Below are 54,978 nucleotides of genomic sequence, written 5' to 3' on the forward strand. Positions count from 1 at the left end.
CTGCGGGTGCAGGTCGTCGCCCTCCTCCAGGTCCCAGCCGAGCTGGCCGGCGAGGATGCCTGCCACCGTCGACTTCCCGGAGCCGGAGATGCCCATGATGACGAGGACGGGCTGCTGGTTCAGGAACACGCTAGATCACGATGTTCAGGAGGAGCACGCCGGCCAGGCCGGTCACGGAGATGAGGCACTCCATGATGGTCCAGGTCTTCAGGGTCTGCCCGACGGTGGTGCCGAGGTACTCCTTGACCAGCCAGAAGCCCGCGTCGTTGACGTGGGAGAGGAATAGCGAACCGGCGCCGATCGCGAGCACCATCAGCGAAAGGTCCGTGCCGCCCAGGCTGGCGGCGACGGGAGCGAGGATGCCGGCGGCGGTGACGGTCGCGACCGTCGCCGAACCGGTGGCGACACGCACGAGCGCGGCGACGAACCAGGCCAGGAGCAGCACCGAGATGCTGCTGCCGGCGACGGCATCGGCGATGACGGTTCCGATCCCGGTGTCGATCAGCACCTGCTTGAACCCGCCGCCGGCGCCGACGATGAGGAGGATTCCCGCGATCGGGGGCAGCGAGTCGGCGAGCGACTTGGAGACGGCGGCGCGGTCCATGCCGCCGCCACGGCCGAAGACGATCATCGCGTAGATGACGGCAAGGCCCAGGGCGATCATCGGGGTGCCGAGGAAGTCGAGTGCGGCGTTGAGCGGAGCGGTCGAACCGGGGGCGGTGGCGTCGGCGATCGACCTGGCCAGCATCAGCACGACGGGGAGGAGGATGCCGGAGAGGGTGATCAGGAAGCTCGGGCGCCTGGTGCGCGTCTCGCCGGCGCCGAGGTCCTCGGTGGTGATGAAGAGGGCCGGAACCGGAACGGAGACCCAGCGGCTGGCGAACTTGCTGAAGACCGGGCCGGCGACGATGACCGTGGGGATGGCGACGAGCACGCCGATCGCCAGGGTGAGGCCGAGGTTGGCGCCGAGGGCCGTGACGGCGACGAGGGGGCCGGGGTGCGGCGGTACGAGGCCGTGCATGACCGACAGGCCGGCGAGGGCGGGGATGGCGATCCGGATGAGCGACATCCCGCTGCGGCGTGCGACGAGGATGATCACCGGGATGAGGAGCACGAGGCCGACCTCGAAGAACATCGGCAGGCCAATCAGGCCGCCGATCAGTGCCATCGTCCACGGCAGCGTGCGAACGCTGGAGCGGGTGACCAGGGAGTCGACGATCCGGTCGGCTCCGCCGGAGTCGGCGAGCAGCTTGCCGAACATGGCGCCGAACCCGACGAGGATGCCGACGCCCGCCATGGTTCCGCCGAAGCCGGTGCTGAAGCTGGTGACGGCGGCGCCCGGTGCGAGCCCCGCGCCGGCGCCGACGCCGACGGCGCCGATCGCGAGGGCGAGGAACGGGTGGACCTTGAGCCAGGTGATCAACACGATGATGACGGCGATGCCGACGATCGCGGCGATGATCAGCTGGGCGTCACTTCCGGCCGGGGTGATCGGCACAACCGGCGCGGGCGCCGCGGTCGCAAGGGAAAGATACATCTGGGTGTCCATTCCGAGGCCGCGTCCCTGCGACCCCATCGTCATAAGTGGCGCACGGGGAGTCGTCCGGCCGGCTGCGAGTCCGGCATAGTGGGAGGAGACACCGTGCGGTAATAAATCTGATTAATCAGATAATTGAGTGTGGCATACGTCACGCGGTTTTGGGAAGAGCGACGGAGCAATTCGCCGCTACGATCGCGGGGACGCCGCAAACGATCGCCGACACCGGTCGCCGAACCGGGAGCGCCGCGAGCTGCAGAGACAAGGAAGCACCGATGATCACTGGCGTTGGCCCCGGCTCCTGGCGCGAACGCGGGCTGCACGCCCGGGTGCTGAACTCCCTCGGCCAGGAGATCGTCGACGGCCGGTACGCGCCCGGGGACATCCTGAACCTGGACGACATCGCCGCCGCGTTCGCCGTGTCCCGCTCGGTGCTGCGCGAGGCGCTGCGGGTGCTGCAGTCGCTCGGCCTGGTCGAGCCGCGCCAGCGGGTCGGAACGCAGGTGCTCCCGCGCGGGGCCTGGGACCTGATGAATCCGCAGATCATCGTCTGGCGGGGCCGGGGGCCGGAGTACTACACCCAGATGCGCGAGATGCTCGAGATGCGGCTCGGGATCGAGCCGGTCGCCGCCCGGCTCAGCGCTCGGTTGATGACGGATGCCCAGCTCGCCGCCGTCGCCGAGGCCGCCGCGGCCATGGTCGCCGCCGATCTCGCCGGTGACGGCCGTCGGTTCCTGGAGTCGGACATCGCCTTCCACTCGCTGATCCTGGCCGGCTCGGGCAACAGCGTGATGGGCCACTTCGCCGGCACGGTCGCCGCCCTGCTGCGCACCAGGGAAGAGGAGAAGCGGTTCACCATCACCGAGTACACGCCGCCCTCCGCGCACCGGCACAACCAGCTCGCCCTCGCGCTCGCCGAACGTGACGCCGACGCCGCCTATCGCTGGTCGTACGCGACGATCGAGGCCACCCTGGCCGAGTTCATGCAGGAGGCGGGCGACGCCGCGAGCCGGCCGGGGGCCTGACGCCGCGCACAACGCTCACAGCCGGGCGAGCCGCTCGATGTCCTCCAGGAACTCGGCTGCCACCTGGGCCGAGACGGTGGTGCGGGTCGACCGGATCGCCGCCAGGTAGTCGTCTGTGCCCGGGCCGGTCGGCTCGGTGTCACTGCTGTCGTCGAACAGGGCTCGCTCGAGCGCCTGCTGTGAGGCCCGCCGGGCGGCATATTCGATGTCGGCCGGGGAGAAGCCGCCGCTGGCCTCGACCAGGGTGGGCAGATCGACGGAGTCTGCGAACGGCTTCGGGATGTAGCCCTCCCAGATGGCCTGGCGGGCGGCGTGATCGGGCAGGCCGATCGGGATGACGTAGTCGAACCGGCCGTGCCGCAGCAGCGCCGAGTCGAGGGCGCGAATGAAGTTGGTCGCGCAGACGAGCAGCCGGCCGGGCTGTTCCCGGAAGGCCGGGATGATCTTGAGCAGTTCATTGGTCACACCCTGCAGTGGCGAGGGCGGTTCGCCGCCCCGCTGCGCGGCGATCTCCTCGACCTCGTCGATGAAGACGACCGCGTGCTCCAGTTCGGAGATCTTGAGGAAGGTCTCCCGGAGCGCGCCGGCCAGACCCTGGGGATCCCCGGCCAGCCTCGACGGGAACACCTCGACGAACGGCCACTCGAGCCGGGAGGCGATGGCCTTGGCGAAGGTGGTCTTCCCTGTGCCGGGCGGTCCGAAGAGCACCACGGCCTTCGGCGGCACGACGCCGTACCGGTCGGCCATGTCGGGCTTGGCGAGCGGCATGACGAGGCGGCGCTCAAGCAGTTCCTTCTCCTTGCGCATGCCCCCGACCCCGGCCCACAGGTCGCGGGGGAGGACGCGGCCGCCCAGCTCGCTGAGGGCGCGCAGACCCTCGCGCTGCACCGGGAGGTGGCGCTCGAAGTAGCGAAGCTGCTTCTTCACCTCGAAGCCGCGGTTGAGGAACGCGTCGACCCGGCTGGCCGTCTCCGGCATCAGGGCGGACAGCTTCGTGATCCCGTGCGGCGCCATCCTCGCCTCGAGGGCCGCGAGCATGGCCGTGCCGATGCCCTGGCTCTGCCAGGACTGCCGGGTGGCGAGGAACACGATCCAGCCCTGGGCGTGAGCGGCCCGGCCGACCGCGGCGCCGACCACCTCGTCACCGTGCAGGGCGACGACGGCGTGGTCCTTCTGGCAGGATGCCATCACCTCGGAGAGCCCGTACACCGGCTCCGTCTTGGCCGCCGTGATCTCCTGCCAGAGCTGCAGGATGCCGTCGAGATCATCGGCATGGAAGTCCCGAATACGCCAACCGGTCATTGAGGCTCCTTCGCGCCATGAGGTGTGCTGACAAATCTAGGTCACCCGGGCGCAGGGCGTGCCCCCGGCATCCGTCGTCGCCGCCGGCCGGGGTGGAGTTTCTCGGACACGCCGCGTTGTTCGGGCGCGCGGCCCGGCGTGTCCGAGGTTTCTCCGATCGTGCGTGGGCCGGGGGGCTCGCGCCCGGCCGGTTAGAGCGCGCCGCCGTCGGCCAGGCGCCGGGCCAGGTAGGGGGCGGTGCGGCTCTCCGCGTGCCCGGCCACGGTCTCGGGCGGCCCGGAGACGAGGATGCGACCGCCCGCGTCGCCGCCGGCCGGCCCGAGGTCGATCACCCAGTCTGCCGCGGCGACCACGTCGAGGTCGTGCTCGACCACGATCACCGTGTTGCCGGCGTCGACGAGCCGGTTCAGCTGGGTCAGGAGCAGTTGCACGTCGGCGGGGTGCAGGCCGGTGGTCGGCTCATCGAGGAGGTAGAGGGTGTGGCCGCGGCGGGCGCGCTGCAGCTCGGTGGCGAGCTTGATCCGCTGCGCCTCACCGCCCGAGAGCTCGGTGGCAGGCTGGCCGAGCCGCAGGTAGCCGAGGCCGACCTCGCGGAGGGTGCCGAGGCTGCGCGCGGCGGCCGGGACGTCCGCGAGGAACTCGGCGGCGGCGTCGACGGTGAGGTCGAGCACCTCGGCGATGGTGCGGCCGTTGTAGTCGATCTCCAGCGTCTCGGGATTGTAGCGGGAGCCGCCGCAGGCCGGGCAGGGCGCGTAGCTGCCGGGCAGGAAGAGCAGCTCCACGGCCACCGAGCCCTCGCCGAGGCAGGTCTCGCAGCGGCCGCCGGCCACGTTGAAGGAGAAGCGGCCGGCGCCGTAACCGCGTGCGCGGGCCTCATCGGTCGCGGCGAATGCCGAGCGCACCGCGTCGAAGAGCCCGGTGTAGGTGGCCAGGTTCGAGCGCGGGGTGCGGCCGATCGGCTTCTGGTCGACGCGCACGAGGCGGTCGACGGCGGCCAGGCCGGTGATCCGGTCGACGGTGGTCGCGGCGGAGGCCGTGCCAGGGGAACCCGGGGCGTCGTCGTCGGCCGCGGCGGTATCAGAGTCGTCGTCGATGGCGCCGGGGTGCAGCTCGTGCCGCACGGCGTCGGCGAGCACCTGGCTGACCAGGGTGGACTTGCCCGAACCGGACACCCCCGTGACCGCGGTGAGCACGCCCAGCGGGAAGCCGGCGTCGAGGGCGCGGAGGTTGTGCCGGCTGATGCCGTGCAGGCCCAGCCACTCCGCGGGCACCCGGCGGCTCGGTCCGGTCGGGGCCGGGGTCGGGGTCGCCGAGCCCGTCTCGGTGTCGGTCTCGGTGTCGTTCTCGGTGTCGGTCTCGAGTCCGGCCTCGCCGTCGGTCCCGGGGAAGAGGAAACGACGGGTGACCGACGCCGGCACGTCGGCCAGGCCGGCAATGGGCCCGCTGTAGAGCACGGCGCCGCCCTCGGTGCCGGCCCGCGGTCCGACATCGACGACCCAGTCGGCGTTGCGCACGACGGCCATATTGTGCTCCACGACGAAGACGGAGTTGCCGGACTCCTTGAGCTGCTGGAGCACGACGAGGAGCGGCTCGGCGTCGGCGGGGTGCAACCCGGCCGAAGGCTCGTCGAGCACGTAGATCACGCCGAACAGCCCGGAACGGAGCTGGGTGGCGATGCGCAGGCGCTGCATCTCGCCGGGTGAGAGGGTCGGGGTGGCCCTGGCCAGGCTCAGGTAACCGAGGCCGAGCTCGAGCAGCACCTCGATCCGGGAGAGCAGGTCGCGGGTCAGGGTGACGGCGACCTCGGTGACCTCGCCGGATGCCGCATCCGGCCGGGCCGCGCCGGCCTCGGTGAGCGCCGCCGTGGGCCGGATGACCTCGGCGAGACCGGTCAGCGGCAGAGCGGCCAGCTCGGCGATCGACCGGCCGGCGAAGGTGACGGCGAGGGCCGCCGGAGTGAGCCCGGTGCCGCCGCAGAGCGGGCACGGCCCCGACTCCACGAATCGCAGCGCCCGTTCGCGCTGGCTCTGGCTCTTCGAGTCGGCCAGCGTGTGCATCACGTAGCTGCGCGCGCTCCAGAACCGGCCCTGGTACGGCCTGGCGATCCGGTCCCGCTGCGGGACGACCTCGACAACGGGCTGTTCCTCGGTGAACAGGATCCACTCCCGGGCGTCGGCCGGCAGGTCACGCCAGGCCGTGTCGACGTCGTAGCCGAGCACGATCAGGATGTCGCGCAGATTCTTGCCCTGCCAGGCTCCCGGCCAGGCCGCGATCGCGCCGTCGCGGATGCTCAGGGTCGGGTCGGGCACCAGGGAGCCGGCCGTGACGGTGTGTGCGATGCCAAGCCCGTGGCACTGCGGGCAGGCCCCCGCTGCGGTGTTCGGTGAGAAGGAGTCGGACTCGAGGCGAACGGCGCCGGCGGGATACGTGCCCGCGCGGGAATACAGCATCCGGAGCGAATTGGAAAGCGTGGTGAGCGTGCCGACCGACGACCGTGAGCTGGGGGTTCCGCGCCGCTGCTGCAGCGCGACCGCGGGCGGGAGCCCGGTGATCTCGTCGACGCGTGGACTGTGTCCCTGTTGGATCAGCCGGCGGGCGTACGGGGCGACCGACTCGAGGAACCGTCGCTGGGCTTCGGCGAAGATCGTGCCGAACGCCAGGGAGGACTTGCCGGATCCGGAGACCCCGGTGAACGCGACGATCGCGTCGCGCGGCACGTCGACGTCGACGTTCCGCAGGTTGTTCTCCCGCGCGCCGCGCACGCGCACGAAACCGGTGAGCGCAGGGGTGGTCGAATCGGTGGTTGCATCGGTGAGACCGGTGGGGCGAGGCGGCGTGTGCATCCGGACGACTCTAGTGGGCGCGGCTGGTCGATACCCGTGCACGGCCGCAGCGGAGCTATCATAGGGGTTGCGATCCCGTCCACTGATGGTGGTGGGTCGGTGGGACATCTCTCGTGCAGTCCGATGCCAAACCGTGACAATCTCGATCGTTCGTTCATTGAACAAGGCTCAGCGGCGTGCCGTTCACTTCACGTTTGAGACTGAGAGACCCATTGGCCGATTCCACGAATAATTCAACGATCCAGTACGTTTCGGCGCTTCGATGGGCCGCACTGAAGCGGGAGTTCGTCTCTCGGCAGGGTGCGACCAGCAGTGACCGGGACAAGGATCGGGGCTGAGAGCAACAGTGGCTGACCCGTCCGCAACCGACGCGACGCAACCGTCGCCGGTCAATCAGGTGTCATTGCCGCGCTGGGCGGAACTCAAGCGCGCGTATGTCGCGCGGCAGGGCAAGGACCACGGCGGGCCGACGGCGGGCGCGGAAAACGCGGCCGACCCGGACCCGATCGCCCCGGAGAGCTGACCCTACCCGTCTCCGACTCGGCGGCTTACGGGGCAGGTGCCAGCATCCAGAGCACTTCGCATTCCTCGGCGGCCGATGCGTTGCGCCAGGTGTGCGGGTCACGGCCACGGAAGGTCATCGCGTCGCCGGCCTCGAGGGAGAACGTCTCCTCACCGATGACGATGACCAGGGTGCCGCGCAGAACATAGGCGAACTCGATCTCGGTGTCCAGCACGTAGAGGTCCAGGCCGGCCGAGCCGCCGGGGTCGATGACCGAGCGGATGACCTCGACCTGGCTTTGGTTGCCGGGCGTCAGCAGGCTCTCGGTGGCGCCCCTCCCGCCGAAATTGATCGGCGAGCCGTGCCCTGCGCGCACGATCTGGGTCGGGGGCGCCTCGAACAGCTCACCGACCCGCAGGCCGACGGCGTCGCAGATGGCGACCAGGGTGGCAACGGACGGCGAGACCTGGTCGCGCTCCAGCCTGCTGACGAATCCCTGGGTGATCCCGGCGCTGGTGGCGACGGCCTCGAGGGTAAGGCCTTTGCCCAGCCGCGCCGCGCGCAGCCGCGCGCCGATCGGAACCTGTCGCGCCATCGGAATCCCTACAGTTCGAGGTGCAGCGCCACCGCCCGGACCGGGGCGCCGTCTGCCGCTTCAAAGGCTATCGGTAGCAGCGAAATGACCGGTCCGTCGAAGTCGATCGAGGCGAGATTGGTGAGGTTTTCGCTGATCACACCGCCGACGTCGGCAATGAGGTGGTGCACGGGGAAGCCCTCGCCGGGGTGCGTCTCGTCGGGGGTTTCGTCGATGTTGATGGCGTCGATCCCGAAGGTGCGGATGCCGAGGCCGATCAAGCGCGCGCACGCGCCCGCATCGAGAAAGGGATTGTCGAAGTACCGATCGGTGCCGTAGTGCGTGCTCCAGCCCGTGTGCAGGAGCACGATCACGCCGGGTGCGAGCAGGTGGGCGACGGGTTCGATCTGCCGCCAGGTGATTCGCCCGCGGGCTCCGACCTCCCTGGCGTCGACGATGACGCCCGGCCCGATGAAGCGGTCGAGCGGCAGCTCGTCCAGCTTCGGAGCGGATTCGTCGAAGTGGTACGGCGCATCCACGTGGGTGCCGGTCTGCGAGCCAATGCTCACGCTGAGGAGGTTGAAGCCGTCACGCTCGATCGTGCTGTGCACGTCGAGTACAGGCACCGGGTCACCCGGGTAGACCTGCGTGGCGGCGTTCACGACGACCGAGAGATCCACGACGCTGTTTATCTTCATAGTCAAAAACTATTGCATGAGAGTCAAGCCAGCGGCTAGTGTCAACCCAACTTGTCCCGAGCCCCCGCTTCTCCCTCGCGCAGCATCATCCGAGAAACCCGAAGGTCGTCACACATGAGCGAAACCCCCGGCACCGGCCACGATGATGGAACGGTGGTGCTGAACGCCCGCCCGAAGGCCACCGAGGTGGAGACGCACGGGATCGACACGATTCCGCCGGCGGACCGCACCTCCACCTGGGTCGACCTGCTGAGGATCCAGTTCGGCGGAGCGAACACGTTCGCAACCGTGCTGCTCGGCACCTTCCCGATCGTGCTCGGGCTCTCCTTCTGGCAGGCTGTGCTCGCCACCGTGACCGGCGTGCTCGTCGGCACCGTCTTCCTGATGCCGATGGGGCTCTTCGGGCCCAAGACCGGCACGAACAACGCGGTGTCGTCCGGCGCGTTCTTCGGCGTGCGCGGCCGGGTCGTCGGGTCGTTCCTGTCGCTCCTCACCGCGATCGCGTTCTACTCCATCTCGGTGTGGGTGAGCGGCGACGCCCTCGTCGGGGGGCTCAACCGGCTGGCCGGCATCCCCGACTCGATCGGCCTGCGAACCCTGGTCTACGGCGTGATCGGCGTGATCGTGATCGTTGTGGTGGTCTACGGGTTCCAATTCATGCTCCTCGTGAACAAGACGGCCGTCATCGCCAACACGGCGCTGATCCTCCTGGCCGTGGTCGCCTTCTCCGGAACCTTCGACGCCGGTTACAACCCCGGGCCCGACGCGCTGGCACTCGGCGGATTCTGGCCGACGTTCGTGGGCGCGGCACTCATCGTGATGAGCAACCCGATCTCATTCGGGGCCTTCCTCGGCGACTGGTCCCGATACATCCCCAAGAGCACGCCGCCGCGCAAGCTGCTCCTCGCGACGTTCCTCGGCCAGCTCCTCACCCTGGTGCCGTTCCTGTTCGGCGTCGCCACGGCAACCCTGGTCGCCGGCCAGGCCGATTACGTCTTCGCCCTGATCCAGGCCTCCCCGATCTGGTACGCGGTGCTGTTGATGCTGGTGGCGTTCATCGGCGGGCTGTCCACCGGCACGACCTCCCTGTATGGCACCGGCCTGGACTTTTCCTCGGTGTTCCCCACCTTCAGCCGAGTGCAGGCCACGATCGGGATCGGAGTGGTCGCGTTCCTCTTCATCCTGACCGGCCGGCTCTTCTTCGACCTCCTCGGGGCGGTCAACGCGTTCGTCGGCGCCATCATCGTGACCACCACCCCCTGGATGGTCATCATGGCGATCGGCTACGTCGTGCGCCGCGGCCACTTCGACGCCCGGAACCTCCAGGTCTTCAACAAGGGCGAAATCGGCGGCATCTACTGGTTCACCTCCGGCGTGAACTGGCGCGGGATGGTGGCGTGGATCGGAGCGGCCGCCCTCGGGCTGCTCTTCGCCAACTATCCGCCCATCATCGTCGGACCCTTCGTCGGCCTCGGCGGCGGCATGGACCTCAGCCTGGTCACAGCGGTTGTGGCCGGGGCCGTGCTCTACCTGGGCGCACTGTGGATTTTCCCCGAACCGCGCTACGTCTTCGGCGCGAACGGGCCACGCCTCGTCGCTGCCGTCGACGGAACCGCTCAGGAGGTCGTCACCGATCACGGTTCGACGGCGGCCAGGGCCGCTGCCCGCAGGGCGGGGTAGACCATGACGACCGCCCAGGACCAGACGGGCCCGGCCGCCGAGGCTCTCGCCGCAGCCGACGCGATCATCGACGACTTCGGTCACCATCGACGGGATGCCTACTTCGCCGGGTTCGCAGCCGAGGCCTCCTTCATGTTCCACACGGTCCCGGAGCGGCTGGAAACGCGCGCCGCCTACGAGGAACTGTGGAGGGACTGGGAGCAGACCAACGGCTTCCGCGTGCTGGGCTGCACCTCGGCGAACCGGCGACTGCAACTCTTCGGCACGGTTGCCGTGTTCAGCCACGACGTGACCACCGTGCTCGAATCCGACGGGGTCCGGGAGACCCAGCATGAACGCGAGACGATCGTGCTGGAGAAGCAGGGCGGACGCTGGCTCGGAGTGCACGAGCACCTCTCCCCGGCGGTTTAGGGCCGGCGGAAGAGTTCCACGGGCATCATCGCGAGCGGCGCCCGCAGGGCGATGAGCGCCCTGGCCTGTTCGTCGAGCGCCTTGTCCTCTGCGGTGATCAGGGTGAGCGGGGTGACCGATTCGGCGTGGCCGTCCGCCCCGATCGCCACGAAGATGCTCATGCACGCGGTGGTGAGCTGGAGGTCGTGCGGGTTCCGCGGGCTGCCCGAGCGCACCCGGATGCTGATGTGCATGCTTCGATGACCGGTGTGGATGAGCCGGGCATCCACCTCGACGATGTGCCCGATGTGGATCGGCCTGTAGAAGTGGATGCCGCCGGAATAGACGGCTACGGCGGCCTCTGAACTCCAGGCAGCGGCGGTGGCGAATGCGGCCTCGTCGATCCAGCGCATGACCGTGCCGCCGTGGGCGTTGCCCCCCCAGTTCGCGTCGGCAGGAGCGGCGAGGAAGCGGAAGACCGTGCGCGCGGTCGTGCCGTCATCGGTATATTCCGCTGCGCGCATAATCGCTTGGATGCGCTTGCGGGGTTCGAGCCGGGCCTGCGCGTTCCGCTGCAAGGAGCGGTCCACGTCCGAGCGGGGGGTCCAGGTGGGCACCTCGCGGGGCGTGCCCGCGTCGTCGACGGCGACGAAAACGAGGATGCAGTGGGTTGCCGGACTGTATTCCCTGGCGCGCACATCCGTCGTCTCGACCGTGACGAGCACGTGCATGCTCGTGCGGCCGGTGTGGATGATGCGAGCGTGCACCTCGACGAGGTTGCCCGGCTTGATCGGCCGGGTGAAATGCACGTTGCCGACGTATGCCGTCACCGTGTCCGAAGCGCTCCAGCCGACCGCGCAGGCGTAGGCGGCCTTGTCGATCCACTCGAGCACGCTGCCGGCTGCGACCGTGGAGCCGGAGGCAGCCACGTCCTGGGGCACGGCCATGAAGCGCAGGGTGATGCGGTCGTCGGGCTCCGGGCCCCGGACGGCGCCGTCGGAATCGGGTGCCGGCGTCGGTTCGGGATTCGGTGTCATCGGTATGGTCACGGGAACTCCAGGGGAGCCAGGTCGGGGGCTTGGTTCCAGAATCCCACGCCGGGCCGGATTGGGGAAACGTTCAGGTGCTGAGCCCGGCGTCCCTGCGTTGCAGCCGGATGGTGGCCCAGAGCAGGGCGAAGGCCGCGACCTGGAGGGCGACGACGGTGCCGACGAGCACCGGCACCTGGTCATAGAGCGCCCCGGCCAGCGTGCCGCCGGCGAGTGCGGCCGCGCCCTCGAATGCGGCGAAGATGCCGTACGCGGTGCCACGGTGGCCGCTCGGCACCAGGTCGGCGACCAGGGCCTTGACGGTCGACTCCTGGATGCCGGTGGCCGCGCCCCAGAGCGCGGCGCCGACGACGACGGCGCCGAGCTGGGCCGACAGGGAGAGGCCCGGCACGAAAGCGATCATCAGCGGAAGGGAGAACAGCACCCCGGTGCCCAGCTTGTCGTAGGCGTAGCCGCTGGCCAGGGCGCCGAGGGCGGCGGCGCCCATGGCGACCGCGTAAACGAGGGGGACCGCGGCCAGCGGCAGAATCTGGGCATCCACGAGGTGGAAGGAGATCACGCCGAAGCTGACCAGTCCGACCGTGGACACTCCGACGGTTGCCGCGAACAGGTAGAACGCGCGGGGCAGCCTGAACGGCGCGGGAGGGCCCGTGGGGTCGGCCGGGTTGCCCGGGTCAGCGGGATCATCCGTCGCGCCGGACCGGGGGCGCGCGGAAACAGGGGCGCGGTCCCGGCTGCTCTCGTACACGCTGAGATCGGGCACGCGGGCGCGCATCCAGACGAGGATTCCGATCGCCACGGCGCCCGGGATGGCGAGCACGGCGAAGGCCGGCCAGATCACGGTCGTCACGGCGATCACCGCGGAGACGACCAGTGGCCCGAGCAGCGACCCTGCCTGGTCGAGGGACTTGTGCACGGCGAAGCCGCGCCCCCTCCCGACGGCGCCGGCGGCGTTCGCGAGGAGCACGGTCTTCGCCGGGCTGCGGATGGCCTTGCCGGTGCGTTCGACCAGGATCAGGGTGCTGGCGAGAACCAGGCCGACGCTGCCGACGAACGGGGTGACGGCGAGCAGTGGAACGCAGACCGCCGTGAGGGCATAACCGGCGATCGTGAAGGTCCAGTACCGGCCGGTACGGTCCGACCAGGGGCCCGAAATGAGACGGAAGGTGAGCGCGAACGCCTCGCCCAGGCCCGTCACGACGCCGACGACCAGCGCGGATGCCCCGAGCTGGCCGAGGAGCGGACCGGTGAGTGACTCGGCGCCATTCGAAGCCAGATCGACGACGAGGCTGACGATGCCGAAGTTGAGCACCACTCGCCAGGCCGACCACTGGCGGGCGGGCGGGTCGGCGCCGAGGGGAACGGGCTCGCCCATCGGTGCCTCCTGACGAAGAGGGTAGCCGGCCGGGGCGACGGCCCCGGCCGGCCGGATCTTGATCCGAGGCTACATCTGTCCGAGTTCGAAGATCTGCAGGCTGAACCTTCCCTTGCCTTCGCTGAGGAACGGGTGCCCCTCGGCGAGGGCCTGCGCCTCGTCGAGGCTGGCGGCTTCGACGATGCTGTACCCGGTCAGGTCGGCCGAGGCCGCGGTCGATCCGTCATCGACGACGGCAGTGCCGCCGGCGAACGGGGCGCCGCCGTCAACGAGCGCCGACCCGATCCGACCCATCCAGGCTCCCCATGCCGCGGTTTCCTTTTCACTCTGTTCAGGAGTGAACTGGTCCATCGGCGTGGCCGGGCCCTTGTAGATGTAGATGAACTTGCTCATGGTGTTTCCTTCCTGTTGGTGCACCCGGCCGGGTGGCAAGGTGCCGTTTTCTTGTATGCGGTTCGCGTCGGGTGCCCGCGGCCGGGCCCCCGATCACGAGGGATTCGGGCGGCCGGTGAAGGCGAGGAGCCGAGGCAGGCTCGCGGCCGATTCCTCGAGCTCGATTGCCGGATGGAAGCTGCCGTTGCCGCGCGTCGCATCCGTGATGGTCTGGCGGGCCAGGCCGAGGATGTAGTCCGACAGAGCCGGCGCCACCACGAGCTGCTGCCCGGTCGCCGTGGCCAGGTCCCAGGCGTGCACGAGGAACTCCAAGTTCAGGATGTTCGCCGCCGTCGACGCGGGGAGGCCGCCCGGCCCGAGGTCGACCGTTCCGGCCAGCCCGCGGAGCCGGAGGGCCTCGAGGGTCTTCTTGGCCGCGTCGGCGATCCGCACCTCGGCAGGGACGGATGCTGCGGCAGCGGAGGAGGGGGCGGCGGGCTCAGGCACCCCGAGCGCCGTGCCGATCCGGGCGATCGAGTCCAGAAGGTGCGCGACGAGCTCGGCCACGGTGAAGTCCTCGCAGGGGGTCGGGACCCCCGCGTTGGCCGCGGTCACGCCTCGCAGCACCCGCTGCACGATGGCGAGGGCGGCCTCGGCGCTGGCCAGCGGGTCGATCGGGTCGGGGACGGCGGCCCACTCATCCGGGCCGACGTCACCCTCGACACCGAGGGTGACCAGGCGGCCGAGGAAGTGGTGCCAGCCCTGGGCGTGACTTGCGGCCTGCTCGGCGGTGAGACCGTCATGCACGAGCCGCACGGTGGTGCCGCCGTCGACCGCGTCAAGGGTGATCGAGACCGTGGACGCCCCCGGCGGCAGGTCGGGGGACCCCTCCCAGCCCCAGGTGAGCACGACCCGCTTGCCCGGCTCGATCTCGGTGAAGGTGCCGGCCGCGGAATGGCCCGGCACGATGGTCCACCGGTATTCGCCACCCACCCGCAGGTCGACCCGGGCGGCCACGGTCTTCCACCGGCGCAGGCGCTCCGGCTCGGTGATCAGCCGGAAGGCGGCGTCGGGGTCGAGCGGCAGAAAGACGGTCATGTCGAACGGCATCAGGATTCTCCTTGCGGCGGGCGTGGACGAAGGGCGTGGGCATCGGCTACGAGCTGGTCGAGTTCGCTGGTCCAGAAGGCGTCGAAGAGGCGTCGCAGCCGGCCCATTCCGGCCTGGTCGAGCCGGTAGTGCCGGTTGCGGCCCTCCTTGCGGGCGGCCACGAGCCCGGCTCCTTCCAGCAGCAGCAGATGCTGGGAGATCGCGGAACGGCTCACGGCGAACTCGCCGGACAACTCGGTCACGGTCTGTTCACCGTGGGCGAGCAGTTGGAGCAACCGGCGCCTGGTGGGCTCCGTTGCCACCTCGAGGAGGTCGACCATGCACATACGTTAGCAACCACTAACGCATTTGGCAATGGCCGGACCGGCAGGGTCAGTCGCCGCGGTGGAGGTGTTCAGCCCTGGGCCAGGCGGTGCTCCGCGAGGACCTCGACGACGAGGTCGTGGTCGTCGCGCTGGGCCAGGCCGGAGACGCCGACCACGCCGATCAGCGACCCGCGTACCCGCAGCGGGAAGGCACCCCCGTGGGCGGCGTGGGTGGCCGGGTCGAGGTTCGAGGCGGTGCGGAAGTCGCGGCCGAGCGAGCGGAAGCGCGTGCCCACCGCGAACGAGGAGTTCGCGAACCGGCGCACCACCCGGAACTTGTTCTCGAGCCAGGCGTCGTTGTCGGCGCTCGACCCGGGCAGCGCCGCGTGGAAGACGCGCTGGTCGCCGAACGTGATCGACACGGCGATCGGATGCCCGCGCAGGGTTCCCAGTTCGACCAGCCGGGAGCCGACCGCCCAGGCGTCGCCGAAGTCGAAGGAGTCGAATTGGATGGTGCGTTCCTGGTCGAGCAGTGTGCTGAGGAGGTCTGCCGCCTCCGATGCGTCCGTCATGGTCCGCCTTTCGCCCGAGGGCGTCGGTGTGCGCCCGGACCCAGTCTTCCACGCCCGCGAAGCATCGACGCCGCGGCGAACCGGCCCGCGCACGCCGGTTGTGAGTTGACCAAAAGGGAGCGGGGGCCGAAACTGGAGAGGTGAACCCCCAAGAGGAAGACCGTGCCGTCGCCAAGGTCATCGACCGGTTGGCCGAGAAGTTTCCGGAATCGCCGCGAGTGCGGATCGAACAGGCCGTGCACGAGCAGCAGGAGGCGCTGGCGGGGAACCCGGTGCGCGACTACGTTCCCGTGCTGATCGAACACGCGGCGAAGAACCGATTGCGCAGCTCCGCCGCGAGCTGAACCCGAAGGATCTCGTCGGTGTGGGACTGAGTCAAAGTCATGGTGGCAGGGTCCCAGCAGTCACCGACATTCAGCCCAACTCCCAGGGGAGTCGTTCGTCGAAGGGAACGGGGGCGAGCGGGATCATCACCACCGGGCGGTGCTGGCGGTGGGCCAGGCGCACGGCGATGGACCCGGTGAAGAAGGCTTGAAGGCCGCCGCGGACGCTGGATTCCCGCGTGCCGACGATGATCATCGACGCCCCCAGCGTCTCGGCGAGGTGACCGAGGGCCAGGGCCGGGTCACCGGCCAGGGCCCGCGTGCTCCACGCCACGCCACGCCCTTCGAGCAGCGTCTCCAGGCGGGCGCGCAACCCCGGGTGGAATCCCTCATCGGCCAGGTCCGTGTTGTCGGGGTCGAACGACAGGGAGGACATGCTGCCGTCGGGGTGCTCGGAAACCATGTACCGGCCGGGATCGACCCACGCGCAGACCAGTTCGGCCGCGAAATGGGAGGCGAACCCGGCCGCCTGCTGCACGACGGCATCCGGCTGGCCAGGGGCGACGCCCACGATCACGCGCGCCGGGTGTCTAACGGTCATGAGGTGCTCCCTGTGGGCGGGGCTGGATGCCGACCAGTCCGATCGTGCCACCGACCGGCGGGCATTGCGAGCAATCCCCGCCGAACACGATAAATATCGATGTTCATCGATATACTGGAATGACCGACACCACGGACAGGTCGTCCCCATGGATGCCGGACCAGGAGTTGGTGCGCAATGGCAAACATCCAGATCTTCGAACCCGGACTGTGCTGCGGCACGGGAATCTGTGGCGTGGACGTCGACGAGGCGTTGGTCACGGTGTCGGCGGACCTCGACTGGACCCGGTCGCAGGGTGGACAGGTCACCAGGTTCAATCTTGCCCAGGAGCCGCTGGCCTTTGTCGAGGACGAGATTGCCCACGCCTTCCTGCTGACGGCCGGCGAGGAGGGTCTCCCGCTCACCGTCGTCGACGGCGCCACGGTGCTGACGGGGCGGTATCCGTCGCGGGCCGAGTTGGGCAAATGGGCCGGGATCCAGGCCCACGAGTCCGCCGTGCAGCCGGAGGGGTCGCCCCGCCTCCTGGCCATGGCGGCACCGGGCGCGGCCCTCGAAGCCGAGGCGGGTTGCTGCGGCGGCACCGGCGGATGCTGCTAGTCAGGACCCCGCGATGACGAATCCCCGGTTTCTCGACGACACGCCGCGCTTCCTCTTCTTCACCGGCAAGGGCGGGGTCGGGAAGACGTCGATCGCCTGCGCGACGGCCGTGCGCCTGGCCGACGGCGGGGCATCCGTGCTGCTGGTCAGCACCGACCCTGCCTCGAACGTCGGCCAGGTCTTCGGCGTGGGCATCGGCAACACGGTCACCCCGATCGACGCGGTCCCGGGGCTGTCGGCCCTGGAGATCGACCCGGAGCAGGCCGCCGAACAGTACCGCGAGCGGATAGTCGGCCCGGTTCGCGGCCGACTGCCGGCCGCCCAGGTGGCGTCGATCGAGGAGCAGCTGTCGGGTGCGTGCACCACGGAGATCGCCTCATTCAACGAATTCACCGAGCTGCTGACGGATGCTGCCTGGACCGCCGCCTACGACCACATCGTTTTCGACACGGCCCCCACCGGGCACACCATCCGGCTGCTCCAGCTGCCCGGCTCGTGGACCGACTTCCTCACCGAGGGAACCGGCGACGCCTCCTGCCTGGGGCCGCTGTCGGGGCTGGAAAAGCAGCGCGCCGTCTACGCGGAAGCCGTCGCAGCCCTGTCGGACCCGGCCCGCACCCGGCTGGTGCTGGTGGCCAGGGCGCAGCGCTCGACCCTCGCCGAGGCCGCCCGCACGCAGGCCGAACTGGCCGCGATCGGCATGACCCGGCAGTACCTGGTGGTCAACGGCATCCTGCCGGAGCAGCACGCCGACAGTGCGGTCGACCCGCTCGCCGCTGCCATCCGGGCCAGGGAACAGCGGGCGCTCGCCGAAATGCCCGAGGCCTTGCGGAGTGCGACGACCGACCGGGTGGCGCTGAAAAGCACCAACATGGTGGGGCTCGTCGCCTTGCGAAGCCTGCTCGAGCCGGAAGACCTCCCAGGACAACCTGGCCCGGCGCCTGAGCTTGCCCCGGCTCCACTGTCGGCCCTCGTCGACGAGATCGCGGCCGGCGGCCACGGCCTCGTCATGCTGATGGGCAAGGGCGGCGTGGGCAAGACCACCATGGCTGCCGCGATCGCCGTGCAACTCGCCGAACGCGGGCATCACGTGCACCTGACGACGACTGATCCGGCCGCGCATCTTGTCGACACGCTGGTCGGCGGGCTTCCCGGACTCGAGGTGTCCCGGATCGACCCGGCCGTCGAAATCGCGAATTACACCGACCGGGTCATGCGCACCAAGGGGGCCCACCTCGATGAACAGGGCAAGGCGATGCTCAGGGAAGACCTCCGCTCGCCGTGCACCGAGGAGATCGCCGTGTTCCAAGCCTTCTCCCGGGTGACCCGGGAGGCGAAGGACTCCTTCGTCATCATGGACACGGCGCCCACCGGTCACACTCTGCTGCTGCTGGATGCGACCGGGTCGTACCACCGCGAGATCCAGCGCCAGATGGGCCCCGGCATGCACTTCACGACTCCGATGATGAAGCTGCAGGATCCGGAGCAGACCAAGGTGATCCTGGTCACCCTCGCCGAAACGACACCGGTGCTCGAGGCCGCGGAACTGCAGGACGACCTGATCCGAGCCGGAATCGCCCCCTGGGCCTGGATCATCAACAATTCGATCGCCGCGGCGGCGCCGAGCTCGCCGCTCCTCCGGCTCCGGGCCGCAGGCGAACTGTCGGAGATTGCGCACGTGCGGGAGCTGAAAGCGCCCCGCCTGGCGGTCGTGGCGCTGCTCGCGGCCGAGCCGGTCGGCATCCCCTCACTGCTGGCGCTCGGCGACGGCGTTCCCGCCCTTGCGGCAACCGCCGATTCCCGTTCGTCCTGACCCGGTTCGGGGCGGGGTGTCGGCGAATCCGGGCGGAGTGCCCGGTGTGCTGCCATGCTTACGATCGGGTGGCCGGCCGTTCGGCCAACCGGGAACAACGCCGCGTCGTTGGCGGGATTGTGGAGTGCTTGTGGACATGCGACTGGAACTGGTCCCGCTGCCGTCGACGGATGTGGACCGCTCAAAGGCGTTCTACGTGGACGGAGTGGGGTTCACCCTTGATCACGATGTCGAGCCGGGCAACGGAATGCGCGTCGTGCAGCTGACCCCGCCTGGATCGGCGTGCTCCATAGTCATCGGGGTCGGGATCAGCGATCCCCACGCCGCTCCCGTCCTGAACCTCCATCTGGTCGTGGGCGATGTCGACGCCGCCCGCCGAGAACTCATCGGCAACGGCGTTGAGGTCTCGGACGTCCACGACATGGGCGGAGGCATCCGCTACGCCTATTTTAGTGACCCCGACGGCAATTCCTGGGCCCTGCAGCAGATCTCTGTGTGAGTTCACTGCGCTTGCACGGCCGACTGCGATACCGTGATCTGGAGCCGCGATCAGCGGGCCCGGACGAGGGATCAGTACCCGGAACGCGACAAGACTGGCCGTAGGAGTTGTTGTCATGTCCTGGATCGTGCTTATCGTGTCCGGCGTCCTCGAAGCGGTCTGGGCTACCGCGCTGGGCAAGTCCGACGGCCTGACAAAGCTGTGGCCATCGGTGGTCTTCGTGGTGGCGCTCACGATCAGCATGGTCGGTCTTGCCTGGGCAATGCGAGACATCTCAACCGGCACGGCATATGCCGTCTGGGTCGGAATCGGGGCGGCACTGACCGTGCTCTACGCGATGGTCTTCGGCGGCGAGCCCGCATCACTGGTCAAGATCCTGCTCATCCTCGGGCTCGTGGGGTGCATCGTCGGTCTCAAACTCGTGGATGGCGGCCACTAGAACAGGTTCCCGCGAACGAAAGCGGGCAGGCACAGAAACGGCGCAGAACCGAGGATGTCCTCGGTTCTGCGCCGCATGTCTGGATCAGATCGTGCGCGGTGCCTTTGCCAGGTTGGCCTCGAGCTCGGCGATGTTCTGTCGCGTGCCGTAGGCGGGGCGGTCGCGCTCTACCCGCCAGCTCTCGGCGAGCGGACCGATGTTCACGGTGTCGAAACCGAATTCGTCGTAGAGCTTCGTGACGAAGTCGGAGGCATCCGCAAAGTCGGATGCCGTGGCCAGCGCACGCCGCGCCGGGTCGCCGGTCGGGAACGAGTCAGCGGTGATGTCGGCGGCCGTGATGTGGTTGAAGCCCTTCGCGACGCGCGAGGTCGGCAAGTGCCCCTGCAGCATGCCGGTGACGGTCGCCTCGCCGTTGTCGAGGGCCTCGATGTGGCCGTCGCGTTCGAAGTAGTAGTTGTTGGTGTCGATGACGATCTTGCCGGCGAGCGGCTGGACCGGCACGTCCGCATAGGCCTTGAGCGGCACGGTCACGACCGCGATGTCGGCAGCCTGTGCCGCCTGCGCGGCGGTTCCGGCGGTCGCCTTCGGGCCGAGCTCGGCGACGAGGGCCGCGAGCGTCTCGGGGCCGCGGGAGTTGCTGATCACGACGTCGTAGCCGCTCTCGATCGCCTTGCGGGCGACCTGGCTGCCAATGTTTCCTGCACCGATGATTCCGATAGTTGTCATGCTCACGTCAACGGGCCCGGCATCGAAAATGTTCCCGATGCCACGAGGCCGGCGTGGTGGAGGCGTTCAGGATCGCCACGTTCACGCGGTGTGGCTGTGAGCCCCGGCGCGATCAGCCGGCTGGCCTATCCTTCTTTCGATTCCTTGGGCGACCGCAATGCCGGGTTGGCCGTCGCCGGGGTGATCCTGGGCGGCGGCCCCTGCGCCGTGGTCGGCTGTATGTCCTTTGAGCTAGGAGATGCGACCGCCTGGGCGATCTCAGATGGGGGCAATGCGTGCCATGGCCGAGGCTTCGCTCAGCGGCCGCTTGACCTCAAGTCAGCTTGAGCATCTTGACTAGAAGCATGCAGATCACCAAGGTGTCAGTCCGTGTCCGAAACGCTCGTGAAGCCGGGGAATTCTATGCCGGTGTACTCGGTCTCGACGTCGCCAACGGGCATATGGGCGTGGGCGTGACGCTAGGAACTACTCGGCTCGAACTTGTCGAGGATCCCGCAACTGACGGAGACCACCACTTCGCGATCACGATTCCAGCAAACAAGTTCGACAAAGCAAAGACATGGCTCCAGCAGAGGACCGTCCTGCTGGGAACATCCGAGGCGGACGAATTCGAAACCTCGCCCGGCTGGAATGCTCACAGTGTCTATTTCGCCGGCCATGACCGGTCCGTTCTCGAGCTGATCATTCGCCGCGACCTCGACAACGCCACGCCCGGCCCATTCACCAGCGCGGACCTCCTCGGCATCAGCGAGGTCGGGGTCGCGGTGGCGGACGTCTCGGCCATTGTCGCCACGCTTGCCGACGACGCCGAGGTTGCTCCGTATGGCGATGCGCAAGGCGGCGCCTTCGCGCCCGTCGGAGACGTCGACGGCATGCTTATCCTGGTGGCGCCAGGCCGAATCTGGTTTCCCACAACGGATCGCACGGCGGGGGAGACCCCCGTTACCATCACAGCCATCGGTGGGCGTCCAGGGACTTATTCGCTCGGCGCCCTCGGCTCGCTTCATATCCTGCCGTAAGAATCGCCGGGCCGGAGCTCCGCGCCGAGCCGTTCAAGGGTTGGGTGGTTGCAGAGCCGACCGCGCTCAAAAGAGGAAGGTTGAGCGCACCCTGGAAATGGCGCCGCCCGGGGAAACGCTGCACCGCGTGCCGGGGCCCGCCGAACTGTTCCTCACCGGCGAGAGGTGTGCAAGAAGGCGCAGTATTACGCCGGGAGTCCCGCAGTGACGCGGTGCTCGTCGCGAGCCGCGGCATCCGCAGTACTGTCGGCGCATGACTCTCCTCGACGCATCCCCCGTAACCTCCGTCACCGCCGACGAGCGCGCCACGCGGCTCATCGAGGCCGGCACCGCCTGGGGGGAACGAATCGCCGCCGATGTGGCCAACGGACAGCTGACCTACCGCGTACGCGGCACGGGCGAGGGCTCGGTTGCGTCGACAATCACCGCAGGAAAGCACAGCTTCCGGGTGGATGAGCCCGCCGCGCTCGCCGGAGACGACATCGCCGCCAGCCCCGTGGAGTTCGCACTCGGAGCACTCATCTCCTGCCAGGTCGTCGTCTACCGCCTCTACGCGCAGGCTCTCGGAATCCGGGTGGACGAGATCGATGTGAAGGCCGAGGGCGACCTCGACGCCCGCCGCCTGTTCGGTATCGAGGAGTCTGTTCGCGCGGGCTTCACCGCGGTGCGTCTCGACATCATCATCACGGGCCCGGAGACAGACGCCCGTTACCGGGAGCTGCGGGCGGCGGTCGACGCCCACTGCCCCGTGCTCGACCTCTTCGCAAACGCGACGCCGGTCACCGTGAGCGTCGCAAAGGCCTAGATCGTGGCTATGCCGCGCGGAAGTATTCGATACTGACTTCCAAGCAGTAGTGCCAGAGGACGGAGATCCGCGACATCCGCTCCGACTGCGACTCCGCGCTTCTGGGCGACGAAATCGAGGCTTTCACCGAATCGACGGAACAGCCCGTTCTGCAGCAGCCGGCGCGGATGCGTTAGGTCTCGCGCCTGAGGCAATCGGTGCCGCCAGCGATACCGGCTGATACGTTGTAGCGCACGTCCAGGCGCGTCGCGACCTGCATGACTGAAACGAGGCAATGGTGGCGAACGCAGCAGCAGGTTGGTACGACGACGGTTCGGGTCGCCAGCGACGGTGGGACGGCGCGCAGTGGACGGATGTCTGGCAAGAGGAGGCGCCGGTGAACAGTCCCGCCGCGCTGATCGACCACATCAAGGCGGAGTCCGTCGCGGGAGGTAGACCACGACCGGCGCAAAACGGGCAGAGCTACGTCGTGTTGCAGGTGGTGCTGAAGGAGAAGCTATTCGGTACCGGATCTGGCAACCTCACCGAGCTAGAAAGGTCTATCAACGCGCAAGCCGCCCTCGGCTATCGACTGCACACCATCACGACGTCAGCCTCAGGCAGTAAGGGCCTCGGGGGCGGCGACCGCATCCAGGCCACGCTGGTCTTCGAGCGACTGGGGATCAGCTGACGTCTATCGGCACCCGATCGGGGCCTCAGGCGCCCACTGATCGCCCGCAAGCCGGACCCTCACGGGGCACAGAATCGGTCGCGATAGCTTCGAGCCGGCGTTGGGCAGCTGGGTGCCATTTGGGAACCGCGGAGCTGCCCTATTCTGCGGGACCGGACTGTTGTTGAGGTGCTCGATGTGAGGTGCGCGTACCCAGGAGGGGAGGGGGCGGCGATGCTGGGACTGCGGGGATCCCCTGCTTGAAGATGGGTTCGAGGAGGCGCAGAGCTTTGTCTGGGAGGCCGTCTCCCGGGAAAAAGTCATTCAGTAATTCCTCGGCTGCATTAGGTTCATGAATATCGCAGATCGCGAGCAGATTGGCAATGTCCTGCACGTCGCGGCCCGGGCGCGATGCGTTGAGCTTCATGGCTAGCAGTGCCCGGGGCGAGGCCACTTCCACCGTGATGTCCTCGTTCGAGTAAAGGACCTCCCAGCCCGGGTCAGCCCCGTAGGACGGTAGAAACATTGTGGCGTTGCTGTTGAGCCAGTCCTGCGGCCAGCCGTTCTCGTCGGCGACTTCAACTGCGGCCTTCAGGATTGGTTGCTCTGGCTGCAGGAGCGCATCGACATCTGCGGTTGTCCGGCGGTCGAAGTACCGAAGAGCGAGTGCGGCGCCTCCAACTATTCGGATGCCTGCCGGCTGGCTGGCCGCGCGGAGCTTGGCGATGACCGCGTTGATGCCGCGGATGAGATCATCACGGTCGAGTTGATCTCCTGGCATTAGACGCTTTCCAGGGTTTCGGCTTCAATCAGGATGCCGCGGCGGAGGAACTCGACGGGTACTCGCGCCGGGTCTGCCGGGATGTCGTAGTCGCTTGTGCGCGGTGCCCAAAGGCTGTCAGGGCATCCTGCTTGCAGGGTGACCCAATCCGGGACGGGCAGGCCGTCTGCCTTGAGCCGGTATTCGCAGAGCGCGGCGATCGCGGCGTCCCATCGCTCGGACCCGGTGGGGGACGGCTCGCTCAACGCCAGGCCGACTCGGGTGGCTCCGCGTTCTGAAGCGAGGTTGTCGGCGAGTTGGAGGAACCGCCGGAAGGCCGAGACGTCATCTGATCCGGTGATTGCTTCCCCGATCTCGGATGCGATGCGGGCTGCATCGCTGCGTACTGTCGGGACTGTCACAATCGTGTGGCGGGTCGCCCGCAACAGTGCCTCGAGTGTGGCGACTGTCGGTTCGCGCTTGCCGTGTTCAATCAGGGAGAGCGACGAGCCGGCGATCCCGGAGCGAAGCGCGAGCTGGCCTTGCGTGAGTCCGCTCGCAGCCCTGGCGGAACGAGCAAGAACACCTGCTGTCATGTCAATCACCACCTTTTACTAAGTAGTAAAAGCATACCAGTCCCGATCCAATGAAGGGCTGGAGAATGTTGACGGCCCTGCAGGTCGAGGTGAATTGTGCCGTCATGACTGAATTTATGATCGGGTACGCGCGCGTATCCACCAATGAGCAAGACCTCACCGCCCAACAAAACGCCTTGGAACGACTGGGCGATAGACCGAACCTGATCTACACCGACCATGGCCTTACGGGAACAAACCGCGCACGGCCTGGGCTGCGCGAAGCCCTCGCTGCCTGCAGAAGTGTTGTGGTTGAGTCCGGCGAGCAGAACATCATCGACAACGTATTCGACATTCCTATGTCGGTGGAACGCACGGGGTTCCTGTGGCAATGTCCCGGACCAGGGCACTTCGAACGACTCCGAATCTCGATCGCCGACTAAGTTCGGCTACCCACGACCCGTGCCGAGTCCAGTGACCGACCCAGTCCGCCGGAAGAAACGCCAGGGGACTGCCCGTAAGCCGGACGCTGAACGGGCGCTTCTGAGCATGCTCCTGCGTGACTTCCGGAGAAGTACGGCATTGATCGAATCCTCAACTCGGAGGAGCTTTGGCACTGCCGGGTGAGCCTCAAGCCATTGCATTGCGGAGCGATGCATCTGTATTGTATTTAGATACAACCGAATCGAAGAGCAATACAAACGCTGAAGGGAGCTGTTCGTGGACTTATCTGCCCCGCTCGCCTCGTTCATGAATGGCCTGGACGCTGTCGCCCTGCGCGTCGTTGCCAGGGCCGGTTCAGCGCTCACTGGTCGACAGATCGCCCGTCTGGCGGGGACTGGAACGCCGGCCAACGTCCGATTGTCTCTTCTCCGGCTCGTCGACATCGGTCTGGTCATCTCGGTCCCAGCGCCCCATGCAACTATGTATTCTGCCAACCGGTCGCACATCCTCTGGCCGGCTGTTGAGATCGCGATGAACGCGCGCCAGGAGCTGAACAGGCGTGTTGCAGCATTCGCCGACTCGAGCGCGCCTGAGGGCGTCACGGTTGCCCTCTACGGATCCGTGGCACGAGGTGACTCCACCAAGACGAGCGACGTCGACCTGCTCGTCGTCTTTCCCGATGAGGTCACACTCGATGACCGGGACGAATTCGTCACCGGGCTCCGGGACAACGTGCAACTGTGGACCGGCAATGATGCCCAGATCTACGACCTAACCGAATCGGCCCTGACCAGGCAAAAGGAAGAAGGAGACCCGATCGTCGATAGCTGGGCCGCGGAGGGGATCATTCTCTTCGGGAACAACACGCTGGGAATGAGGAAGGCGCCGTGAACGCGCGGATCAAACAGATGACGGCGGCGGAGGTGCGAATCCGTGCCGAACACGCCCGCGATTCTCTCCTCACTGCTCAAGCTCGATTCGAGCCTGGGGGACCGATGGCGTCAAACAATACGACGGGGCTGAATGCCGTCAACGCCGGCATCGCCGCGGCCGACGCTATTTGCGGATCCAAACTCGGCTACCGCTCCAGCGGTCAGGATCACAAACAGGCCATCGGCCTCCTAACCCAAGCTCTCCCCGAAAAGAGAACCGCGGCACGGGACTTGGGCCGACTCTTGGAAGCAAAGACCCTCACCTCCTACGGGGCGAGCCACATCACAGAGGCCAGGGCGAGCGAGCTCCTCAAATACGCAACCCGGCTGGTCGACGAGATGGAAGCCGCCCTCGCCTCCTGACCGCGGGCACCCGCCGAGGATCCTCGAATGTTGACGGCCCTGCAGGTCGAGGTGAATTGTGCCGTCATGACTGAACTACTGATCGGGTACGCGCGCGTATCCACAAATGAGCAAGACCTCACCGCCCAACAAAACGCCCTGGAACGACTGGGCGTTAGACCGAACCCGATCTACACCGATCATGGCTTGACGGGAACCAACCGTGCGAGGCCGGGATTACGCGAAGCACTTGCGGCCTGCAGGAGCGGGGACACACTCGTGGTGGCCAAACTCGATCGTCTGGCCAGGTCGCTTCGGGATGCGAAGGACATCGTCGATGAGCTGACCGCCAAGGGCGTGAAGCTCAGCATCGGCGGCTCTGTGCATGACCCGAATGATCCAGTCGGCCGGCTCCTTTTCAACGTCCTCGCCATGGTCGCGGAATTCGAGTCAGATCTCATCCGCGCTCGAACGCGAGAGGGGATGCAGGTGGCGAAAGCGAAGGGCCGGTTGCGCGGCAGACCACCGAAGCTCTCCCCGGCGCAGCAGAAGCATCTGATGGAGGTCTACAACGCTGATACTCACACAACTACCGAGCTTGCTGAGCTGTTCAATGTCGCCCGCTCCACTATCTATCGAACCATCCAGCGCCAGCACCGAGGCAATGGCTAGCAGCCGAGATCGCGTTGCAGGACGAACTGTCCTGCAACGCGAACCTCATGCGGGTGGCGCGGATGTCTGGTCAGTAGTGTTCGCGGGCTTGCAGGATGACGATGTGGTCGTCGGTGACGTAGTAGACCAGACGGTTCGCTTCGTCGGTGCGGCGTGACCACGCGCCGGAAAGTACGTGCCGAAGGGGCTCGGGCTTGCCGATACCTGCGAACGGATCGCGCAGCGTGTCGGTGATCAGCTGATTGATGCGCTTGAGGGTCTTGCGGTCCTGGGTCTGCCAGAAAACATAGTCCTCCCACCCATTCGGGTCGAAGGCGATCGTCCGGCTCACGCGTCCAAAAGGTCGTGCTGCTCGAACTCGCCGCGCCGGACCCGCTCGATGGCCGTGAGCAACCGCTCCGCGTTCGCAGGGTTCCGCAGTAGGAAGGCCGTTTCGGTCAACGCGTCGTAGTCCTCCTTCGACAGGATTACCGCGTTTCCGTGCCGGGAGACGACCTCGATAGCGGTGTGGTCGTCGTTGACCTGCTGGATGAGCCCGAACAGGCTTTTGCGTGCTTCGGTCGCGGTGATCGCCGACATGATCGCCTCCCAAGAGTAGTACTCGATAGCGTACCATTCAGAGCGGGGGTGACGGAAGCAAGGTCGGCACGCCAGTTGGCAACTACTGCGTCGAATGGGGAACCCTCAGCGGCCTTCAACAACGCCGAGTTCGGCGTCGACCTCTGTCCGCTGTTTGGCAGAGTCCAACATATGGAAGCCCACCGACGACAGTTTGGTCCGGGCGGGTACGCCGCCCGAATCGTCCGGGCCACGATTCGTGACACCGGTCTGCTCATCGAGCAAGCGACCGAAGCTGGCGCGAAGAGACTCCCAGATACCGGGGTGACTGCGCTTGACACATGGATGCGCGGGCACCCCAATGCCGCGTTTCTATACGGGGGAATCTTCGGGCAGAACCTCGAGACGACCGAGCGGATGCTCGGCGCCTGCTCAGACATCGCCGAGTCGATCGCCCTGCTGCTCGACACGAACGGGCGAGTGTTAGCGTCGCCGTTCGTGCTCGAGCGCGCACTCGGCGAGGCGATCATGCGCCTCTGCTACATCTTTGACCACTCGGCACCTCCGGCTCGAACAATCGGAAGGATGGCCGCATATCAACTTGAGTCGATCGAGGGGAACCTCCGTGCGGCCGAGGCGTTCGGCATTCAGGGCGCTGAGAAGGCTGTCCGTGCTCGCGAGAATATCGCCGAGATGCACGGGTGGCTCAATGAGAATGGATTCGAACTGTTTCCCGACCGACGGGAACCATTCACTCTGTCGCTCGCGATTGATGGTCACCGCGAGAACATCAAGTTTGATGCCACAGCCGCGTTCAAACGTTACTTGCCAGCAAGCGCGTGGCAGTGGGAGTTGGGATCAGGAGTCACGCACAGCCGGGGATGGATGCTCGCTGGACTCCTCGCGACGTCAGAAACCGAAGCACTAACCAGTCCAACGGAGGTAGCGATGGCTGTCGCAGGATCGTCTCTCGAGCTCGGTGACGCACTTGCTCGAGCGGCGCATGGTCACACGGGGGCGGAAGTCACCTGGTACCTGGCAAAGAACCACCAACGTCGGCGAGGCATCACGTCCTGGAGCGGGATGCATCAGGAACTTGCGGTGGACCACACGGAATACGCAAAACGCGGCCCAAACTGGAAAAACCGCGAAGGACACCTCGGAGCCAGCTTCCAACGACCGCCATCCGCGAGCAACTAGAAATCCCTCCTTGGGAACGTGCTACGGGACACAGTCCCTATTCTTTGTAGCGGCCTCTGCCTAGTCTTGAGACATGGCCCTTCGTCTCGAGGAAATTGTTGTCGACTGTGGTGATTGTTCGTCGCTCGCGCGATGGTGGCAAGTCGCCACGGGGTGGCAGATTGTGGACGAGGATAGCGGCGCCATAGAACTGGCTCTTGCCCCTGGTCAGACACCCAGCATGATGTTCATCGAGGTTGCCGAGCCCAAGCGGGGCAAGAACCGGCTCCACCTTGATTGGGTGCCCGACGACCAACAAGCGGAGGTCGAGCGACTCGTCGGCCTCGGGGCCAGCCGCGTCGACATCGGTCAAGGCAGCGCATCCTGGGTTGTTCTGGCCGATCCGGAAGGAAACGAGTTCTGTGTCTTGGCCGCTCGTTAGGAAGACTTGACGCCTCCACTCGACTCGGTACAGGTGCGTCGCTTCGGCCTGGAGGGACCTTGCTCGCGGGACTTGGTCATGCAGCCGGCCGCGGAGCACGAAGATGGCCGGTCGGGGAACCCCCTTGGGGCCAACTGAACTCGGAGCAGTCCCGTTACGACAACGCCGGAGGCGTCGTCGGTGATTGTCAGGCGGTAATTCTCACCACTGATGCTTCGCTGTTTGCTACTGAAAAGGTCATCTCAGCTCCATATACCCGGCTCGCTGGCAGGCGTCGACCATCCTCCTGATGTCGTCATAGCTTTGGGGTCCGACCGGAACGAGGCGAGTGATCATGCCGCGCGCGAGAGCTCGTACGGTCTCGGGGTCCCGGTGTATGGAGACGAGGGCATCTTGGATCCGCGAGCGGAGGACCGAGTCGATCCGTCGGCTGACGGCGACCGGTTGGATGGTCGACGGACCTAGGGTTTCGACAACGCGAAGCCGTGCCGCCAACTCGGGGTGGTGGTCCAGCTCGACCCCTAGCACCTGCGAGTCGATCGCCGATGCGTCGACTTCACCCTCGGCGACGAGCCGGATCGCGGCCTCGTGGAAGCCCGCCTCGACGATCTCGCCGAAGAAGCCAGCCGTCAGACCTCTCTCAACCATCATGTATCGCGTGATCCCGTAGCCGGACTGCGACAGCCGCTCGTTGTATGCCCAGGAGTGGCCGCGTAGGTCGGCGAACGACTGAAACGGGCTGTCTCTTCGGACGATCACGTCCGAGTAGTAGATCGGCTGGCCGCGGTAGCGGCGACCGGCGAGAACCGGCGCTGCCACGGGGATTGCCGGGTCGATGCCCTGACGCTCGAACATGACATAAGGCAAGCTGCACACGAAGCAGACGTCGTTGACGTCCGCGCGGCAGGACTCGTAATCCGTTTCTACGACGAGTTCGGTGCTACACCGCAGAACGGTGCCGACCCGATTCGTGATGGCCCGGTAGACGTCCAGCATGTTCGGGGCGAGATGCGTGCCGAAGCGCAGGTCAACCATCAGTTCTCGCCTTCTCGGGTTGGGCCGCTGACGGCTAGGCTGGCCGCAGCCAGAGCTCGTCTGCAAGGCCCTGTGGAAGTCGACCTCGGTTCATCACTGTCGTCGGGATGCAGGATCGGAACAGTAGAGCCGGTTCGTCAGCGGCCCTGGAGGAATCGCGCACATCCCCATGTGACGGGAAAATCTCGAGGTTCCATCATCTTGTCGCAGAGGCGACAGCCGTAATACCTCGGCGCATCTCGTGAGCGCTGTTTGAGCACCCATGTGTGCAGCCCCAGTCGACATCGAAGTCGTCGGTTCATGTCCAATCACCTCCAGAACGAGGCGACGCCACCTGTCAGATTACTCCCCAGCCGCGGCGGCGACAACGATCTCGACTAGCGGCAACGAATCGGCGTACTGCTCGGTTCGAGTCTGCGTGGTGATCTTCGTCAAGCGGCAAGAACTTCCGGCGCGAAGACAGCGGCAGACGGGTTGCCTGGGTTGAGGAGCACGGCGAGTCCAGCTTCGGGCCCGCGGGCTGGTTGGCCCCTTCTCGTCGCTCACGCTGCGACAGCACCCGAGGCGCGGAGCAGTAGGGCAACCCTGTGCGGGATTGGGAAGCATGCAGCGTCATGCGAAGCTTGGCGACGTGAGTGAGAAGCTGGATGGCGGATTCGATGGCGGCGCGCTTCTAATAGATGGAACCGTGCGCCGGGTTCCTGGCCCGTGGACCCCGGCCGTGAATGCCCTCTTGCAACATTTGGCCGACAAAGGGTTTATCGGGGCACCGCGCCCGCTTGGGACCGACGCACAGGGTCGGACTGTCGTTAGCTTTCTCGAGGGTAGGACCGTCGGTATCGTCCGCCCGTGGCCGCAGTGGACGCACAGCGAAGAGGCGCTCCTGGACGTCGGCCACTGGCTCAGGCGCTACCACTCAGCAGTCGCCGACTTTGTCCCGCCCGCTGGCTCGATGTGGCGCGAAGGCCAAGTCTGGGAGCCTGGCCTGACCATCGGTCACAACGACGCGGCGCCCTACAACTCAGTCTGGAATGAAGACGGACTGGTGGGTTTCGTGGACTGGGACATGGCCGGCCCGACCACGTACGCCGGGGACCTTGCCTGGGTCGCATTCTCCTGGGTGCCGCTCCACGCTCAACAGCTCGTGCTGGAGGAAGGATTCACTGCCTTCGGCGAGCGGCGGGCCCGCCTCGAGTCCTTCCTTCGGGCCTATGAGTGGGATGGTTCTGCCAACGCTGTTCTGGAGCTCATCCGTCAACGAATACATAGGCAACTCGACATCATCCGCTCAGTGGCGGCTGACGGCGATGCGACCTACCAGCGGATGCTCGCCCACGGAGTCGACCGGAATCTTGAAGCCGCGTTGGGCGATCTCAGCACTGTTTGACACCTCGTCACAAATCCACGCTCATTGAGGAAATCCTGATGGGTTGGGCGGAATAGGATCGTCGGCATGACCCGTGTCGTCTTCATGTGTGGCCCAGCCGGTTCAGGCAAGTCCACGGTTGCACGCGCGCTTGAGTCTGGCGGCATGGCGCGGCTGTCCTTCGACGAGGAAGCCTGGCTGCGGGGTATTCAATCCCAACCCCTGGCCGAGGAAGTCCGGCTCGAGATCGAAAGCCACCTGCGCCAGAGACTTCTCGACCTTGTGATGAAACAGACCGATGTGGTGCTGGACTACTCCTTCTGGTCCCGACGCATGCGCGAGGACTACCGCGCCATCCTCCGGCCGCTGGGCGTCGAGCCGGAGACGATCTATCTGGCGACTCCGCGAAAGGTGGCCTTGGCTCGTGTCCGCGCGCGGGCGGGGCAGGAGCCGAATGACGTCCAGCTACCCGATGAGCTGGCGGCCGCTTACTTCGATCACTTTGAGGTTCCCACCCCTGATGAGGGCCCCTTGACCGTGGTCGCATAGGCTCGGCGCTTCACCCGGCATGCCATTGGGGAACGGTTAGTGCGGCAGCTTGCTTGAAGGGACTCGCGTTTTCGAGTGCAGGCCGTCTCATCTATTTGCTGGCCTCGGGAGCTTCAGCAAATCGGCCGCCTTGTTCCGGCGCCTGGCACGACGCCGGTCCTGAGTTGGGATCGGCCGCGTCAGGGTGGAGATAGCGTGCCAAAAAAGGCAGCGCTGCGGCGGATGATGTCTTCGGCTTGCTCGAAGCTCCATGAGCTGTGCGGGTAGCCGTCGAAGACGTCGATCTGATCGGTGGGCTGGCAGGCGTTGATCAGGGCTTCTCGGTTCGGGGCGGAGACATACTCATCGCTAGTGCCGAAAACCAAATAGCACGGCGCAGTGACCTCCTTCAACTTGCCGACTATGTCGGCACGGTGTGCCTCGGTCCAAAACGCATTGTCGACACGCTGACCACCCTCCTCCACGAAACCTCGCGGATCGGGTGCGAACTGGTCCGTGCTTGCATCGGGCACCCACGACACTACGGCGCTCACATCCAGCCCAGCGGCAGCGCAGATCACGGCAGAACCACCCATGCTCTGCCCGAAAAGGGCGAACCGCTTGCCCTCGCTAAGGTACTGGCGTGTCAGGATACGAATGACGCTAACCCAATCGTCGAAACGTGAATCGATGAAGTCGCCTTCCGAGTCACCCGACCCGTACTGATCAAAACGGAGAGACGAGATTCCGTGGGAGGCCAATGCGCGAGCGAGGGTGACGAAGGTTCGATTCGGTCCCGATTTCTCCCCCCGGAATCCGTGACAGAACAACACGACGTCGTCACTGCCCGCATGGTGGGTCACGGACGCCAGCTGGTGTCCACCAACCGAGATCCCCGAAAACACTTCGCTGTACGTTGGCACAGTCCCGATCTTCCCATCCTCGCTGCCTGAACGCCGCGGCACACACTGAAGCTCTTCGAAAGAGGGACGTCTACGGACGCAGATTCGGCGCCAATTCGCCGAGGCTCCGAAGTTTCGGGGGAGTGGCAGTTGGGAACCAGCTACGAGCTCCTTGAGCAACTGCCTTCGCACCATCTGCAGTACCGGTGCCTCATCAGTTGCCGTTGGTGAGGAAGCCGACCGGATCGATGCCCAACCGGAGGAGCAGGACCACAAGCGACAGCAAGGTAGCCACGGCTGCGGCAGCGAGCCCCTGCAGAACCGGCGGCCACCGCCGTGCCGTGGTGTGCCCAATCAGCCGAGCCACTCCGGCAGCTGTGACCCAGGCGACTCCAGAAGCCAGGGCGAACGCCCAACCGAATGTGCCTGATTCGATAGATGCGATCTCGGCCTCAGGAGCGAACACCCTCATGCCGCCGGCTACAGTAGCGAATATTTTCATGGAGGCATCTGTGAGCGCCAGCATGACAAAGAGTCCCACGCTCAGCACGGCGAGGCCAATCAATGTGACCCCAGTGAATCCCAGCGCCCAAATCATGGTGCGACGTCTCCCCGTCCAGAAGGGCAGGACGACGAGAAATATGGCCGACAGCGATAGTGCTACCCGGAGCACCACGGTGGTCGACTCTTCGTAATTGGACAGCAGGATTACGACTCCCGTCATGAATGTGACCAAGTTGAATGCTCCTGCTACGAGCAGCGCCGAGGCTCCGAGCCAGAGGGGTAACGGACGTTGGCTCTTTCGTTTCGAGGGCACATCTAGTCGGGGTGTCCTCAAGGGCCTTATAAAACCTTGGCCATTTAACATGTCGCCCTTCGATTCCATCAATTGCTGTCATCTAGCCACGAGGGAGCAGTTCTCGAAGAGCGGGCAATTCTGGCGGTCACCCACGGGAAACCGTTCCCGCGGGTCAACTTGCCGGTCCCGAACCAGGGCGCGCCGGAAGCGGTCAATCGCAGTCCAGCGTCCTGCAGGCCGACACTCCAAGGCCTTGGAACTCCAACTCGCTCTCAGCCCCAACGTGGGCATAACGGGCCGCTTCTTAGCTGAGGGATTCCTCGGGAGCGAAGACCAGCGCAGGGCGAAGTCGCCCTTTCGCGGGCGCGTACCGTGACCGTGCTGTTGACGCAGTGAGAGCGTGGAAAGAAATATCCCGACCGAAAAACCAGACCCATAGCCCAGACCACCTAAACGGCCCTGAGGAAATGGTCCCCGCGTGGGCTCATCCGCCGTCCCGCAAGCCGGACGGTCAGCGGGCGCCGAGAGCCGCCCAACCGAACAACGGCGACCAAGGTACGAATGGCTCACGCGGGGCGGTTCTGTTTCCTGTTCCTCCAGGTGAAGGAGGCCACGGCAACCGTGCTGGAGGACCACCACCGTGTCGCCGATTAGAGTATCGGGCGGTTCTCCGCGGGCGAGGTGTCTTCGACTATGACGGTGGTGTCCTGGTTCTTCCCCGCGCGCTTGGACCGGTACATCGCCTCATCGGCTTGTTCGAGTATCAGGTCGGGAGGGATGTGATCCGGGACTCCGCCGAGATACAGGACGGCGCCGATACTCCCGGTGACCCGTTTCTGGCTGGCGCGCCCGGTGAGCGGCTCGCGGAGGGCGGCATGGAGTCGTTCGACGATACGGTCCACCTCTTCGGGTTTCACGTCCTCGCAGAGGACCACGAACTCGTCCCCACCGAGTCGCCCTACGAGGTCGCCGTGACGGACGACCGACGACAGTCTGGAGCCAATTTCGCTCAGCACGCTGTCACCGGTGGCATGTCCCAGCTCATCGTTAATGAGTTTGAAACCGTCCAGATCGATGAGGAGGAGTGCTATCGAACGGTGGTTGAGTCGTGAGAGGTTCACCGCGTCGCTGAGACGTTTTTGGATGAGGCGACGGGACGCAAGGCCCGTAAGCGGGTCGATTAGCGTTAGCCGTTCAAGTTGCTGGAGGAGATGGATGCGCGTCAGCGCCTGGGCGGACTGACGTGCGAGTGCTTCATACAGCCCGATGTCGTCCACTTCGAAGCTCCTTGAACGTGCGAAGGAACTGATCAGGACACCGAGTGGAGATGCTTCTTCCGACAACGGCACGGACACGAGCGTCTCCACCTGGGCGCTTCGCATCACTTCGGCGAGCCCTGATGGCTTGGTGATGGGATCAGCGCGCGAAAGAATCATCGTGCGTTCGGTGCGGGCCAGTACACCGGCTGGCCCGTCGCCGGACAGATCGAGCAGTCCCAGCGTCGGATTTCCCGATGCTAGGACCAGCTTCCCCTCAGCGCTCAGGAGGTACATCGAAACGTTAGTCGCAGCGAATGCCTCACGGGTGATCTTCGTCAGCTGATTCGCCAGCTCAATGTCGGTAGTGGCTCCGGTCAACACTCTCGATGCGTTCTGTAGCACCCTTATCCGAGTTTCCGACGCTTCCGCCTTGCGTTGGGAGGCGAGGAGCTCTCGCTCGTATTCCTGGCGTTCGCTGGCGTCGAAGACGGCCGTCCGGATGGTAACGGGTTCCCCATTTCCATCGGTGGTCACGGTGCTGTTGAGCATCATTGGCAGCGCGGTGCCGTTCGCGTGCCGGAACGACACCGCCACCGCTTTCACTTCACCTCGCAGGTGGAGCACCGGGAGATATCGAGTCTCGAACATCAACTGGCTGCCTGGTCGAAGGAACGAGACGAACGGCTGGCCGACGAGCTCTTTGCGCTGATACCCCGTCCACTTGAGCAGAGTCTTGTTGACTCGGATGATGATGCCGTCGATCGTTGTAGAGAGGTGCCCGCACGGAGCGTGCTCATAGAGGTCCTCGAATAGGCTCTCGACCCGCCGATCGCCCCCGTCACTCATTTCAGGTAGGCAAGAATGGCATCCGTTAGAGCGTCGGGTGCCGACAGGTTAGGGATGTGGCCGGTGGCTGCGAGAGTGACCAGGGTACTGCCTGCTATCTGTTGGTGAATGTAGCGCCCTACGGCGGCGGGAGCGACGATGTCGGCGGTGCATTGCAGGATCAGAGTCGGCGTGGTGACCAAGGGGAGGTCCTCCCGGTTGTCGGAAAGGAACGTGACACGCGCGAAATGGCGGGCGATCGTCGGGTCGGTGCTGCAGAAGTTCTCCGTCAGCTCATCTCCTAGCTCCGGTCGGTCCGGGTTGCCCATCATCAGTGGTGCCATGACCGACGACCAGCCGAAATAGTTCGAATCCAGATCATCCAACATCGCATTGATGTCCTCGACCTCAAATCCTCCCTCGTAGCCCGGCGCATTGATGTATCGAGGGGACGGGGTGATCAGGACGAGAGCGCCGAAGCGGGACGGGTCACGGTTCGCGGCGAGCACACCAATCATCGCGCTAACAGAGTGACCGACATACACCACGTCGGTCACGTCCAGCTCATCAAGGATCTCGAGCAGGTCGTCCGCGTACCCGAGCAACGAGTCGTACTTCCAGAAACTGTAGGCAGATGCATCGGAACTGCCTGCTCCAACATGGTCGAACACGATGACTTTGTAGTCCGCGAGAAAGGCCGGGGTGACAAATCGCCACGCGCTTTGGTTGCACCCGAAGCCGTGTGCGAACACGATCGCACGGCCGTTCGGGTTGCCACTCACCGTCACATTGTTGCGCCGCGAGGCTGCCGAGAGCTCTTGAACGGCAACAGTCGTCTCCTCGGGCGAGGGCGGCCCAGCTTCCATGAGCATGCGGGTGGTCCTTGCTGTTCGGTAGCCCGGCTTACAGCGTGTTTTCCGTGGCTTTGCGTACCCGGCTCGCGCCGGGTTTGCCTGCATGATGAGCAAACGCCCATACGTCGGCTGACTCTATCAGGGGACCCAACCACACGGACCGCGTTCGCTGCTCCCCGGTGTCGTTGTTTTTGCCCTGCCCTATCCGCCGCAGACGCCCTGATTACGACCTCTGCCGGAATCGAGGGCCGCCCCCTGCCCGACGACGGGAATAGGTCCTTAGACATCGCCGGCGGAAACGCTCTCCCCGGCACTTAGTCAAAAACGCGAAGTTGTTAGGTCCGCTATTCAATTGCGCGGCGACGCTGTCACTTTCTTATCGGGTAGGTGATTCGGTTAAGCAAACCTGTACCGCCACGCGCCGCCACGAGCACCGGGCAAATTTTGGCATGTCTCATACGCGCCTGTCAGCTTCGCACGGCACCTGATGGCGGAGCGGTGCGGCTCGGACGAAAGGGGAACCCTTAGCGGAACGGCTTGGATCGTTGGACCTTGTCTTGCCAATGTGCCCGTAACTGCGCGTGATGCCTGCCCGGCGGTGAAGTAGTCTCTGGGGATGACAAGGCCCGGCCACAGTACATTTCCCTGGATTCCGGCGTCCGTCGCCGCCGCGTGGTGGGTCGTGTGCGCCGGCGGATTCGGATTCCTGACCTGGTTCGCTCTGGTCCCCAACGCCTTCGTGAAGCACCTCCTGCCGGAAACGATCCCGCGCAGCGTCTGGTTCTGGTCCTGGCCGTGGATCGCTCTCGCTCCTCTTGCCTCGGCCGTCGTCGTCTTTGTGGTTTACCTGTTGCTGGCGCGCGTCATCGTCGACCGGATTGACGGGTCGCGCACAGCCCGGTTCTTCGCCCTGTGGTTCGTGGCGGTTCTGACCGGCTTCCTCGCCACCCTCCCGTGGGTGATCAGCGCGATCGTTGCGTCATTCCCGCCGTCCCGCGCCGCATTCGTGCTTGACCCGGCTGGTGAGTCCGTTCTCCTCAGTGGGTACTGGGGGATCGCCTGGGGGTGGTTGCCGGCTCTGTTCACCCTGCGCCGCGCCCAACCGGCCGACCCGGCCCACCCGGCTCAGCCGGGCGGGGATGCCGTCCCGGCGTCGGCCGCACCCGGCCCGTTGCGCACGCGCCCGCTCGCCGTTCTTGGCAGCATCGTCGTCGTCGCCGTGATTCTTTCCGGTTTGGCGGCCGGTACGGGGAGCCGGGCCGCACGGCTCGCTGCGGCGGCGGAGAACGCCCGCGCCAATGGGCACACCCTCGGCTCCCTGCCCGACCCGGATGTCCCGGTCACGCCGCCGCCCACCATCGCGCCCGCAGCGGCCGATCCCGCCGCCGACTGGTGCACGCCCGACCAGGCGGCGTTACTACTCGGAGACCCGGACGCGGCCATGGGGCACCGCACTCTGTCGATCCAGGCGATGAACTTCACCGACTCCCCGTGCACCCTTAGCGGCTACCCCGACCTCGCCTTCGCGGATGAGAACGGGTCGGCCCTCGACGTCACCCTCGTGCACGGCGGAACGTTCATGACCGTCGACGAGGGAGCCGATCCCATCGTGGTTCCAGCTGGCGGCTACGCCATCGCCCGGCTCGGCTGGGGCGCCATGGCCACAGCGGATGTCCCCACGACATACACGCTCTACGCGGCGCTCTACCCAGGCCTGGTTCGCGGTTCCTGGCCCAGCACCCTCGACATCGTCGCGGGCGGCGAAGTCTCCGTCACGGCCTGGTCACTGACAGACGCCGGCCCTGACCCGCAGCCTTGAACCGGAGCCCGTCGAGACCTGAGCGTCAAAACCTCGAGACTTTGAACGGTTGGTCTGAGCCTTCGCAGTGCCGATTCAGACAGAGCGATCGGTGCGTGCGGTAGCGACTTCGGACGGGCCAACTCGTCCGTCGGGCCCGCGGCTGGACCGGCGATGCGGCCGACTGCCATACTGGGCTCGGCGGGGAGGGACCTGATGCCACGACTGACGACATCCGTTCTGGGGAGCATCGCTCTGGTGCTCGGACTGGTGGCCTGCTCGCCCCCGACAACCGAGACTCCACCGGTCGACACGGCCGTCAACACTGATGCGTCGGCCCCACCCGACCGCGCGGCCGACGCCGTCATCCCTGACGGTGTCATCGGTACGGCCGAGCTCACGTCGCCCTCGGGGGACAACACCGTCTCCGGAACCGTCGTCGTCACGGCGGAAGGCGGCGGGTTCGAGGTCGCACTGAAGAACTTCCACTCGGACGTTCCCGGAGGCGTGCAACTTTTCTTCAGTCCCTGGTCGGAGACCACGACCTGCCTGGCCGACATGCACAGCTTCTCGTTCGGCAACCTCTCCACGGACGCCGATCAGCCCGGGCTGAGTATGGGCCCCATGGACTTCTCTGGGGGCGACCCCAGCTACTACCTGACCGCCGTCATCACCGCGAACCCCTCGGGCACGAACGATCCTGACGGCTGCGTGCTCACTCCCTGGGCGGTCGGCACGATCACCTGGGACGTGCCGGACACCCGCCCCGGGCTGCTCGCCGTCGATACCGGCGCCCGGTTCGGCGCCGGCGGCGCCACCGCCACAACCGATGGCGCCCCCAGCTCCTACCGTGCGGTCGCCGGCGACACGCTCAACGACATCGCAGATCGCTTCGGCATCACGGTCGATGACCTCGGCTTCCTCAACCCGCTCACCAGCCGCCAGCTCCAGGCCGGAGACGAGCTGAACCTCCGGGTGGCGCTGCGCGGCGGCGCCTCGGTCCCGCCGCCCTCGAGCTGAACGCCGTTCCAGGGCATGAACGGCAGCTGTCGCCCCATGGGGAACCCTCAGCGCGCCGGTGCCGCAGGTTAATCCCGGTGTCGAGCCGAGGGAGTCACTTATCGGGGTTGACGATCAGGAAGTCGCCGAGCTTCGTCCACCCGTCCGGGATGATGTCGTCGGCGACCACGACTCTGGCGCTGCCCGTCTCGGAGCTGCTAACCCACAAACGTGTTGCGTTGACATCTGATGCGCAGCTGGATGCTGCGCCGTCCGGCGGGTTGGAGATCACGAGGCAGTAGCCGGGTGCCCCGGAGGCCGGATCGATGTGCTTCGTGAGGAAGTAGCTGACGCCAGCGTGCTCGCCGACGAAACGGCTGGATTCGGGATCGCTCGTTGCGTCTTCGACCCCGGGCGGGAGCACGTCGTCCGGGCCGCTCTCGGCGGCCAAGAAGCCTCGGATCTGCGAGATCGAATCATCGGGTGCGCACCCGGTGAGGACCAGCGCCGCCGTGCAGATCAGTGCGCCCGCCCGAACCCTTAAACAAACCATTGCCCACGCTCCAGTCCTGTTGTCTCCTGACGGTACTGTGTCGCGGCACCAAAGATGATGACATCCACGGCCGGTTCTTGGCTCGCCTTGACCGGAGCCGCGTTCGATGAACGAAAGTCCGGGCCGCCAGCCAGCTGCGGAAGTTTCTCCGTCTGGGTCAGTACCCGAATCTGCTGAGGCGGTGCTGGTCGTTACGGTCGATACTCTTTCGGCGGCGGCGATGTTGGCAGGTCGCCGGGGGCAGCTCGGCCTCCGAAAGTCATGGTGGCGATCGAGGACAGCCCGGCACCGATGCCCTTGGCGAGGAAGGACAGGATCGCCCCCAGTACTTGCCATGGCCCAGTATGGCCTCGTGGCTGAGTCATGCGGTGCCCCGATCTCCAAGTGGTGTGCGTCTCGGCGTCGAGAGCATGCACGTTCGCGCAGCAACTTCACTGCGCGCATTTGTCACTCTACGAGGGTGACCAACGTGTATCCAATAGCCACAAGTACAAGATCGTCTTTGCGTCTCCCAAGTGCCACCGGCGCCGGCGCTGTTGAAGACATTCTGCCGTCACGCGTGGGCTCATCTGCTGTCCCGCAAGCCGGACGTTCACGGACACGGATTTCGCAGCCAGCCCTTCGAGTCTCCACGGCCCAGTTGGCGTGTCGCTTGGGAGCCCTTTGAGTCAGCTGAACTCGGGGCAGTCCCGGTTTCGCGACCAGATCTGACGTCAAGCTGGCGTGCACCCCATCTAGGCACGCTGACCCCCAGTTGAAACTTGATTTCGGTTTTCAGTGAGCGTGTCTGTGCTGGCTATCCGGGTAGTGCTCGTGGGTGTGGGTAATCGGTTCATGTGTGTGCAGGTGTTTGTGCCAGCCGTTCGCACCGACTTCTTGATCTGGCTCGTGGTCGTGCTGGTGGTGCTCGTCGTGGGTGTGCAGATGATCGTGGGTAGTCGCTTCATGAGTGTGCCCGTGCTCATGTCGCTCGGTCAGGTGCAGCCAAACACCGACGGCCATGAGAAGGCCAGCGACTATCACTGGCCAGCTGATTGCATCTCCGAGCGTGATTGCAAGTACTGCTCCGAAGAACGGAGCGATCGAGTAGTAGGCGCCGGCCCTGGCCGTCCCGAGGTGGCGCATGGCGACGATAAACAGGACCAGGCTGATGCCGTAGGCGAACAGACCGATTACCATCGCCGACGCGATGTTAAGGGTGCTGGGGATCTGTGCGCCGAGTAAAAAGGCGAGGATGAGGTTCACGGGTCCGGCAACCCCGCCTTTCACTGCGGCGAGCCAGATGGCGTCATTGAGTGCGATCTTGCGGGTGAGATTGTTATCCAGGCCCCAGCTGAGGCAGGCGCCGAGAACCGCCAAAGAGGGCCACGGGCTGCCGAAATTCGCGCCAGACGGGACGCTAAGAACGATTGCGCCTGCGACGATCGCGAGCATGCCAAGTGCGATACGGCGGTCGAAGTTCTCTTTGAACACGAACCACGCCAGGGCTGCGGTGAAGACCCCTTCTGCGTTTAGCAGCAGCGACGCCCCCGATGCCGGCATGTTCGACAGGCCGAGCATCAGCAGCACGGGGCCGGCGACCCCTCCGAAGAACACCGCTCCCACGAGGGGCAGCGTTTCGGGCCGCGTGATCCGCACCCGTGGGGCGCGGCGAATCAGCCGATACAAGCTCAACCCAAGCCCTGACCCGCAGTAGAGTAACCCGGCTAGCAACCATGGGCTGACGTTGTTCTCGAGCAACACTTTGGCTAAGGGTGTGCCGGCACCGAACAGAACCGCCGACACCAACACGGCCTGAACGCCGACGTTCTGGAACGCACGCAGCATCAGCCGACCGCCAACGGTGTCTGTGCCTGATGATGGGCGGGCGAGCTGGTCAGCGCGTGCTCGGCCTGGAAGATCGCATCGCTGACCAGGCGGCTCGCGTGCTCGTTGGCGAGCCGGTAAAACACTCGCGTTCCCTCCTGCCTAGTCGATACGATTCGCGCCAACCTGAGCTTCGCGAGGTGCTGGGACACAGCAGCTGAACTCTTGTCGACCTCTTCGGCCAGACTGTTCACGGACAACTCGCCATCCCGGAGAGCGAGAACGATCCTCACACGAGTGGCATCAGCAAGCATCGAGAAGATCTCCACTGCGAGTTCCACATAGGTGCTCTGAGGGTCACGACCGCAAAGCGGCTTATCTGCATCCATACGCAGATTCTTACATACCGTCCGGAAGCAATTCTCCGGCCGCACCTGAGCGCCCCAGATCCGGTGCCGGTCGCTCTAATGCCCCACCATCACGCGCCATCAGTGACAGCGGGGTCAGATTCGTGCAGACGAGCATGAAGATCCGTGCAGTCGGGTGCCAAAACCGACATCAGTGACGACTTCGCTCCGCTGCGTGTCGCGAATACCCCGCCCGCTGAGGTTTCGCGTTCAGGTGCGCTGACTGCATCAACGCGCGAGGCTATCCGGCGCGCTTCGCCGCCGCGAGCCGCAGCGAGGACCAGACGACGATGACGGCAACGAGGAGCATGGTGACCAGGCCCAGGCCCGAGTAGCCGGCTGCCGAGAGGATCGGGCCGGCCACGGCGCCGCCGAGCGCTCCAGCCGCGTTCATTGAGAGGTCGGAGAAGCCCTGCAGGGGGGCGCGATCGTGCACTTCGACGGCCTCGGCGATCAGCGCGGAGCCGGCGACGACCGATGCCGACCAGCCGAGCCCGAGCAGGATGAGCCCCGCAGTCATGGCAACGGGGGAGTCGCCGTTCAGCCAGAACAGGGTCAGCGCGGCAAGCAGCAGCGCCTGGCCGGTGAGGATCACCGGCATCCGTCCGAGCCGGTCGGCGAGGGCGCCGAAAACGGGGGAGAGGGCGTACATTCCCGCCACATGCAGGCTGATCGTGAGTCCGACCAGGGTGAGTGTGGCGCCGTGGTCCCGCAGGTGCACGGGAGCCATCGACATGAGGGCAACCATGGTGGCATGGCTGAGGGCGATCACTCCCACGGCGAAACGAGCCGGCGGGTTCGAGCGGATGATGGCCAGCCCGCCGATCCGGCGCTCGCCTGCGGGGTTGCTCGGGCGCGCGGCCAGGGCCGTGAGCAGCGGGTCCGGCCGGAGTCCTGCTGAGTAGACGACTGCGGCGCCGACCGTGGCCAGCAAGGAGAAGGCGAACGCCCCGGTCAACGGAGGCAGGCCCAGAGCCGCGCCGACCGTCTCGCCGGGGCCGAAGAGGTTCGGTCCGAGGACCGCCCCGACGGTGGTGGACCACACGACGATGGAAAGGTCGCGGGCACGGAACCGCACGCTGGCCAGGTCGGTGGCGGCGAACCGGGCCTGGAGGTTGGTGGCTGATCCCGCCCCGAGGAGCATGAGGGCCAGGAGTAGCAGTGGAAACGCGTCGACGGCGACGGCGGTGATGGCCAGAACGGCCCCCGACCCGGCGATGAGCGACCCGGCCGCCAGGGAGCGGCGACGGCCGCGAGCCTGCGCGAGCCGGGACAGTGGTACGGCGACAAGGGCCGCGCCGAGCGTGCTCATGGTGGCCGCCATGCCGGACCAGGCGCTGGAGCCGGAAAGCTGTGCGGCCAGCAGGGCGCCCAGCGAGAGCGTGGCGCCCATGCCGATGCCGCCGAGGATCTGGCCGACTACGAGCACCCGCACCACCGAGCGCTGCAGCGGGCTGTGGTCCGGCGGCGTGGTCGACTGCGCGATCGGCGTTGCTGCGGTCGCGGGCTGGTCCGGAATCAGGATGTGAAGGCCTTCCGGAAGGCGGGTCCCTGCAACGGCTTGCCGAAGAGCGGCGCGAGCAGGCAGAAATCGAATGAGCCCGCGGCGATGAAGACGGCACCGAGCATGGCCAGAATCCACCCCCAGCCACCGAGCACGACGGCGAGGAGCACGAGGATCAGGCCTGCGACGATCCGCGTCCAACGGCCGGCAGGCGACCCGAGGAACTGAAGGATGGACATCATTGCTCCCTTGTTCTGTGCTTCTCAATATACCCCATGGGGTAATTATTGCGAGGCCTCAGGCCGTGGCGACCAGGATGGTGTCGAGGGCGACTCCGCCCGTGTCCGCCGGTGACTCCGGGTCGGTGGCGAGGTCGCGACTGACGGTCTCGCACCGCAGGACTCGCTCGGGTCCCACGATCGATGCCAGCAGCTCGGGTGTGTACAGAATGTCGGGGTTGCCGGGGCCCGGACCGCCGGCGCCGATGTTTGCCCGGTCATGGCCGAGCACAAGCAGGTGCCCGCCGGGTGCGAGCCAGCCGAGCGCCCTGGCCAGCAGCGTGCGGAACAGCGCCTCCGGCAGGTGCAGGTACATCACCGTGACCAGGTCGAAGCGTTCCTCGGGTTGCCAGGTCGTGGCATCCGCCACCAGCCACGTCACGTCGACACCGGCGGCCCGCGCGTGCTCCCCGGCCTGGGCGATTGCCTCGGCGGAGAAGTCGAGCCCGGTGACGTTCCAGCCCCGGCCGGCCAGCCAGATCGCGTTGCGGCCGTCGCCGGTGGCCAGGTCGAGCGCGCGCCCCGCTCGCCAGGGCGTCACGGTGTCCTGCACGAGTTGCGCCGGCAGGGCCGACCAGAGCCTCGCGTCCTGGCCCTCGCGCGCCTGCCGGTAGCGGTCGTCCCACTCGTTCGCGTCCAATGCGAGGTCCCTTCGTTCGATCCGGCTTCCGGCGTGGCAATCTTCGCACGGTTCGGCGGCAGGAGAGCGGATGCGGTCAGCGGGCGAGCGAGGCGAGCTCTGCCCGCGTGGAGGCGCCGACCTTGCGCAACAGGTTGGCCACGTGGAACTTGACTGTGTTCTCGCTGATCAGCAGCACCTCGGCGATCGCACGGTTGCGCGCCCCGGAGGCGACCAATTCCAGGACGCCCTGCTCGCGGGGGCTGAGGCCCCATTCGGCTGCCGGCGCCAGCGCGGCGACCGGCGCGTCGAGCGGCAGGGTCACCACCATCTCGGAACCCCACCCCGCGGTGGCCTCCACCTCGAGGCTGCCGCTGAGCGCGGCAACCCGGCCGGCCAGCCGGCTCACGCTCGGAACGTCGGTGGTGAGGTCGCCTGGCCCGTCGTCGCGCACCCGGATGAGCAGGTTGCTGCCGTCGCAGTCCCACTGCACCCGCACCCGGCCGACCCCCTCCTGGTCGATCAGGGCGAGCACGGCGCCGCGCACGATGGCCCGCCCGGCGTGGGCGACCTCGCCGGGGAGCGCCCGGCCGTTGAGCGGGGGCTCGATGAACTGCACGTCCAGGTCGCCGAAGCGCACGAGCGGCCGCAGGTCGTCACGCAGCCGTTCGAAGGCCTGCGCGACCGGTTCCTCCGACAGGGACCGGTCGCGGTCTGAGACCGCCCGCAGTCGCACCATGGCCTGGGCCGTCACGTCGATCGCATTCTGGCGCGCCGCTTCCGCGCTGGCGTCGCGCGCTCGGAGAACGGCGAGGAGCGACTCCAGCGTGGTCGCGTGCGCATCGGTGAGATCGGCGATCACCCTGGCCCGCTCGGCCGATGCGGCCCGCGAGTCGAAGAGGTAGGCGGGAGGCGCCGCGGCCACCTGGCGACGGATGCCGGCGGCCACGAGCTCCCACAGCTGCCCGATCACGGCGATGGACCGGGCCGGCCCGTTTTCCGGTCCGCCGTCAGCGACGGTGCCAGGTCGGCCGGACGCCTCGGCCGGCTCGGACTCCGGCCCCGGCTCGGGGTCGGTGAGCACGAGCAACGCGCCGGTCCCGGCGAGCCAGGCGGCCACCGGGCGCGTCTCGGAGCCGATCGTCGCGTCGGCCAGCCACAGGGGAGTGGAGCCCTCCGGCATCGAAGCGCGGAGCGCGTCCAGCTCCGCGATCGAGACCCGGTCGGTGATGAAGTGGTCTCCGGCCTTCTTCTGCGGCCGCCCGGTGCAGTCTTCGGTGAAGATCACCAGGGCGCTGTGGGCGAGGAGCGGGCGCACCAGTTCGGAGAGGCTCGCTGCCACGCCGAGAAGTGGGCTCGAGAGCACCGGGTCGATGCGCGTGAGCAACTCGATCGAATGGGGTTGCAGAAGTGGATTCACGAATCCAGCCTATCCATTCCCGCGTTCGAGCCGCCGGATCCACGTCGACCTACCCGGACGGGTAGGTCTGCCGTCCGTTCGGTGGGCCGCGCGCCCGCCCGGGACGGCGCACGATGAGGTATGCCTTCCCGCAGCACAGCCTCGCCCCTCAAGCCCGCCGTCTCGGTCCTGCCTGCCCTCGAACTCATCACCGCCGAGAACGCCGCCGTCAGTCATCGGCTGCAGGAGGACGCTGCGACGCACCTCGAGTCGGCCGCGGCGCGGCTGCTGGCCGCCCGCAGCGTCTTCGTCTTCGGGGCCGGCCGGTCGGGCCTCGCCCTGAAGATGACCGCAATGCGCCTCATGCACCTGGGGCTCCGAGTGCACGTGGTGGGGGAGACGACGTCGCCGGCGATCGGCCCCGGCGATGTTCTGCTGGTGGCGAGCGGCTCGGGCAGCACGGGCGCGATCGTGCGTGCGGCGGAGGCCGCTGTCGCAGCCGGCGCCGGGATCGTGGCGATCACCACCGATCCCGGCTCGGCGCTCGCCGGCCTGGCCGAGGTGACGGTCGTGGTTCCTGCCGCTCGCAAGCAGGACCACGACCGGCGCTTCTCGGCCCAGTACTCCGGCGGGCTGTTCGAGCAGAGCGTCGTGGTCATCGGCGACGCCATCTTCCACAGCCTGTGGAAGTCATCCGGCGCCACGGCCGAGGAATTGTGGCCGCGCCACGCCAACCTCGAATAGCCCGGCCCTTCCCGACGAATCCAGTCAATCCACACGAACCAGAAAGAAGAACAACATGAAGCTTCAAGTCGCCATGGACGTACTCACCACGGATGCCGCCCTTGCGCTGGCAGCGCAGGTCGCGCCCCACGTGGACATCATTGAACTCGGTACCCCGCTGATCAAGGCGGAAGGACTGCGCGCCGTGACCGCCATCAAGGCGGCCCACCCGGACAAGACGGTCTTCGCCGACCTCAAGACCATGGACGCCGGGGAGCTCGAGGCAGACCTGGCGTTCACGGCCGGTGCCGACCTCGTGACCGTGCTCGGCGCGGCCGGCGACAGCACCATCGCCGGGGCCGTTGCCGCGGCGCGCAAGCACGGCAAGGGAGTGGTCGTCGACCTGATCGGGGTCGCCGACAAGGTGACCCGCGCCCGCGAGGTCACCGAGCTCGGCGCCGCGTTCGTTGAGATGCACGCCGGCCTCGATGAGCAGGCCGAGCCCGGGTTCTCCCTGGCGACCCTGCTCAACCAAGGGGAGACGGCCAGAGTGCCGTTCTCTCTGGCCGGCGGAGTGAGCGTCGCCACAATCGCCTCCGTGCAGCGGGCCGGCGCATCCGTCGCCGTCGCCGGCGGCGCGATCTATGGCGCTGAGGACCCGGCGGCCGCAGCCCAGGCGCTTCGCGCGGCGATCATCTAAGCCCGGCGCCAGGCCTCGCACGAAAACACACGAGGCACCTCCCGACGGGAAGGTGCCTCGTTCGTCGTGGGTGGGGGGTGGTTCAGCCGAGCAGGAGCTTGGCGAGTTGGTCGACCGAGTAGACCGTGGCGGTCGCGGCGGCGGCTTCGGCGGGGGAGCCGTAGCCCCACTCGACGAGGATGGTGGGAACGCCGTGCGCGGCGGCACCCTCCGCGTCGTAGCTGCGGTCGCCGACCATGACCGGCGCCGCGAGGTTGGCGCCGGCGGCGCCGAGGCGGGTCAGTGCCTCTTCCACGATGTCCGCCTTCGAGCTCCGGGTCTCCGTGTCGGACGCGCCGACCATGACCGTGAAGTACTTGGCGAGGTCGAAGTGCTCGAGGATCGTGATGGCGCTGTGCTCCGGCTTGCTCGTGGCCAGGGCCATCGGGATCCGGGCCTCGTGGATGCGCTCGAGCAGGCCGGCCACGCCGGGGTAGACGGCGGTGTCGAGCATGTGCTCGCCCTGGTAGTCGGCCCGGTAGACGGCGAGGGCCTCGACGGCCTCATCGGGCGTCATTCCGGCGTATTCGCGGAAGGCCGCGAGCAGGGGCGGGCCGACGTAGGCGAGGAGTTCGGAGGCCGGCGGAACCGGCCGGCCGAGGAGGGCGAAGGTGCGGGCGAGGGAGTTGGTGATGGCCGGGGCGGAGTCGGTGATGGTTCCGTCGAGGTCAAAGAGGATGGCGCTCCAGGTGCGCGTCAGTGTCGGATTCACTCGCCCATCCTAGGCGGCATGGCCGCGAACTCCTGCACCGGAAAAGGAACCGTTAGCTTATTCCTGTTTCGCCGCGGCCGCCAGCCTCTTGCGCAGTGTGTCGCGGCGCGACAGTCGGCACCTCGCTCGGGCCTAGAAAAGCTTGGACTGGGTGTCGTCGAGGCCGCGCATGGCGTCGTAGTCGAGCACCAGGCAACGGATGCCGCGGTCCTCGGCGAGCATGCGCGCCTGCGGCTTGATGATCTGAGCCGCGAACACCCCGACCACGGGCGCCAGGTGCGGATCCCGGTTCATCAGTTCGAGGTACCGGGTGAGTTGCTCGACCCCGTCGATGTCCCCCCGGCGCTTGAGCTCGACCGCGACCGAGCCGCCCGCGGCATCCCTGGCCAGGATGTCGACCGGGCCGATGGCCGTCATGTACTCGCGGCGCACGAGCGTGTGGCCGTCGCCGAGCAGGTGTATGTGCTCGGCCAGCAGCTTCTGCAGGTGAGCCTCGACGCCGTCCTTGATCAGCCCGGGGTCGATTCCCAGCTCGTGGGCGGAGTCGTGCAGCACCTCGTAGATGCTGACGATGAGCTGGTCGGCGGTCTTGGCGTGGGTGACCGTCCAGAGTGCGGTGACGCCGGCATCCGCCTGATCGGCGTCGGGCTCGGATTCGGCCAGGCTGCACGGCGGGCTCATCCAATTCAACGGCTTGTACGACCCGCCGTCGGAGTGCACGAGCACGCTGCCGTCGGACTTGATCATCAGGAGCCGGGTGGCCAGCGGCAGGTGCGCGCTGAGCCTTCCGGCGTAGTCGACGGAGCATTGGGCTATTACGAGGCGCACCGTTCGAGCTTAACCGGAGACGTGGCGGGTTTCGCGCGCGGCCGGCGCGGCGAGGCCGGCGAGCACCATCAGCACGAGGATCAGGAAGAGGGCGTTGAGGATGCCCCAGGCCTGGCCGAGCAGGCCGAGCACCGGGGGGCCCACCAGGAACGCGAAATAGCCGATCATGGCGACCGCGCTCACCCGCGCGGCGGCGTTCTTCGTGTCGTCGGCGGCCGCCGACATGCCGACCGGGAAGCCGAGCGAGGCGCCCAGACCCCAAAGCACGGTGCCGCAGTAGAGCAGAGCGTGGCTGGGCGCCAGGATGAACAGCAGAAGGCCGAGCACACCGAGCACCGCGCAGGCGCGGAGCACCGGCACCCGCCCGAAACGGTCGATCACGGGACCGCCGAGCACCCGGCCCACGGTCATCGCGGCCACGAACACCCCGAAGACAATCGCGCCCTCGGTGTTGCTGAGACCGTGGCCGTCGACGGAGGCCAGGGCCAGCCAGTCGTTCGCCGAGCCCTCGGCGAAGGTCATCCCGAGCACGATCGTGCCGATCAGCAGGATCTTCGGATCCGCCCAGACGGTCAGGCTCGCCCGCAGCCGCCCACGACGGCTCTTCGGCCCGTCGGCCGTGCCGGCGGCAGCAGCCTCGGCGCGTGGGTCGACCAGTGGGATGTAGCGCACGGCGACGAGCATCGTGGCCAGCACCAGGATCGCCATCCCGAGGAGGTGCCAGTGCACGGGCAGTGCGATCAGGGAGGCTCCGGCGCCGATGAGGGCACCGAGCACGGTGCCGAGGCTGAAGCAGGCGTGCATCAGCGGCATCAGGGTCCTGCCGATTTCACGCTCCGCCGCGGCGCCCTCGACGTTCATCATGACGTCGAGCGAGCCGATGCCGAACCCGACGAGGGCCAGGCCGAAGAACACGAAGGGGGCAGACGTGAGCAGGCTGGCACCGCCACCGACGAGGGTCAGCCCGACGACGGACAGTGAGGCGCTGAGGAGCATCGCGCGCCGCGCGCCGAATCGGCCGAGTAGCCAGACGGCGGCGATCAGGCCGAGCACCGATCCGGCCGAGAGGCCGAAGATGAGGATGCCGACCTCGGCCGTGCTCAGCCGCAGGCCGTCGCGCACGGCCGGGATCCGCGACATCCAGGTGGCCAGGGTCAGCCCGCTGATGAAGAAGATGACGAACACGGCGTTGCGCCAGGCGAGCAGGCCGCGCCTGGTCGTGCTGGGCGTGGTCGTTCCGGTCGGCTGTGCGGGCTGGGTCACGGGGGAATCCTCGGTCGGGGTCGTCGGCCCGTCGAGGCCGTCCCTTCAAACTAGCCGACCCGGTCGATCCGAGGCGGGCTACACTGGCGCCATGTCGGCCCAGCCTGACGCCTTCGATGAGGCTTTGCAACGGGCGAGAGCGCACACCATGGAGTGGCTCGCGTCCGTTCCGTCCCGCCCGGTGGGCCCGTCCGTGAATGCCGACGACCTGCGTGCCGGATTCGCCGCACCGCTGCCGGAGCAGGCCACCGACCCGGCCGAGGTGATCGACGAACTCGCGCGCCTGGCCGAACCCGGCCTGATGGCGATGCCCTCCGGCCGCTTCTTCGGCTGGGTGATCGGGGGAACGCTCCCGGCGGCCCTGGCGGCCGACTGGCTGGTCAGCGCGTGGGACCAGAACGCGGGCATGCGGTTCGCCACCCCCGCCGTCGCCGCGGCGGAGGAGGCGGCCGCCGGGTGGCTGCTCGACCTGCTGCACCTGCCGCCGGGTGCCGACGTGGGCTTCACCACGGGCGGGACCACCGCCAACTTCGTCGGTGTCGCCGCGGGCCGGAAGGCCGTGCTGGACCGGGTCGGCTGGGACCTCGCCGGCCTCGGGCTCTTCGGGGCGCCGCGCATCCGGGTGTTCGCGGGCGCTGAGCGGCACGACGTCATCGACCTGGTGCTGCGCTACCTCGGCCTCGGCGCGCCCATCCTCGTCGACGCCGACGACCAGGGCCGCATCCGGCCGGACGCCCTGGCCGCCGCCATGGACTCCGGCGGAGACCCGGCCGGCCCGGCCATCGTCTGCCTGCAGGCCGGCAACCTGCACTCCGGCGCCTTCGACCCGATGCAGGAGACGATCGCCGTGGCACACGAACGCGGGGCCTGGGTGCACGTCGACGGCGCCTTCGGCCTCTGGGCGGCGGCCAGCCCGCGCTACCGGGAGGCCCTGGCCGGCCTCGACCTGGCCGACTCGTGGGCGACCGACGGGCACAAGACGCTCAACGTGCCCTACGACTGCGGCATGGCGATCGTGGCCAGGCCCGACGTCGTGCGTGCGGCCTTCGGCGTGCACACCAGCTATCTCATCACCGACAGCTCCGGCCCGGGCGACCCTTTCGACAAGGTGCCCGAGCTCTCGCGTCGCGCCCGCGGCGTCACCGTGTGGGCCGCGCTGCGGTCACTCGGCCGGGCCGGCACCATCGCCCTCGTGGAGCGGCTGGCCGACCGGGCGGCCGAGCTCGCCGCGGGGATCGCCCGCCTCCCCGGCGCCGAGGTGCTGAACGACGTGGTGTTCACCCAGGTGAGCGTCAGCTTCGGCGACGACGAACGCACCCGCCGGGTCACCGCGGCGCTGCTCGCCGGCGGCGTCGCCTGGATGTCCGGGTCGCGCTGGCACGGCCGGGACGTGCTGCGCATCTCGGTGAGCAACTGGTCAACGGATGCCGACGACGTCGCGCTCTCCCTCGCCGCCCTGGACCAGGCGGTCGCCTCGGTTGACGCGATAGAATTGTCCTGATCAGCGTCGATGTGAATGCGGTTGGTTCCATCGACGCTCCGGCGTGCGGGGAACCACCGAGGGCAGTCGAAGGGGCATCGTGGCAGGTCGGACATCGGCTCCGGGGCAGTCGGTCACCGGGCGCGTGCTGAGCATCCTCGCCGTCTTCGAGCTCAGCCCCTCGGCGAGGTCGCTGTCGGAGATCGCGGCCGAGAGCGGGTTGCCGCAGAGCACGGCTCACCGGCTGCTCGGCGAGCTCGAGGAGTGGGGAGCGGTGCAGCGGGATGCCCGGGGCCGGTACCAGATCGGCCTCCGGCTCTGGGAGCTGGGCCAGCACGCCGGCAGGCAGCTGCGCGACGTGGTGCGGCCGTTTCTGCAGGACCTCTTCGGCCTCACCCAGGAGACCGCCCATTTCGCCATCCGGGACGGCGCCGACGTGCTCTACATCGACCGGGTCTACGGCACCCGGCGGGTGCCGCAGGCGTCGAGGGTGGGCGGGCGGCTCCCCATGCACGCCACCGCCGTCGGCCGGGCCATCCTCGCGTTCGAAGACGACTGGGTGCGCGACGCCGTTCTCGCCGGCACGCTGGTGAAGCGCACGGCCTTCACCAAGACCGATCCCGACCAGCTCCGCCGCGAACTCGAGAAGATCCGCGGCCAGGGGTTCGCGCTGGCCTCCGAGGAGGTGCGGCTGGGCTCCTGCTCCCTGGCGGTGCCCGTGTTCCAGGCCGACGGTCACATCTTCGGCGGCCTGGGGATCGTGCTGCCGATCACCCGGGCCCACCAGCTCGAGCGTAACCTGCCGATCCTGCTTGGCACCGCGCAGCGGATCCAGGCAGGGATCGCCCACCTTCCCCCGTCGGCGCTCCGGCCGGCCACGCGGGCGCGCACGCAGCCGCAACCCTGATTCACTTCCATCCAGTGGGACGGTCCGAGGGCTTCTCAGGATCGGCGGCATTAGATGGACGCAGTTCCACGATGTTGTGGACCAGACCAAGGAGCATCACGTGAACGCTCAGACAGATTCGTCGACGGCCCCCGCCGAAGCGGCAGACCAGTGCCCGGTCGACCACCGCTCGAAGTCCAGCGTGGCCCCGGCCGACCACCACGGCTATGAACCGTTCAACATGAACGACCCGTTCCCGGCCTACGACGAACTCCGCGCCGAACAGCCGGTCATGTTCGACGAGCGGATCGGGTACTACATCGTCAGCCGCTACGACGACGTCAAGGCCGTCTTCGATGACTGGCAGACCTTCAGCAGTGAGAACGCGCAGGCCCCGGTGCGCAAGCGAAGCGCCGCGGCCGTCAAGATCATGAACGACGGCGGATTCACCGCCTACTCCGGGCTGTCCGCGCGCATCCCGCCGGAGCACACCCGCATGCGCACGATCGTGCAGAAGGAGTTCACCCCGCGCCGGTACAAGGCGCTGGAGCCCACGATCCGCGAGAACACCGCCAGGCTGCTGCGGCAGATGCTGGCCCACCCGGATGCGACCGGCGACTTCCTCACCGACGTCGCGGTCGACATCCCCACCATCACCATCCTCGGCCTGCTCGGCGTCGGCCCGGAAATGGTGCCCACCTACAAGAAATGGTCGGACTCCCGTGCCGCGATGACCTGGGGCGACCTCAGCGACGAGGAGCAGATCCCGCACGCGCACAACCTGGTCGACTACTGGAACGAGTGCCTGCGCCTGGTCTCCGACGCCCACGCCCACGGCGGCGACAACCTCGTCGCCGACCTGGTCAAGGCGCAGGATGCCGGCGCCGAGATCTCCGACCATGAGATCGCCTCGGTCTGCTACAGCCTGCTCTTCGCCGGCCACGAGACCACCACCACGCTGATCTCCAACACCATCCGGGTGCTGCTCAGCCACCCCGACCAGTGGCAGACGCTTGTCGCCGACCCCAGCCGGATCCCGGCCGCGATCGACGAAACCCTGCGGTACAGCCCGTCGATCGTCGGCTGGCGCCGGAAGGCGCTGAGGGACACCGAGATCGCCGGCACTCCGATTCCGAAGGGCGCGGACATCCTGCTCCTGATGGGCGCGGCCAACCGCGACCCCGGTGTCTTCGAGGAGCCGGAGGTGTTCGACCTGAGCCGGGAGAACGCCCGCACCCACCTGTCATTCGGCTTCGGCATCCACTACTGCCTCGGCAACATGCTCGCCAAGATGCAGGACAAGATCGTGCTCGAGGAAACCCTCAAGGCGGTCCCGAACCTGCGCATCGTCAACCCGGAGGCAATCACCTTCGGCGAAAACCTGTCGTTCAGGGCGCCGACGTCGGTGCCCGTCACCTGGGAGGTCCCGTCATGACCCACGCACCCTTCATCCAATTCTTCGACGACGGCGCGGCCCCCCGGCACGAGCTTCTCGGCGGCAAGTGCGCGTCCCTCGTCGCCCTGACGGCCGCGGGAATGCCGGTGCCTCCCGGGTTCGCCATCACCACTGCCGCCTACGACGCCTTCATCCACGAGGCCGGCATCGAGGCCGACATCCACGCGCTGCTGGCCGGCCTCGACCCGAACGACATCGCCGAGGTCGACCGCGTCTCGGCCCAGCTCCGGTCGGAGATCACCTCCCGCCCCGTGCCCGCCGAACTGCACGCCATCACGATCGACGCCTACAACGCGCTCCAGGCCAGGTTCGCCTCCCCGGTCCCGGTGGCCGTGCGCTCCTCCGCCACGGCCGAGGACCTGCCGGATGCCAGCTTCGCCGGCCAGCAGGACACCTACCTGTGGCTGACCGGCGTCAAGGACGTCACCGAGCACATCCGGGCCTGCTGGGCTTCGCTCTACACCTCGCGCGCCATCATCTACCGGCTGAAGAACAACATCCCCGATGAGGGACTCTCGATGGCCGTCGCGGTGCAGAAGATGGTGAACGCCCGGGTCGCCGGGGTCGCCATCACGATGGACCCGCACAACGGCGACCGGTCCAAGATCGTGATGGAGGCGGCGTACGGCCTCGGCGAACTCGTGGTCTCCGGACAGGTCACCCCCGACAACATCACGGTCGACAAGGTCATGCTGATGGTCGTCAAGCACACGATCGGCGACAAGCACGCCGAGCTGGTTCCCGACCTCGAAAGCAGGTCGCTGGTCGAACTCGAGGTCTCCGAGGAGCGGCGCAATCGGCTCTGCATCAGCGACACCGAGATCACCGCCATCGCCACGATCGCCAAGAAGGCCGAGAAGCACTTCAAGTGCCCGCAGGACATCGAGTGGGCGCTGGACCGGGACCTGCCCGACGGGGAGAACCTGCTGTTGCTGCAGTCCCGCCCCGAGACCGTGTTCTCGTCAACGGCAACGGGTTCCATCCCGGTCACCTCAACCGGGTTCGGCATCGAGAGCATCACCAAGTCACTGATGAGCCAGGCCGGCAAGGCCTGACCCGGCGGGCAGCCGACCCGCTCGGAACCGGCCGGTATCCACTTCACTTCACTTCACTTCACTCCAACTCACCTCACCCGCACCTCCCCCCACCACAGAACGGTTGAACCATGACAGAGAAGTCATTCCCCAGCCCCTACGACCAGACGCCCGCCGCCGCCGCCGAGGGGTGGAAGGACCTCTACGCCTACAACCT

At 67.1% G+C, this 54,978-nt stretch carries 61 protein-coding genes, 1 pseudogene and 2 riboswitches (2 of these 64 cut by a window edge); of the genes and pseudogenes, 29 read left to right on the forward strand and 33 right to left on the reverse strand.

Translation table 11 applies throughout. From position 1 onward, the window contains the following. Both E3O32_RS06115 and E3O32_RS06120 read right to left on the reverse strand, forming a co-directional pair. Positions 1–96, reverse strand: the 5' portion of a protein-coding gene (locus tag E3O32_RS06115; RefSeq protein WP_134507939.1) for a gluconokinase. 462 nt of this gene lie to the left of the window's left edge; 96 of the gene's 558 nt are visible here — the first part of the coding sequence; it begins with the start codon at positions 94–96; the stop codon falls past the left edge of the window. A 34-nt stretch (positions 97–130) separates the two neighbouring features. Further along, positions 131–1,537 carry a GntP family permease gene (locus tag E3O32_RS06120; RefSeq protein ID WP_241974641.1) on the reverse strand — a complete coding sequence of 469 codons (1,407 nt, stop codon included), beginning with the start codon at positions 1,535–1,537 and terminating at the stop codon, positions 131–133. Positions 1,538–1,812: 275 nt separating this feature from the next. On the opposite strand from E3O32_RS06120, the gene E3O32_RS06125 reads away from it, so the two are divergent. Continuing rightward, positions 1,813–2,562: a FadR/GntR family transcriptional regulator gene (locus E3O32_RS06125; RefSeq protein ID WP_134507661.1), complete on the forward strand. Its 750-nt coding sequence runs from the start codon at positions 1,813–1,815 to the stop codon at positions 2,560–2,562. Between the two features lie 15 nt (positions 2,563–2,577). On the opposite strand, the gene E3O32_RS06130 is transcribed toward E3O32_RS06125, so the two are convergent. Further along, positions 2,578–3,864, reverse strand: coding sequence for an ATP-binding protein (locus E3O32_RS06130; RefSeq protein WP_134507663.1), 1,287 nt, complete (start codon positions 3,862–3,864; stop codon positions 2,578–2,580). 191 nt (positions 3,865–4,055) lie between these two features. Then, positions 4,056–6,707 carry an excinuclease ABC subunit UvrA gene (locus E3O32_RS06135; protein WP_166790791.1) on the reverse strand — a complete coding sequence of 884 codons (2,652 nt, stop codon included), beginning with the start codon at positions 6,705–6,707 and terminating at the stop codon, positions 4,056–4,058. Positions 6,708–7,053: 346 nt separating this feature from the next. On the opposite strand from E3O32_RS06135, the gene E3O32_RS17210 reads away from it, so the two are divergent. Then, positions 7,054–7,230, forward strand: a complete 177-nt coding sequence (locus E3O32_RS17210; protein WP_166788721.1) for a hypothetical protein — start codon at positions 7,054–7,056, stop codon at positions 7,228–7,230. 25 nt (positions 7,231–7,255) lie between these two features. Here the strand turns inward: E3O32_RS17210 and E3O32_RS06140 are convergent, their stop codons facing one another. Beyond that, positions 7,256–7,804, reverse strand: a complete 549-nt coding sequence (locus E3O32_RS06140) for a helix-turn-helix domain-containing protein (RefSeq protein ID WP_134507665.1) — start codon at positions 7,802–7,804, stop codon at positions 7,256–7,258. An 8-nt stretch (positions 7,805–7,812) separates the two neighbouring features. Next, positions 7,813–8,481, reverse strand: coding sequence for a cyclase family protein (locus E3O32_RS06145; RefSeq protein WP_134507667.1), 669 nt, complete (start codon positions 8,479–8,481; stop codon positions 7,813–7,815). Between the two features lie 114 nt (positions 8,482–8,595). Between E3O32_RS06145 and E3O32_RS06150 the strand changes: the two genes are divergently transcribed. Then, positions 8,596–10,161: a purine-cytosine permease family protein gene (locus E3O32_RS06150; RefSeq protein WP_134507669.1), complete on the forward strand. Its 1,566-nt coding sequence runs from the start codon at positions 8,596–8,598 to the stop codon at positions 10,159–10,161. 3 nt (positions 10,162–10,164) lie between these two features. After that, complete coding sequence (locus E3O32_RS06155; RefSeq protein ID WP_134507671.1) at positions 10,165–10,572, forward strand: nuclear transport factor 2 family protein; 408 nt, start codon at positions 10,165–10,167, stop codon at positions 10,570–10,572. Here E3O32_RS06155 and E3O32_RS06160 read toward each other — a convergent pair. The 6 genes from E3O32_RS06160 to E3O32_RS06185 form a co-directional block, all read right to left on the reverse strand. Next, positions 10,569–11,588: an acyl-CoA thioesterase gene (locus tag E3O32_RS06160; RefSeq protein WP_134507673.1), complete on the reverse strand. Its 1,020-nt coding sequence runs from the start codon at positions 11,586–11,588 to the stop codon at positions 10,569–10,571. The two genes, E3O32_RS06155 and E3O32_RS06160, sit on opposite strands and share 4 nt — an antisense overlap. Positions 11,589–11,670: 82 nt before the next feature. Beyond that, positions 11,671–12,975 (reverse strand): MFS transporter, encoded by a 1,305-nt coding sequence (locus E3O32_RS06165; RefSeq protein ID WP_134507674.1) that lies wholly within the window; start codon positions 12,973–12,975, stop codon positions 11,671–11,673. Between the two features lie 69 nt (positions 12,976–13,044). Continuing rightward, positions 13,045–13,368 (reverse strand): YciI family protein, encoded by a 324-nt coding sequence (locus tag E3O32_RS06170; protein ID WP_134507676.1) that lies wholly within the window; start codon positions 13,366–13,368, stop codon positions 13,045–13,047. A gap of 93 nt (positions 13,369–13,461) precedes the next feature. Further along, complete coding sequence (locus tag E3O32_RS06175) at positions 13,462–14,457, reverse strand: TIGR03086 family metal-binding protein (RefSeq protein ID WP_134507678.1); 996 nt, start codon at positions 14,455–14,457, stop codon at positions 13,462–13,464. Then, entirely contained in the window at positions 14,457–14,777 is a 321-nt protein-coding gene (locus tag E3O32_RS06180; RefSeq protein ID WP_198417533.1) for an ArsR/SmtB family transcription factor, read from the reverse strand. The genes E3O32_RS06175 and E3O32_RS06180 overlap by 1 nt, the downstream gene beginning before the upstream one ends. Before the next feature lie 74 nt (positions 14,778–14,851). After that, the gene (locus E3O32_RS06185) at positions 14,852–15,334 is read right to left on the reverse strand and encodes a heme-degrading domain-containing protein (RefSeq protein WP_134507681.1); all 483 of its coding nucleotides are present in this window, start codon (positions 15,332–15,334) and stop codon (positions 14,852–14,854) included. Positions 15,335–15,474: 140 nt separating this feature from the next. On the opposite strand from E3O32_RS06185, the gene E3O32_RS06190 reads away from it, so the two are divergent. Further along, positions 15,475–15,678, forward strand: coding sequence for a three-helix bundle dimerization domain-containing protein (locus E3O32_RS06190; protein WP_134507682.1), 204 nt, complete (start codon positions 15,475–15,477; stop codon positions 15,676–15,678). Positions 15,679–15,748: 70 nt separating this feature from the next. Here E3O32_RS06190 and E3O32_RS06195 read toward each other — a convergent pair whose 3' ends face one another. After that, complete coding sequence (locus tag E3O32_RS06195; protein ID WP_134540161.1) at positions 15,749–16,258, reverse strand: universal stress protein; 510 nt, start codon at positions 16,256–16,258, stop codon at positions 15,749–15,751. A gap of 177 nt (positions 16,259–16,435) precedes the next feature. Between E3O32_RS06195 and arsD the strand changes: the two genes are divergently transcribed. The 4 genes from arsD (at position 16,436) to E3O32_RS06215 (ending at position 19,606) form a co-directional block, all read left to right on the forward strand. After that, positions 16,436–16,855 carry an arsenite efflux transporter metallochaperone ArsD gene (gene arsD, locus E3O32_RS06200; protein ID WP_134507686.1) on the forward strand — a complete coding sequence of 140 codons (420 nt, stop codon included), beginning with the start codon at positions 16,436–16,438 and terminating at the stop codon, positions 16,853–16,855. Positions 16,856–16,868: 13 nt separating this feature from the next. Further along, positions 16,869–18,668, forward strand: a complete 1,800-nt coding sequence (gene arsA, locus E3O32_RS06205; protein WP_134507688.1) for an arsenical pump-driving ATPase — start codon at positions 16,869–16,871, stop codon at positions 18,666–18,668. Positions 18,669–18,798: 130 nt separating this feature from the next. After that, positions 18,799–19,167, forward strand: coding sequence for a VOC family protein (locus E3O32_RS06210; RefSeq protein WP_134507690.1), 369 nt, complete (start codon positions 18,799–18,801; stop codon positions 19,165–19,167). A 39-nt stretch (positions 19,168–19,206) separates the two neighbouring features. Continuing rightward, a riboswitch (guanidine-III (ykkC-III) riboswitch) is annotated at positions 19,207–19,270 on the forward strand. Between the two features lie 12 nt (positions 19,271–19,282). Beyond that, complete coding sequence (locus E3O32_RS06215; protein WP_134507692.1) at positions 19,283–19,606, forward strand: DMT family transporter; 324 nt, start codon at positions 19,283–19,285, stop codon at positions 19,604–19,606. Positions 19,607–19,690: 84 nt separating this feature from the next. Here E3O32_RS06215 and E3O32_RS06220 read toward each other — a convergent pair whose 3' ends face one another. Then, positions 19,691–20,332, reverse strand: a complete 642-nt coding sequence (locus E3O32_RS06220; RefSeq protein WP_134507694.1) for an NADPH-dependent F420 reductase — start codon at positions 20,330–20,332, stop codon at positions 19,691–19,693. Between the two features lie 344 nt (positions 20,333–20,676). On the opposite strand from E3O32_RS06220, the gene E3O32_RS06225 reads away from it, so the two are divergent. The 3 genes from E3O32_RS06225 to E3O32_RS06240 all read left to right on the forward strand — a co-directional run bounded on the left by E3O32_RS06225 (position 20,677) and on the right by E3O32_RS06240 (position 22,826). After that, positions 20,677–21,351, forward strand: a complete 675-nt coding sequence (locus tag E3O32_RS06225; protein ID WP_134507696.1) for a VOC family protein — start codon at positions 20,677–20,679, stop codon at positions 21,349–21,351. Between the two features lie 253 nt (positions 21,352–21,604). Continuing rightward, on the forward strand, positions 21,605–22,156 hold the full coding sequence (locus E3O32_RS06230; RefSeq protein ID WP_134507698.1) for an OsmC family protein: 552 nt from the start codon (positions 21,605–21,607) through the stop codon (positions 22,154–22,156). A 274-nt stretch (positions 22,157–22,430) separates the two neighbouring features. Next, positions 22,431–22,826, forward strand: coding sequence for a DUF4177 domain-containing protein (locus tag E3O32_RS06240; RefSeq protein WP_241974643.1), 396 nt, complete (start codon positions 22,431–22,433; stop codon positions 22,824–22,826). A 139-nt stretch (positions 22,827–22,965) separates the two neighbouring features. On the opposite strand, the gene E3O32_RS06245 is transcribed toward E3O32_RS06240, so the two are convergent. Beyond that, positions 22,966–23,586: a DUF6036 family nucleotidyltransferase gene (locus tag E3O32_RS06245; RefSeq protein WP_134507700.1), complete on the reverse strand. Its 621-nt coding sequence runs from the start codon at positions 23,584–23,586 to the stop codon at positions 22,966–22,968. After that, positions 23,586–24,161: a helix-turn-helix domain-containing protein gene (locus E3O32_RS06250; RefSeq protein ID WP_134507702.1), complete on the reverse strand. Its 576-nt coding sequence runs from the start codon at positions 24,159–24,161 to the stop codon at positions 23,586–23,588. Before E3O32_RS06250 ends, E3O32_RS06245 begins: the two co-directional genes overlap by 1 nt. 104 nt (positions 24,162–24,265) lie before the next feature. Between E3O32_RS06250 and E3O32_RS17575 the strand changes: the two are divergent. From E3O32_RS17575 to E3O32_RS06270, 4 genes and pseudogenes are all read left to right on the forward strand, one after another. Beyond that, a pseudogene (locus E3O32_RS17575) lies at positions 24,266–24,442 on the forward strand (recombinase family protein); the annotation flags it as partial. Positions 24,443–24,890: 448 nt separating this feature from the next. Further along, positions 24,891–25,475 carry a nucleotidyltransferase domain-containing protein gene (locus tag E3O32_RS06260; RefSeq protein WP_134507704.1) on the forward strand — a complete coding sequence of 195 codons (585 nt, stop codon included), beginning with the start codon at positions 24,891–24,893 and terminating at the stop codon, positions 25,473–25,475. Further along, positions 25,472–25,879 carry a hypothetical protein gene (locus E3O32_RS06265; protein WP_134507706.1) on the forward strand — a complete coding sequence of 136 codons (408 nt, stop codon included), beginning with the start codon at positions 25,472–25,474 and terminating at the stop codon, positions 25,877–25,879. The genes E3O32_RS06260 and E3O32_RS06265 overlap by 4 nt, the downstream gene beginning before the upstream one ends. A gap of 66 nt (positions 25,880–25,945) precedes the next feature. Next, on the forward strand, positions 25,946–26,530 hold the full coding sequence (locus E3O32_RS06270; RefSeq protein ID WP_134507947.1) for a recombinase family protein: 585 nt from the start codon (positions 25,946–25,948) through the stop codon (positions 26,528–26,530). A gap of 70 nt (positions 26,531–26,600) precedes the next feature. Here the strand turns inward: E3O32_RS06270 and E3O32_RS06275 are convergent, their stop codons facing one another. Next, positions 26,601–26,861, reverse strand: coding sequence for a Txe/YoeB family addiction module toxin (locus E3O32_RS06275; RefSeq protein ID WP_134507708.1), 261 nt, complete (start codon positions 26,859–26,861; stop codon positions 26,601–26,603). Continuing rightward, positions 26,858–27,109, reverse strand: coding sequence for a type II toxin-antitoxin system Phd/YefM family antitoxin (locus E3O32_RS06280; RefSeq protein ID WP_134507710.1), 252 nt, complete (start codon positions 27,107–27,109; stop codon positions 26,858–26,860). Before E3O32_RS06280 ends, E3O32_RS06275 begins: the two co-directional genes overlap by 4 nt. 75 nt (positions 27,110–27,184) lie before the next feature. Here E3O32_RS06280 and E3O32_RS06285 point away from each other — a divergent pair, with 75 nt between their 5' ends. Both E3O32_RS06285 and E3O32_RS06290 read left to right on the forward strand, forming a co-directional pair. Next, entirely contained in the window at positions 27,185–28,288 is a 1,104-nt protein-coding gene (locus E3O32_RS06285) for a hypothetical protein (protein ID WP_134507712.1), read from the forward strand. Positions 28,289–28,361: 73 nt separating this feature from the next. Next, the gene (locus tag E3O32_RS06290; protein ID WP_134507714.1) at positions 28,362–28,709 is read left to right on the forward strand and encodes a VOC family protein; all 348 of its coding nucleotides are present in this window, start codon (positions 28,362–28,364) and stop codon (positions 28,707–28,709) included. A gap of 237 nt (positions 28,710–28,946) precedes the next feature. Here E3O32_RS06290 and E3O32_RS06295 read toward each other — a convergent pair whose 3' ends face one another. Then, positions 28,947–29,744 carry a PhnD/SsuA/transferrin family substrate-binding protein gene (locus tag E3O32_RS06295; RefSeq protein ID WP_134507716.1) on the reverse strand — a complete coding sequence of 266 codons (798 nt, stop codon included), beginning with the start codon at positions 29,742–29,744 and terminating at the stop codon, positions 28,947–28,949. A 631-nt stretch (positions 29,745–30,375) separates the two neighbouring features. Between E3O32_RS06295 and E3O32_RS06300 the strand changes: the two genes are divergently transcribed. Together E3O32_RS06300 and E3O32_RS06305 are read left to right on the forward strand one after the other, a co-directional pair. Continuing rightward, on the forward strand, positions 30,376–31,131 hold the full coding sequence (locus tag E3O32_RS06300) for a phosphotransferase enzyme family protein (protein WP_198417534.1): 756 nt from the start codon (positions 30,376–30,378) through the stop codon (positions 31,129–31,131). A 66-nt stretch (positions 31,132–31,197) separates the two neighbouring features. Next, complete coding sequence (locus E3O32_RS06305; RefSeq protein ID WP_198417535.1) at positions 31,198–31,659, forward strand: P-loop nucleotide/nucleoside kinase family protein; 462 nt, start codon at positions 31,198–31,200, stop codon at positions 31,657–31,659. Positions 31,660–31,838: 179 nt separating this feature from the next. Here E3O32_RS06305 and E3O32_RS06310 read toward each other — a convergent pair whose 3' ends face one another. The 4 genes from E3O32_RS06310 to E3O32_RS06325 all read right to left on the reverse strand — a co-directional run bounded on the left by E3O32_RS06310 (position 31,839) and on the right by E3O32_RS06325 (position 36,295). Beyond that, entirely contained in the window at positions 31,839–32,561 is a 723-nt protein-coding gene (locus E3O32_RS06310) for an alpha/beta hydrolase family protein (RefSeq protein ID WP_166790792.1), read from the reverse strand. A 193-nt stretch (positions 32,562–32,754) separates the two neighbouring features. Continuing rightward, positions 32,755–33,276 carry a hypothetical protein gene (locus E3O32_RS06315; protein WP_134507722.1) on the reverse strand — a complete coding sequence of 174 codons (522 nt, stop codon included), beginning with the start codon at positions 33,274–33,276 and terminating at the stop codon, positions 32,755–32,757. A gap of 713 nt (positions 33,277–33,989) precedes the next feature. Beyond that, positions 33,990–35,444 (reverse strand): sensor domain-containing diguanylate cyclase, encoded by a 1,455-nt coding sequence (locus tag E3O32_RS06320; protein ID WP_134507724.1) that lies wholly within the window; start codon positions 35,442–35,444, stop codon positions 33,990–33,992. Continuing rightward, positions 35,441–36,295 carry an alpha/beta fold hydrolase gene (locus E3O32_RS06325; RefSeq protein ID WP_241974645.1) on the reverse strand — a complete coding sequence of 285 codons (855 nt, stop codon included), beginning with the start codon at positions 36,293–36,295 and terminating at the stop codon, positions 35,441–35,443. Before E3O32_RS06325 ends, E3O32_RS06320 begins: the two co-directional genes overlap by 4 nt. Before the next feature lie 17 nt (positions 36,296–36,312). Then, positions 36,313–36,387: riboswitch (cyclic di-GMP riboswitch) on the reverse strand. A 506-nt stretch (positions 36,388–36,893) separates the two neighbouring features. On the opposite strand from E3O32_RS06325, the gene E3O32_RS06330 reads away from it, so the two are divergent. Both E3O32_RS06330 and E3O32_RS06335 read left to right on the forward strand, forming a co-directional pair. Further along, the gene (locus E3O32_RS06330) at positions 36,894–38,096 is read left to right on the forward strand and encodes a DUF4232 domain-containing protein (protein ID WP_134507726.1); all 1,203 of its coding nucleotides are present in this window, start codon (positions 36,894–36,896) and stop codon (positions 38,094–38,096) included. Between the two features lie 195 nt (positions 38,097–38,291). After that, entirely contained in the window at positions 38,292–39,095 is an 804-nt protein-coding gene (locus tag E3O32_RS06335; RefSeq protein ID WP_166790793.1) for a LysM peptidoglycan-binding domain-containing protein, read from the forward strand. Between the two features lie 94 nt (positions 39,096–39,189). On the opposite strand, the gene E3O32_RS06340 is transcribed toward E3O32_RS06335, so the two are convergent. From E3O32_RS06340 to E3O32_RS06370, 7 genes are all read right to left on the reverse strand, one after another. Continuing rightward, positions 39,190–39,525 carry a hypothetical protein gene (locus E3O32_RS06340; RefSeq protein WP_134507730.1) on the reverse strand — a complete coding sequence of 112 codons (336 nt, stop codon included), beginning with the start codon at positions 39,523–39,525 and terminating at the stop codon, positions 39,190–39,192. Between the two features lie 876 nt (positions 39,526–40,401). Beyond that, complete coding sequence (locus E3O32_RS06345) at positions 40,402–41,454, reverse strand: DMT family transporter (RefSeq protein WP_134507732.1); 1,053 nt, start codon at positions 41,452–41,454, stop codon at positions 40,402–40,404. After that, positions 41,454–41,822, reverse strand: a complete 369-nt coding sequence (locus E3O32_RS06350) for an ArsR/SmtB family transcription factor (RefSeq protein ID WP_134507734.1) — start codon at positions 41,820–41,822, stop codon at positions 41,454–41,456. Before E3O32_RS06350 ends, E3O32_RS06345 begins: the two co-directional genes overlap by 1 nt. A gap of 259 nt (positions 41,823–42,081) precedes the next feature. Then, entirely contained in the window at positions 42,082–43,269 is a 1,188-nt protein-coding gene (locus E3O32_RS06355; RefSeq protein WP_338145184.1) for an MFS transporter, read from the reverse strand. 89 nt (positions 43,270–43,358) lie between these two features. Then, positions 43,359–43,586 (reverse strand): YgaP-like transmembrane domain, encoded by a 228-nt coding sequence (locus E3O32_RS06360; RefSeq protein WP_134507736.1) that lies wholly within the window; start codon positions 43,584–43,586, stop codon positions 43,359–43,361. Between the two features lie 55 nt (positions 43,587–43,641). Beyond that, positions 43,642–44,262, reverse strand: coding sequence for a class I SAM-dependent methyltransferase (locus E3O32_RS06365; protein WP_134540109.1), 621 nt, complete (start codon positions 44,260–44,262; stop codon positions 43,642–43,644). A gap of 76 nt (positions 44,263–44,338) precedes the next feature. Beyond that, on the reverse strand, positions 44,339–45,661 hold the full coding sequence (locus E3O32_RS06370) for a LuxR C-terminal-related transcriptional regulator (protein WP_241974647.1): 1,323 nt from the start codon (positions 45,659–45,661) through the stop codon (positions 44,339–44,341). Between the two features lie 120 nt (positions 45,662–45,781). On the opposite strand from E3O32_RS06370, the gene hxlB reads away from it, so the two are divergent. Continuing rightward, the gene (gene hxlB, locus E3O32_RS06375; protein ID WP_134507740.1) at positions 45,782–46,384 is read left to right on the forward strand and encodes a 6-phospho-3-hexuloisomerase; all 603 of its coding nucleotides are present in this window, start codon (positions 45,782–45,784) and stop codon (positions 46,382–46,384) included. Positions 46,385–46,439: 55 nt separating this feature from the next. Then, entirely contained in the window at positions 46,440–47,063 is a 624-nt protein-coding gene (hxlA, locus tag E3O32_RS06380; RefSeq protein ID WP_134507742.1) for a 3-hexulose-6-phosphate synthase, read from the forward strand. A gap of 82 nt (positions 47,064–47,145) precedes the next feature. Here the strand turns inward: hxlA and E3O32_RS06385 are convergent, their stop codons facing one another. From E3O32_RS06385 to E3O32_RS06395, 3 genes are all read right to left on the reverse strand, one after another. Beyond that, entirely contained in the window at positions 47,146–47,814 is a 669-nt protein-coding gene (locus E3O32_RS06385; protein WP_241974649.1) for an HAD hydrolase-like protein, read from the reverse strand. 132 nt (positions 47,815–47,946) lie between these two features. After that, entirely contained in the window at positions 47,947–48,642 is a 696-nt protein-coding gene (gene nucS / locus E3O32_RS06390) for an endonuclease NucS (RefSeq protein ID WP_134507744.1), read from the reverse strand. A gap of 9 nt (positions 48,643–48,651) precedes the next feature. Continuing rightward, positions 48,652–49,905, reverse strand: coding sequence for an MFS transporter (locus E3O32_RS06395; protein ID WP_134507746.1), 1,254 nt, complete (start codon positions 49,903–49,905; stop codon positions 48,652–48,654). A 91-nt stretch (positions 49,906–49,996) separates the two neighbouring features. On the opposite strand from E3O32_RS06395, the gene E3O32_RS06400 reads away from it, so the two are divergent. The 5 genes from E3O32_RS06400 to E3O32_RS06420 all read left to right on the forward strand — a co-directional run. Next, complete coding sequence (locus E3O32_RS06400; RefSeq protein WP_134507748.1) at positions 49,997–51,406, forward strand: pyridoxal phosphate-dependent decarboxylase family protein; 1,410 nt, start codon at positions 49,997–49,999, stop codon at positions 51,404–51,406. Positions 51,407–51,485: 79 nt separating this feature from the next. After that, complete coding sequence (locus E3O32_RS06405; protein ID WP_134507750.1) at positions 51,486–52,292, forward strand: IclR family transcriptional regulator; 807 nt, start codon at positions 51,486–51,488, stop codon at positions 52,290–52,292. Between the two features lie 100 nt (positions 52,293–52,392). Next, positions 52,393–53,706, forward strand: coding sequence for a cytochrome P450 (locus tag E3O32_RS06410; protein ID WP_241974651.1), 1,314 nt, complete (start codon positions 52,393–52,395; stop codon positions 53,704–53,706). Next, on the forward strand, positions 53,703–54,782 hold the full coding sequence (locus E3O32_RS06415) for a PEP/pyruvate-binding domain-containing protein (protein WP_134507752.1): 1,080 nt from the start codon (positions 53,703–53,705) through the stop codon (positions 54,780–54,782). The genes E3O32_RS06410 and E3O32_RS06415 overlap by 4 nt, the downstream gene beginning before the upstream one ends. Before the next feature lie 110 nt (positions 54,783–54,892). Then, positions 54,893–54,978 carry the 5' end (the start) of a PEP-utilizing enzyme gene (locus E3O32_RS06420; RefSeq protein ID WP_134507754.1) on the forward strand. The gene runs 1,801 nt beyond the window's last position, so the window shows 86 of its 1,887 coding nt (coding positions 1–86); its start codon is at positions 54,893–54,895; its stop codon lies off the right edge, out of view.

This window comes from Cryobacterium mannosilyticum (genome assembly GCF_004402705.1).
In the GTDB taxonomy this organism is placed as follows: Bacteria; Actinomycetota; Actinomycetes; order Actinomycetales; family Microbacteriaceae; genus Cryobacterium; species Cryobacterium mannosilyticum.

Bases quoted from the DNA above. Each gene is read 5' to 3' on its own strand.
- E3O32_RS06180 (WP_198417533.1), bottom strand. From the start codon at position 14,777: ATGGTCGACCTCCTCGAGGTGGCAACGGAGCCCACCAGGCGCCGGTTG.
- hxlB (WP_134507740.1), top strand. From the start codon at position 45,782: ATGCCTTCCCGCAGCACAGCCTCGCCCCTCAAGCCCGCCGTCTCGGTC.
- E3O32_RS06185 (WP_134507681.1), bottom strand. From the start codon at position 15,334: ATGACGGACGCATCGGAGGCGGCAGACCTCCTCAGCACACTGCTCGAC.
- E3O32_RS06290 (WP_134507714.1), top strand. From the start codon at position 28,362: ATGGCCCTTCGTCTCGAGGAAATTGTTGTCGACTGTGGTGATTGTTCG.
- E3O32_RS06280 (WP_134507710.1), bottom strand. From the start codon at position 27,109: ATGTCGGCGATCACCGCGACCGAAGCACGCAAAAGCCTGTTCGGGCTC.
- E3O32_RS06345 (WP_134507732.1), bottom strand. From the start codon at position 41,454: ATGCTGCGTGCGTTCCAGAACGTCGGCGTTCAGGCCGTGTTGGTGTCG.
- E3O32_RS06130 (WP_134507663.1), bottom strand. From the start codon at position 3,864: ATGACCGGTTGGCGTATTCGGGACTTCCATGCCGATGATCTCGACGGC.
- arsA (WP_134507688.1), top strand. From the start codon at position 16,869: ATGACGAATCCCCGGTTTCTCGACGACACGCCGCGCTTCCTCTTCTTC.
- E3O32_RS06360 (WP_134507736.1), bottom strand. From the start codon at position 43,586: ATGATGTCCATCCTTCAGTTCCTCGGGTCGCCTGCCGGCCGTTGGACG.
- E3O32_RS06120 (WP_241974641.1), bottom strand. From the start codon at position 1,537: ATGTATCTTTCCCTTGCGACCGCGGCGCCCGCGCCGGTTGTGCCGATC.
- E3O32_RS06165 (WP_134507674.1), bottom strand. From the start codon at position 12,975: ATGGGCGAGCCCGTTCCCCTCGGCGCCGACCCGCCCGCCCGCCAGTGG.
- E3O32_RS06160 (WP_134507673.1), bottom strand. From the start codon at position 11,588: ATGACACCGAATCCCGAACCGACGCCGGCACCCGATTCCGACGGCGCC.
- E3O32_RS06330 (WP_134507726.1), top strand. From the start codon at position 36,894: ATGACAAGGCCCGGCCACAGTACATTTCCCTGGATTCCGGCGTCCGTC.
- E3O32_RS06175 (WP_134507678.1), bottom strand. From the start codon at position 14,457: ATGCCGTTCGACATGACCGTCTTTCTGCCGCTCGACCCCGACGCCGCC.
- E3O32_RS06230 (WP_134507698.1), top strand. From the start codon at position 21,605: ATGACTCTCCTCGACGCATCCCCCGTAACCTCCGTCACCGCCGACGAG.
- arsD (WP_134507686.1), top strand. From the start codon at position 16,436: ATGGCAAACATCCAGATCTTCGAACCCGGACTGTGCTGCGGCACGGGA.
- E3O32_RS06125 (WP_134507661.1), top strand. From the start codon at position 1,813: ATGATCACTGGCGTTGGCCCCGGCTCCTGGCGCGAACGCGGGCTGCAC.
- E3O32_RS06170 (WP_134507676.1), bottom strand. From the start codon at position 13,368: ATGAGCAAGTTCATCTACATCTACAAGGGCCCGGCCACGCCGATGGAC.
- E3O32_RS06335 (WP_166790793.1), top strand. From the start codon at position 38,292: ATGCCACGACTGACGACATCCGTTCTGGGGAGCATCGCTCTGGTGCTC.
- E3O32_RS06415 (WP_134507752.1), top strand. From the start codon at position 53,703: ATGACCCACGCACCCTTCATCCAATTCTTCGACGACGGCGCGGCCCCC.
- E3O32_RS06270 (WP_134507947.1), top strand. From the start codon at position 25,946: ATGACTGAACTACTGATCGGGTACGCGCGCGTATCCACAAATGAGCAA.
- E3O32_RS06195 (WP_134540161.1), bottom strand. From the start codon at position 16,258: ATGACCGTTAGACACCCGGCGCGCGTGATCGTGGGCGTCGCCCCTGGC.
- E3O32_RS06215 (WP_134507692.1), top strand. From the start codon at position 19,283: ATGTCCTGGATCGTGCTTATCGTGTCCGGCGTCCTCGAAGCGGTCTGG.
- E3O32_RS06135 (WP_166790791.1), bottom strand. From the start codon at position 6,707: ATGCACACGCCGCCTCGCCCCACCGGTCTCACCGATGCAACCACCGAT.
- E3O32_RS06400 (WP_134507748.1), top strand. From the start codon at position 49,997: ATGTCGGCCCAGCCTGACGCCTTCGATGAGGCTTTGCAACGGGCGAGA.
- E3O32_RS06155 (WP_134507671.1), top strand. From the start codon at position 10,165: ATGACGACCGCCCAGGACCAGACGGGCCCGGCCGCCGAGGCTCTCGCC.
- E3O32_RS06150 (WP_134507669.1), top strand. From the start codon at position 8,596: ATGAGCGAAACCCCCGGCACCGGCCACGATGATGGAACGGTGGTGCTG.
- E3O32_RS06325 (WP_241974645.1), bottom strand. From the start codon at position 36,295: ATGCTCATGGAAGCTGGGCCGCCCTCGCCCGAGGAGACGACTGTTGCC.
- E3O32_RS06245 (WP_134507700.1), bottom strand. From the start codon at position 23,586: ATGCCAGGAGATCAACTCGACCGTGATGATCTCATCCGCGGCATCAAC.
- E3O32_RS06250 (WP_134507702.1), bottom strand. From the start codon at position 24,161: ATGACAGCAGGTGTTCTTGCTCGTTCCGCCAGGGCTGCGAGCGGACTC.
- E3O32_RS06220 (WP_134507694.1), bottom strand. From the start codon at position 20,332: ATGACAACTATCGGAATCATCGGTGCAGGAAACATTGGCAGCCAGGTC.
- hxlA (WP_134507742.1), top strand. From the start codon at position 46,440: ATGAAGCTTCAAGTCGCCATGGACGTACTCACCACGGATGCCGCCCTT.
- E3O32_RS06260 (WP_134507704.1), top strand. From the start codon at position 24,891: ATGAATGGCCTGGACGCTGTCGCCCTGCGCGTCGTTGCCAGGGCCGGT.
- E3O32_RS06225 (WP_134507696.1), top strand. From the start codon at position 20,677: ATGCAGATCACCAAGGTGTCAGTCCGTGTCCGAAACGCTCGTGAAGCC.
- E3O32_RS06240 (WP_241974643.1), top strand. From the start codon at position 22,431: ATGGTGGCGAACGCAGCAGCAGGTTGGTACGACGACGGTTCGGGTCGC.
- E3O32_RS06140 (WP_134507665.1), bottom strand. From the start codon at position 7,804: ATGGCGCGACAGGTTCCGATCGGCGCGCGGCTGCGCGCGGCGCGGCTG.
- E3O32_RS06305 (WP_198417535.1), top strand. From the start codon at position 31,198: ATGACCCGTGTCGTCTTCATGTGTGGCCCAGCCGGTTCAGGCAAGTCC.
- E3O32_RS06350 (WP_134507734.1), bottom strand. From the start codon at position 41,822: ATGGATGCAGATAAGCCGCTTTGCGGTCGTGACCCTCAGAGCACCTAT.
- E3O32_RS06295 (WP_134507716.1), bottom strand. From the start codon at position 29,744: ATGGTTGACCTGCGCTTCGGCACGCATCTCGCCCCGAACATGCTGGAC.
- E3O32_RS06320 (WP_134507724.1), bottom strand. From the start codon at position 35,444: ATGAGTGACGGGGGCGATCGGCGGGTCGAGAGCCTATTCGAGGACCTC.
- E3O32_RS06145 (WP_134507667.1), bottom strand. From the start codon at position 8,481: ATGAAGATAAACAGCGTCGTGGATCTCTCGGTCGTCGTGAACGCCGCC.